Raw genomic sequence first — 57,050 nt, forward strand, 5'->3', positions numbered from 1 at the left:
GCGACTCGCAGTACACGTTGTACGAAGACGATGGCAACACGCGCCGCTACCAGCAGGGCGAGTCGAGCACGCAGGTAATCCGCGTGCAGGCGCCTGCACTGGGCAGTGGCCCGGTGCAGGTGCAGATCGATGCGGTGCAGGGCCAGTACAACGGCCAGCTGGCGCAGCGTCGTTATGGCCTGCGCGTGCTCAGCCGGCAGGCGCCACGTGCAGTGCAGGCCGGTGGCCGCGCGTTGCCAGCGCTGGCCGATGCGGCGGCGTTCAACGGTGCGGCTGAAGGCTGGTACTTCGATGCCAAGGAGCGCCGTGGCACGCTGCACGTGCGTACCGCTGTCCAGGACATCCGCCAGCCGCTGCAGCTGCAGCTGGACTTCGCGGCGGCCGCTGCGGCCGCCGACGATGCCTATCCGGCCGCGCCGGTACTCGGCCGCGAACTGCCCGCAGACAGCCTGCTGGTGGTCAACCGCCCGGCCGAGGAGCCCGGCCATGCGCTGGAGAACGCCTTCGATGACGATCCCAACACCTGGTTCCGCAGCGTGCGCAACCAGGCCGTGCGCACTGGCGCGCACGAGTGGGTGATCGGCTTCGGCGAGCGCAGGATGATCGATGGCATCGACATCGCGCCGCGCAACGACAAGAACTGGAAGCACGGCCAGGTGCGCGATTACGAGGTGTACCTGGGCGACAGCAATGGCGAGTGGGGCGAGCCGATCGCCCGTGGCCGCCTGCAGCTGAAGGAAGGCGTGCAACGCATCGACTTCCCGGCCCATGCCGGCCGCCTGCTGCGCTTCCGCGTACTGAGCGTGCAGAACCCCGAAGGCGACGGCGCCAGCAGCACCGACCCGATGGTGACCGCCGCCCAGGGCAGCGCCCGCGCGTTCGACGCACTGCAGCCGCGCGACGTCGGCCCGATCGCACTGTCCACCTTCCACATCCTCGAACACCAGGAACCGGAGCGACCGGCCCGGCAGCGCTATCTCTCCGAGCTGCCGGTGCCGGCCGCGCTGGCCAACCAGCTGCGTACCGACCAGTCCTTCCGTGGCGACGCCGGCATGCGCATGAACGGCCTGCAGTTCCGCCGTGGCCTGGGGGTCGGCGCCAACAGCCGCATCGACCTGCGCCTGCAGGGCGGCTGGCACCTGCTGCGTGCCGACCTCGGCATCGACGACGCCTGCCGCAACGCCGGCGGCCTGCAGTTCCAGGTATGGGGCGACAACCGCCTGCTGTACGACAGCGGCCTGGTGAAGGCGCCCGGCGTGGTCAAGCCGGAGCTGGACATCCGTGGCCTTTCCACCCTGAGCCTGCGCACGCTGGGTGCGCAGGGCAGCCAACCCGCCCAGGTCTGTGCCAACTGGGCCAACGCCGTACTGATCGGCCAGGAGGGCGACTCCGCCAGCATCGTCGCCCCATGACCCCCACGTAACACCGCTCCTCCCCCGCTCCATCCCGACTACGGCCCTCATGGCCGTGGCCCGGGAGCGTTTTGCCCGCCGAACGCCCACGCGCTCACTCAGTTGCGCCGCACCCCTGCCAGGAGAGAACCCCGATGTTGCCCGCCCGCCACCACCGCCCCCCCTGCCGCCCGATCGCTCCGCTGACGCTGGCCATTGCCGGCGCGCTGTTCTCGCTTGCTGCTCCTGCCTTCGCCCAGGAAAGCAAGGACAACGCCACCGACCTCGCCCGCATCGAGGTCACCGGCTCCAATATCCGCCGCACCGACGTTGAAACCGCCTCGCCGGTGCAGGTGATCAGCAAGCAGGACATCCAGAACATGGGTGCGCGCACGCTGCTGCAGGTGCTCGACAACCTGCCGGCCGCTCGCCCCGCGCAGCAGGATGCGCGCTCGCTGTTCACCGGTTCCGATGGTGCCTCGCAGGCCAACCTGCGCGGGTTGGGCGCACAGGGCACACTGGTGCTGCTGAACGGTCGCCGCCTGTCGTACTACGGCGCACCGGCCGGGTTCCAGACCCAGTTCGTCAACATCGATGCGATCCCGGCGGCGGCCATCGAGCGCATGGAAGTACTGACCGACGGCGCGTCGGCCGTGTACGGTACCGACGCGGTGGCCGGCGTGATCAACGTGATCACCAAGCGCAACTTCCAGGGTGCCGAGATCAGCTTCACCAACGACACCTCCTCGCGCATCGATTCCTACGGTGAGCGCCAGGCCAGCATCACCGCCGGCTTCGGTGACCTGGCCGAGAACCGCTTCAACATCTATGGCGCGGTCAACATGTACCGTCGCGACGCGATTCCGCTGAGCGATTTCTACGACAAGCGTCCGGACCAGTACTACGTCAACAACCCGAACTACCTCAACAACCTGCGCCTGGGCGTGGGCAGCAGGCCGGGCGAGTTCAACCCGGGCACCTACTTCGCCTTCGATCCGGTCACTGGCCGCCGCGTGCAGGAAGCTGCGCCGGGCTGCAAGAACGTGCTGACCAGTGAAGCGGCCGGCCCGCGTTGCGTCTGGGAAACCTGGATGAACAACGAGATCGATGCCGGCGCCAAGTCCGAGCGCAACACCGCCTACCTCAACGGCACCTTCCTGGTCGGTGACAACACCGAGATCTTCGCCGAGGCGACCTACACCGACATCGACCTGCGCGCCAACGGCGGCACGCCGCGCACCTACGGCACCACCACCGGCAACCCGACCAGCTGGTTCTCGCGCAACACCGGCAACACCGTCAACCAGTTCCTGTACCCGTTCCTGGGCCCGAACAACGAGTACAACCACGCCAGCCCGCAGTTGAAGGCCATGATGGGCGGCGTGGTCGGCCTGAACTACCTGCTGCAGGATGCCGGCCCGAACTACTTCGGCCAGCGCAATACCGACAAGAGCTATCGTGTGCTGGCGGGCGCACGTGGCAACGCGGGTGACTGGAACTGGGAAACCGCATTCGCCAGCGCTGGTACCCACTCCACCACCTACCAGACGATCAACGTCAACACCAAGGGTTTCGAGAAGGCGTTCGGGCCGTACACGATCGATCCGGGCACCGGTCGGGTGATCATCTCCGACCACCCGGCGTACAAGTTCGGCGAGATCAGCGAAGCCAACGCCGCGTTGATACGTGAAGCGTTCCCGACCTTCGACATCCAGTCGTGGACCCGCCTGCATACCCTGGACGGCAAGATCGAAGGACCGCTGTTCCAGCTGCCGGCGGGCGAGATGCGCGCCGCGTTCGGCTTCAACGCCAGCCGTGAGACCTTCTACACCCCGGGCAATGCCGATGCAGCCAATGGCCTGATCACCCAGCAGGGCGGCTCGTGGTTCGACGGCAAGCGCAACACCTACGCGCTGTTCGCCGAGACCGTGGCGCCGATCACCGACAAGCTGGAACTGGATGCGGCGGTGCGCGTGGACAAGTACCCGAACTTCAGCGCCAACATCGCGCCGAAGATCGGCTTCAAGTACCAGGCGTTCGATCAGCTGATGTTGCGCGGCACCTATTCCACCGGCTTCCGCGCACCGAGCCTGGCCGAGTCCGGCAACGGCGGCGTATTCGCACAGCTCGGTGGCTTCCGTGACGAACTGCGCTGCGGCGAGACCAACGCCATCGCCAACCTGCTGCTGAAGTCGCAGCGGCCGGGTGACGTCGATCTGGGCAAGACCCTGCTGAACGTCGATTGCAGCCGTACCGTCGCGCGCATGACCCAGCCGAACAAGGATCTGAAGCCGGAGAAGGCGAAGATCGCCACCCTCGGCTTCGTCTACGAGCCGGCGAGCTGGCTGTCGGTGTCGGCCGACTACTGGTTCATCTACCGCAACAATGAAATCGTCGCGCCGGACTATCGCCGCATGGAAGACATCATCTCGATGTCGCGCTCGCCGATCACCGACAGTGACCGCGCCAACCTGGCGCAGTTGGCGGCAATGTGCGCCGATCCGGCCAGCGGCGTGAGCTGCCCGGCCACCCTGCCGGGCTACTCCGCCGGTAACGTGGCCAGCGTGGTCGGCCAGTACAAGAACCGCGGCAAGACGCTGATCGACGGCTTCGACATCGACGCGCGCAGCCGCTTCTCGCTGGGCGACTGGGGCAACCTGAACATCGGCCTGGCCGCCACCATCGCCAACCGCAACCGCTTCTACATGGACGCCGAGAACGGCTGGTACTACGGCGACGTGGTGGGCTACTACAACAATCCGCGCCTGCGTGCCACGCTCAATGCAGACTGGACCTACAAGCAGGTGACCACCAGCATGTTCGTCAACTACGTGGGTGGCACCAAGTGGGCTACCGACCAGATCGACGAAGAGAGCAACAACAAGGAAACCTGCACCGGCGGCTACCTGGCCCTGCAGAAGAGCAAGTGCGATGGTGCACCGTCGTGGTGGACCGCCAACATGAGCGTCACCTGGCGCCCGGATGATGCGTGGAACCTGAGCTTCACCGTCAAGAACCTGTTCAACCGCCTGCCGTTCTACGATCCGAACAGCTTCCTGGGTGACTCCAGTGACTACGCCACCATCTTCGGCCGTGGTTACAGTGTGACCATCGGCTACCGGTTCAAGTAATTCCGTTTGCGTGACCTGGCGTGCCGGCTGCGGCCGGCACGCTGCCAAGAGGAGAGATGTTTGCCATGAAGCGTAGGGAATTCATCGCGGCCAGTGCCGCTGTCGCCGCCAGCAGCCTGCTGCCGCAGACCCCGGCATGGGCACGCGGGCGCAAAGTGCGCCTGGCCATGATCGGTACCGGCATGCGTGGCCTTGTGCTGCTGAAGGAGCTGGTGCGCCGCGACGATGTCGAGGTGGTCGCGCTGTGCGACATCGAACCGATCATGCTCGGCCGTGCCATGGACATGGTGGCCAAGGCCGGCAAGCCGGCCCCGAAGACCTACGGCCAGGACCGCGATACCAACGCCTGGAAGCGCCTGCTGGAACAGAAGGGCATCGATGGCGTGATCATCGCCACGCCGTGGGAGTACCACGCACCGATGGCGATTGCCGCGATGCAGGCCGGCGTGGCCGTGGGCTGTGAAGTGGTGGCCGGCATCACGCTGCAGGACCACTGGGACGTGCTGAAGACCCAGCTGAGCACCGGCACCCCGTACATGCTGCTGGAGAACGTCTGCTACCGCCGCGACGTGATGGCGGCGTTGCAGATGGTGCGCCAGGGCCTGTTCGGCGAACTGGTGCATCTGCAGGCCGGCTACCAGCACGACCTGCGCGGCGTGAAGTTCAATTCCGGCGACCCCAACCAGCCCTACGACAGCGGCGTGGAGTTCGGTCCGAAGGGCTGGAGCGAAGCCCGCTGGCGCACCGAGCATTCGGTGGAACGCAATGGTGAGCTGTACCCCAGCCACGGCATCGGCCCCTGTGCGATGTACACCGGCATCAACCGTGGCAACCGCTTCACCCACATCAACGCCTTCGCGACCAAGGCACGCGGCCTGCACGAATACACCGTGGCCAAGAGTGGTGGCACCACCCACCCCAGCACCCAGGTGAAGTTCAAGCTCGGCGATATCGTCACCACCACGCTGGCCTGCGAGAACGGCGAGACCATCCTGCTGCAGCACGACACCTCGCTGCCGCGCCCGTATTCAATGGGCTTCCGTGTGCAGGGCACCAAGGGCCTGTGGATGGACGTGAACCATTCGATCCACATCGAAGGCCGCAGCCCGCCGCACCAGTGGGAAGAGTTCAAGAAGTACCAGGACGCGTACGAGCACCCGCTGTGGAAACAGAATGCCGACACCGCCGCCGGCGCCGGCCACGGCGGCATGGACTGGTTCGTCATCCATGCATTTGTTGAAGCGCTCAAAGCCAAGGCACCGATGCCGATCGACATCTACGACGCGGTGACCTGGAGTGCGATCACCCCGTTGAGCGAGCAGTCGATCGCCAACGGTTTCCAGACGCTGGAGTTCCCGGACTTTACTGCTGGTGCGTGGAAGACGCGCAAGCCGATCTTCGCGTTCGACGGTAAATACTGAGATTCATCCCTTCCATGCTGTGACGGAAATGCCGGGCGATGCCCGGCGTTTCTGTTTCTGGAGGCATTCGCCTTGTAGAGCCGAGCCCACGCTCGGCTGCTTGTTCGGTCGGCCGCTCGCTTTATCAGAAAACTCTGAAATCCGACCCACTCCACACTTTATGACTTGAATGTGTAAACGACATCGGAGATAACGTCCCCCATGCGGTCAGACCGCATTCCGGACCAGGGACGATCCGAAGCATGACGTGGTGAGGCAACCGCCCCACGTTCTCGTTCCCGCCGGTGCTGTGTTTGTCCAGGAAGGAGAACAGGGATGTTGAAACGACTGAAGACCATTTCGTGTGCCGCACTGGCGATGATCGCGCTGGGGAGCTTGGCTCCTTGGGCTGCGCAGGCGCAGGAGGTGCAGAAGAAGTGGGAGAGCTACCTGTCGATGGGCCAGCCGCGAGCCACCGAAGCGGCGGTGCAGAAGGACATTAAGTCGCTCTTTTCCCAGTACGAAAAGGACAAACCCTTCGATTGGCATGTCAAACGCCAACGCGTCCTTGGAAAGAAGGTCATCTACGATTACCGGGTGAGACCCGAGAAGATCGTTACTACCGACTGGGTCTACATCCACTCAGGGCAGGAGTACTCATCCGAAGATCAGATTCGTAGCGCGATCCTCGCTACCCGCGTCAGCGACCCGCAGTGCCCGGCGACTTCACTCACGGAGGATCCTTGGGTGGAGCTCCTTGGACTTGGCAGGGGCGACGACGGTAGCGTCACCAACGAGGAGAAGGATTTCCATTACACCTTGAACTTCTATCATCAGAGCACTCAAGAATGCTCGTCGATAGTGGGGTGGGAGCGTGTGCGCCGGGCCAGAACGGCGCTTTGTCCGAATCGACCGTCCCTGACGTGGAATGAGGCCCTGCAGATGTGCTCCCTGGTCCAGCAGGACGAGCCGCACATGTCGCCCATGCTCTCCTACACAAGCGGGCCGCTGCCGCCGCAGCAGTGTCCTGTTGGTAACCCGTGTGATCCGACCACTGGCGATAAATCCCAGCCTGAGCCGGATTTCAACCTTGGATGGGTGAGCTTCCAACGCCACTATCACTCCCTGACAAGCACGGCGGGCGGCGCGTTGGGTACGGGCTGGACCCATTCCCACAATCTGCGGCTTACCGCAGGCGTAGACGATTCCACCTTCCCTCCCAGCCCCGAACTGAAAGTTGGGCTGATCGGCGCCGATGGCGGGCAGACCGCATTCCAGAAAGTGGGGGCAAGCTACGAAGCCATGGACGGAAGCGGTGATCGTGCGGTCCAGCAGGGCACCAACTGGCAACTTTCACGTGCCGGAGAGCGCATTTATTTTGATGCTGATGGCTTGATGCAGCGCCGTGATCTCGAAGACGGTACTTCGCTGACCTATGCACACGACAGCCGCGGCCGCCTGCTCAGCATCACCCATTCAACCGGTCGGCGCGTGGACGTCCAGTACCTCGCGCCGGGCGACGATTCACTGATCTCGGCCCTGGTGATCGCCGGCCAGCCTGTGGTGAGCTACGCCTATTCTCCGGCCGGGGAACTGATCACCGCGACCTATGCCGACGGTGCCAGCCGTACCTATCACTATGAGGACGCCCGCTTCCCGGGCTACCTGACCGGCGTGACCGCCGAAGACAACCAGCGCTACAGCTGGTACGGCTATGACACGCAAGGGCGAGTCACCTGCAGCCGCCATTCCGGCGATTGCAGCCAAGCCGACGTGGGCATTGATGGCGTGCGCCTGGAGTACACGCCGGCAGGCACCACCATCGTCACCGACGCACTGGGCAAGCAGAGCACCTACGCCTTGACCGCCAGCGGCACCAGTGGCCTTCCGCGCAAGGTCAATAGCATCACCGAAAGCAACGGCAGCATCACTCGCGCCTATCTGCCCGAGGGCACCGATTTCCGGCGTCGGCTGCAGTCGGTGACCGATCGCCGTGGTGTCGTCACCAGCTACGCCTATGCCGAGGCCAGTGATGCTGCCGCAGGCGCCGTCAGCGTGACCACCACCACCGAAGCGGCCGGTACTCCGGACCAGCGCGTCAGCGAAATGCGCGTGGCCATGGACAGCAATCGGCTGGTGCAGCAGACCATCGGTAACCGTGAGATCCGCATCGCACGCAATGCGCGCCTCCAGCCAACCACCATCACCGTGCGCGACAGGGTGACCGGTGATACCCGCATCACCACGCAGACCTACTGTGAGGCCGAAGGGCCGGAGTGCCCGCTGGTGGGACTGCTGCGTAGCGTGGATGGCCCACGCAGTGATGTGGCGGATGTCTCCACCTATGCCTACTACACCGCGGACGACGCGGGATGCGCGACCAGTGGTGCCTGCAGTTATCGCAAGGGCGACCTGCGCAGCGTGACCAATGCGCTGGGCCAGACGGTCGAGACCTTGGCCTACGACGCGTTCGGGCGGCCGTTGTCGGTCAAGGATGCCAACGGCGTGGTCACCGATTACACCTACCATGCGCGCGGCTGGCCGACCTCGGTCACCGTGCGCGGTGCCACCACAGCCGAGGACCGGGTGACCCAGATCAGCTACTGGCCGACCGGCCAGGTGCAGCAGGTCACCGAGCCGGACGGCAGCAGTGTCACCTATGTCTATGACGCCGCCCAGCGCTTGACCGATATTGCGGACAACAGCGGCAACACGATCCACTACGTATTGGACAACGCCGGCAACCGCCTCAAGGAAGACACGCTGGATGCAGGCGGCACCCTGCGCCGTACCCTGGCGCGGACGTTCAACACGCTTGGCCAGCTGACCGCGCTGAAGGATGCGGGCAACCACGCCACCGGCTTTGCCTACGATGCCAACGGCAACCCACAGACGGTGACCGATGCCCTGCAGCGCGTGACCAGCCAGCAGTACGATCCGTTGAACCGCTTGGCGCAGACCCTGCAGGACGTCGGCGGCGTCGCGGCGGAGATCCGCAGCCAGTACAACGCGCTGGACCAGGTCACCCAGGTCACCGACCCGAAGGGCCTGCATACCACCTACGCCTACAACGGTTTCGGTGATATGACCGGGCAAGTCAGCCCGGACAGTGGCGCCAGCAGCTTCACCGTGGACGCCGCCGGCAATCGCAAGACGGCTACCGATGCGCGTGGCGTCACCGCCACCTATCATTACGATGCACTCAACCGCCTGATCGGTATCGCCTACCCGGATCCCAATCTGGATATCGGCTATAGCTATGACGTGGCGCCGGCCGCCTGTGCCGCCGACGAACGCTTTGCCAAGGGACGTCTGGGGCAGGTGCTGCACGCCAATGGCAGCACCCAGTACTGCCATGACCGCTTCGGCCAGGTCACCCGCAAGGTGCAGACCGTCAATGGTGTGGCCACCACCCTGCGCTATGCCTACAGCAAGTCGGGGCGCCTGACTGCGTTGACCTACCCCGACGGCAGCGTGGCCGACTACGTGCGCGATACCCAGGGCCGCATCAGCCAGATCGGCCTGACCCGGCCCGGCCAGGCACGCCAGATCGTGGTGAACAACGTGACCTATGCGGCCTTCGGCCCGGCGACCGGCTGGACCTACGGCAACGGCCGCCAGCTGCAGCGTCCGTTGGATCTGGATTACCGCCCGCAGGCGGTACACGACCCGGCCGCAGGTGGCCTGTCACTGGGCTACGGCTATGACCCGGTCGGTTCGATCACCGAGCTGAAGAACGGCACAGGCTCGACGGTGCTGGCCAAGTACGCCTACGACGCGCTGGGTCGCCTGACCCAGACCCAGGACGGGACGACAGGCACGCCGATTGAAACCTATGCCTACGACGCCACCGGCAATCGCACCGCGCTGACCACCTCGGCAGGCGCCGCCAGCTACACCTATCCCGCAACCAGCCACCGGCTGACCGCCGTGGACGGCGAAGCGCGCAACCATGACGCAGCGGGGAATACCACCAGCATCGGCAGCAAGACGTTCACCTACAGCGATGCCAACCGCATGAACGCGGTGAAGCAGGGCAATGCCACACTGGAAAGCTACGGTTACAACCATCGCGGTGAACGCGTACTGCGTACCCCGGGTAGTGGCGCAGCGCAGATCACCCTGTACGACGAAGCAGGGCAGTGGCTGGGCAACTACTCGGCTACGGGCCAGGCGCAGCAGCAGGCCATCTGGCTGGACAACTATCCGGTAGCGCTGATCAACGTGCCGAGCGCCGGCGTGCCGGAACTGACCTACGTGCAGCCGGATCATCTGGGTACGCCGCGCGTGGTGATCGATCCGGTGCGTGATGTGGCGATCTGGGAGTGGAGCAACAAGAGCGAAGTGTTCGGCAACCAGATCCCAAGTGCCGATCCAGATGGCGATGGTGTGGCGTTTGAACTGGCGCTGCGCTTCCCGGGCCAGCAGGCCACGGATGCGAGTGGGTTGTTCTACAACTATCAGCGCGAGTACGAACCGGCGGCGGGGCGGTATTCGCAGAGTGATCCGATTGGGTTGATGGGAGGGATTGGTACGTACCTGTATGCCTCCGGCAAGCCTATTTCGAAGATCGATGAAAAGGGGCTGGTCGACGTCTGGGTATGGATGCCGCTCCCCTATGAGGGAGGGCTGCCGAGCTATGGAAAGCTGCATTCCTCTTTCGGGCACATATCGACAACTTCAAATGGTGTCGATTACTCATTTGGCCCTGCGGGCAACTCGATAAGTACAAACTACGTTTCATCTCAGCTTAATTTACGCACTGGCATTAAGCACACAATAGAACTTACACCGCAGCAGGAGTCAAAACTATCGGCATGTCTCGCGAGGCCGCAGGGGGAGTACAGTGCAATAAATAATAACTGCGGGACGCCGTTGCAGAATTGCATGCGGGAGATTGGCAAGGAGCTTCAGCCTGTGAACATGATTCTTCCGGAATCGATAAACCACCTGCTTTGGTGGATGTCTGATGACTCAACCATTCAGCGCGGGAAAAGGTGATGAAATTTATTCCTGGAATTTTTCTTATCTGCTCAGTCTTAACTATCACCTCTTGCGAACACAAGGGTAAAGAAGTTGTGCCGGAGGGCGTGATCGAAGTTTATGATTCGGCAGAGGGCGGGGGTGTAATTGGTACGAGTACTACTCCGATTCCGGTTGTTGGATATGTTTATCCGGATAAGACTCGTTACGTGCTGAAGGTCTGCTATCTGGGTCACATAGGATATGTGCGGGATGGAATACGAGAGCTAAGACCAACAGTGGGCCGGAGCTCATCCTGCCCGGAAACCGCGAGAAGCGCGGACTAGAGTTAACTAAGCGAGGCGAAACTGAGATCACCAAGCTGGAGACTGTGGCGAAACAGGACCTGCCACTGCGTGAATTACCTAGTTGGATATGGGCCAGAGCGTACCCAGCGAGGTTGGGAAGACACAGTGATGGCAGGGCACCTTGGTGCGGTGACGTCTGCTGAGGGATGCACGGGGGCTCGGCGCCCCCGCTACACCCTATCCCGCAACCAGCCATCAGCTGACTGCGGTGGATGTCGAGGCGCGCAGCCATGACGCAGCGGGCAACACCACCAGCATCGGCAGCAAGACGTTCACCTACGACGATGCCAACCGCATCTCGGTTGCCAATGGTCGACTTAATCGAGCTGCAGCGCATCCGGGGAACGCCAATCTCTTGCGGGGTGGGTCGAAGATCCTGGGGCCCCTTGGAGCAATCGTGAATTACAGGTCAAACTACAATAAATGCCAATGTCCGGCGAAGTGATTTTCATAAGGTTCATGAAGGGTGCAGCTGCGGCGGGAGCGCTGGGGATCTGTTGCGCGCTGATCGCGTCCATGTTGAGTATGCGCTGTCCAGTCGCCAGGTACTCACCGGAAGTTATGTTTGCTCTTTTCTTCGCGTTGCTGATGTTGCTCGTATATTCCAAGTTCGAACTGGCGAGAAGGGGAATTCTGTCGATTGAGGTTGGGCGGGTGCGTTTCGCGTTCGCAATGGCGCTCCTGGCCGAGATGCTGATGATTGGGTGGCTTGTCGCCCGCAATCTCGAATGCGCTAGCTTCGTTCGCGCGATTCCCATTCCTGGTGCACTACTTGTTTTCTATACAGCTGTCGCATTCTCATTTGTATTCGGTGATATCTATCTTGGTCCTGCGCGAAAAATCATCAGGCTTGGAGCTCGGCCGAGGAAATTCTTGAGGGAGGAATAGTTGGCACTGGGTGGATTGGAGTGGAGCAGATTGGGTGGCTTCGCCGCCTTTTCTCACTTGAAGATATGAGGCGAGATAAGGTCGGTGGTGGATCCCTTTCGGTCCCTCCACTGCTTGGAGTTGGGTTTGGCGTCATGTCGGGATCTGGCTACACAGTTCCTGGTCAGATAGCTGCGCCGACTGGAAAAGGATGCGGGTGTCCTTGAGATGAGAAAGTACAATCGTTTTTTTTGGCTTACTACATCATGTTCTTCTGGGCGCTCAGGCTGGTTGCTTGCCTTGGAGTTGCCGTAAATTCAGTGCTCCTTGCCTTTGTGCTGGTTGATATTTCTGATGGTGGACGAGACTACGGATTTGCGGGTTTGGCGTTTGTCGCGCTCTCTCTTTGCACAGCGTTTGCCATGTGGAAAATCGGGTCTGTCGGCCTGCTCCGTCTTCGGCAAAGGAGGGCACCATAGATCTTTCCGGGGATGCTCTGAACAACTGCCGGGGTAGTGCCGGCCGTACGCAGGTGGCGTCCCGTTGTATTTGGTAGATCCACCTGGTCTGTGCCCGTGTGAGTGCGTCGACTACTTGGGCGTGACGTTCGGTGTGGCAGACCTCGCCTTTGGAGGCTTGGAAGCTGTGAATGGCAAAGGAGTCACCATTGCCGGTGTTTTGTCTCCGCAGCCCGAAGTTGCAATCCCCGGATTCCTGGTAATGGTGAATGGTCGAGCAACGGCGTACGATGGAGTGTCAGTGATACAAACCGCTCAGGATGCAAAGGAAAGAGAGTCCATCTATACCGAGGTGGCGGGGGGGGGGCAGTTGGCGCGAAGACGGGAGAGCTGTCGTCATTCGGCTTGACGTTCAACGGTCACCTTAAGGCCACACGGAACTGTTGCACTGCGTAGCCCCTGACAAGGATGCGCTGGATGCCATGAAGGCGGTGAAGGATGTTTCGGGTGGGTCTGGGTGCAGTTGCATATAATGGAGGTGATATGCATATGCGCAAGAAAATGCTGAATTGGCTTGGTTTGTTGTTATTTGCGCTAGTTTTTTTGAGGTCCTCGTCCTATCTTGTATTGAAGGTGTATGCTATTGGTCATCTTGAGAGGGGTGATTATTTTGTAATGTTGCCTGTGGCGCTGGGGTCACTCCTGATTTGCGGCATGTTCATGGCGATTGTGATTAAAGGAATGAAATCCGATCAGTAGGCTGCGCCTGGAGCATCACGCGCGACGTATGGTTCCGACAGGTTATTGCATGGGTATCACTATTCACGATTTCCAGCTGGTTGGAATTCGTCTTGATCCGCTGTCAGGTGTGACTGTTTCTCTGTTCGATGAATCTTCGCGGGCATCCTATGATTTGGTCTTTGGCCAAGTCAGGAGAGCAAGCGTTGATGGTTTCTCTAGCCAGAATGTCGTGCTCGATCTCAAGGTCTTCAATCGAAAGGATGATTACTTTGAATTCAAGCGGTGTTGCTTCCTCCTTGGCCTAGATCCAGTGGCTGCCAGGGAAATTGTCGATGGTGACACCTTGGTCTTCATTGAGGCCTCTGTCGGCGCAGAGATTGCACTTCTAGTAGAGGGCACTTGGGATAGCCGGTTGATTCCTGTCAAGTCATGATTCCTGATCTGTCGAGCGCATCGCTCCAAGACGCACGCACCGCTTGGCTTGTAGGTCGACAGGGATCTGACGGAGAGATGGATTGTGGGACGGACCACCATCGGGCCAACGCAATGGGCTCTACCGTGCGTGCAGCCCGATGAACATCATGGATCCTGTACTCAGCGAACTGCTTTCCCGGCTCGGTGTCGGCACTGACTTCGGCGATACGGTGCTGACTTGTCCGGAGACCCAAGGGGCCTATGAGGACACGCCCCTGCATGTGGTGGCCTATTACAACGATGTGGCCCTCCTCAGCGCATTGATGCCCTTCGTGACTACCATCGATGCGCGTGGTGATCTTGATCTGACGCCGCTGGCAAGAGCTTTGATGATGTGGTGCGTATGGTCGACGCCGCAGATGGAACCTGCTGATGGAAACTTCTGAAAAGAGGTTTTACCGATGCGCCTGATGACCTTCATCTGTCCACTTTGTGGCGCTAGCGGGCAGCGCTTTCCCCTGAGATTTGCTGGGAGGCGTCAAGCAAAGATGTCCTGCCGGAGGTGTCGCGTCGAGCTTCGTTCAGACCCGCGGTTGGGCACGTACACGCTCTATCTTCTGTACACACAGGTCGTCATCCTGGTGGCGGCATTGCCGCTGATCGGGGCCAGTGTCGCGGGTGAATGGGTACGGCTGGGAACGATCTGTCTGGTAGTGCTGGTGCTGTGCTGGTTCCCGGGCGTGATCAGGCACGCACGAAGTCCGATCGTGCGCGCCTGCCGGGATGCCGATTACAATGCGCGCAGGCCAGGTGCTTCGACTGCGCACGCTGCCGCAAATCCGGAGCAGCGTAGCGACACGCCAAGTGCCAGCCCATGATAGGGAAGTCAAGAAATGACATACCATCTTGGGCGCGAGGTGCAGTCCCTGAATCGTTTTGCAGAACGGGTTGCAGATGGTAACTAACATTTGGCCGGCCCTTTCTGGGGCTCTCATGTCCATGCCGAAGGCTGGCATCTTGCGTGCAGCGGTGCTGCTCTTGCCAATGCTAGGGGGCTGCAGCATTCACCAGTTTCAACATACGGAATGGAAGTCGGACTGGGTAGATGTTTCGTCCGGTGCAATTTTCCCTGGCAATTCAACGACTCTGCCGCTTGACCGCGTTTCCATACTTGATCCTGATAGTGAAGCAGCCATTGCGAAGTGGATGTTGGAGCATTCGCTGGTCGTGGTATCGGCATCAGAGGTTGAAGGGAAGATCGGTCCAATGCCGTTGAGTGACCTGAAGCCAGCGCCCGGGGAGAGCGTCTATCTCGTCAGGGCCGCTTCGGATGAAGGTAGGGGCAAGTTCATCGGCTACGTCAACGACTAGGGACTTCTCATCATGTACGGGGTGATGGGGGGCTGCGGTGAGCAGAAGCAACGGGTGGCTGCCGTGAGTCTTCGGGAGAAGCCCGCCAACGTATTCGGCCGATGCTCGGCGGCGCTATAGTGCGCTGAAGCGTCGAGCTCCGCCTACTGCCTGGCGGATGACGCCAGTGTGCGACCAATGGCGCGCTCGGCAACCGCAAGGGAGATCGGTGCAGCGCGACCAATGCGTTCGAGCAGATTGTTCTGGGGAGCTAATGGAAAGCAGTCAAATGAAATCGGGGTTGCTCAGGAGTTCTCTCGATGCCAAAGGCTTCTTCCTACGCGCTTTGTCTTTCGCGTCCGTCTGCGTGCTCGCCCTGAGCGGATGCGAGAATGACCGGTTAGGGGAGCTGCAGCTGAAACCCATCTACGCTGAGCTGAGTAGTGCGTACTACGGTGGGATGTGCGAGGGTGCAGCCGGTCCAGATGCCAGTATCGAGAAGGTTCGTGCGGTGCGCATTGGAACAATCGCTGGTGACTGCGCAGTGCTCTATTTGGATGGAGTAGATAGGAACGGTGAGCCCGTGATCTATGGAGTGAAAACCGGGGATCGGCCTGAATGTGCTGGATTGATACGGAAGCTCGAAGTCGGACGGGCAAGTGCGGCCGTTCTCGGCAGGGCGCGGGAAATATGCAGGTGGTGATTCCCATATCTTCTCCGTATCCTTCTAGCGTGGGGGCGCAGATACCCGCTTTGGGCCGGCAGTCGCAATCTTCTTTTCAGTGCCACCCTGGCCTTATGAAATTCGAATTTGGCGTCTAGTATGAAGATGAATTTGGACACCTTGGAAAAGGTCTCATCAATATTGTTCGACGCGCTGCGCTCCAGGGGCTTGCAAGAGATTGAAGTGGAGGACGTGTTCTACCGCGTGGTGCCATGGTCGGAACGCCACTCCATGGGCGGTGAGCGGGTGGAGCTTGAAGTTGGAAGTCTTTTCGATGACTACTCTGATATTCAAAGAGTAGCGTCGGGGCAGCAGGAGCCACTGGCCTATCATCTATCTGCTTTGGCCTGCCTCCCCTACGAGATAGGGGGGAGGATGAGTGAAGAAGTGTGATTGCAGATAGGCGTGCACGTGCCGGAGCATCCCATGCGCCGCGTGATCGCTTTGAGCTTGAAGAAGAAGCCCACCCGTGTCTTCGCAGGATGTTCTGCAGCGCGCTGACAGCTCTGTTCGTTGTCGCCGCTCCAGAGTAATCAGCGCAAAGGCTGGAATGGGGCGCGTCATTCAAATGACTTGGTTGAATGGACGGTGATTTACCATGGAGCTTGAAGCGAAAAAGGTAATTTTCTTTTCTCAACAGGATGAACGGTTCTTCTTCGAGTGGATTGGTCGAATCGGCTGCATCGGTAATGTGGTCGGCAGAGGGGATGTCATCTATCTATCCCTGGATCCAGATGCGGTTCTGGAGGAGGACGTCTGGGAACTGGCCGCATTGTTCAGGAGGTATCGGATTCCACTGGCCCAGCTGCGAACGCTGGAGGCAGGCAGGTACTCTCGAGCGCTGCGCGATGCCTTGCGCGAGTAGAGTGCCAAGCGGGAGGCAAGGTGCATGAGCTCCCGCACTCCTCCACAAAAGAACGCGATCGGGCTGCACGCCCTCGGAGAGGTACAAGATGAAAGCCAGGCAGATTCTTCGGTACGGGCTGGCCTACGCGGTGTCGTGTGGAGCACTCTGGCTGTTCCTGCACTTTGTGGGCAGGGCGCTTTACGCCTTCGACTCACATCAGGTTTTCTTCTGGCTGTATGCCGTCAGCCTTTTGTTGCTGGGAATCTGCGCACGGGTTCCCGCCGCGGGCCGCCTTACAATCAGGCGGCTTGCCAAGGGGGCTGGCTTGGGGCTGCTCGCGGGCCTTCTGGCCCAGGTCGTGGTGCTTGTACTGGAAGCCTATAGATTCAGCGGATTAAGCCCATCGCTGCTCTGGCAGGTACCGGTTTCGCTGACGGTGATGAGCGTCGTGCTGCTCACGCCGCTCTGGGGCGCAGTGCTGGTTGCCCTCACTGCCGAACACCGCCGCGACAACCACCCACGTCAGGCCTCGAAGCCATGAAGCACCTGAACGCCTTCTGCCTCGTGGTTGCACTGACATCCTGTGCAGCGCATCCGAACCGCACCACAGAGTGTCAGCCGGCCCAATTCACTTACATCGGCACCGAGAGCGTCGACGGGCTGACCTACGGGCGCTTCCAGGTCACCCACAATGCTGATCAGCCGCTTCAGCTGTGGGTGGATGAGAGACGCAGGTTGAACCCAAGGACCGCTCGCGCAGAGATGAGGCGCACAGGCGAGGATGCCTGGCGGCCTTACAACGTGATCCTTGAGGAAATCACACCGGGAGCGATCGGGCTGTCGATCGGGCAGGATGAACAGCAGACCGTTCTGTTCGATGGTGATGGCCTGTTCCTGCCCGGCGCATCCAGCGCGGGCGCGAATTACTCCATCGTGGTACAGGACGCTGCCGGTTGCGAGCATCGCTCGGCAACGTTCATTCCCTGACCTTTCTGGCGGCGCGCCGGCCAGGCAACGAAGGAAAAATGGCGCGCCCGGAGGGATTCGAACCCCCGACCAATGGCTTCGGAAGCCACTACTCTATCCGGCTGAGCTACGGGCGCGTTGTAGAACCGCCGCGCCGTCGGCCAGTGCCGGGGCGGGCATCGCAGCGCCATGAGGCGGTGCGGGACCGGCATTCTATCCAGTTTCGTCGAACAAATCTCCCCCCACCGGCAAAGCCCTGCCAGAGGGGCAGGAGTATCCTATCGCCATGGCTGATACCCCCCTCACTTCGCCGCAGTCGCCGGCGACGCCGCGTTGGCGGCATTACTGGAGTCTGATGCGCGCTGATCGCCCGATCGGCACGTTGCTGCTGCTGTGGCCCACGTGGTGGGCGTTATGGCTGGCTGCCGGCGGCCTGCCGCCGCTGTGGACGCTGTTCGTGTTCACCGCCGGCGTGTGGCTGACCCGCTCGGCCGGTTGCGTCATCAACGACTACGCTGACCGCTGGCTCGACCCGCATGTGGAGCGCACCAAGGCGCGGCCGCTGGCCACCGGCGCGATCAGCGGTCGCGCCGCGCTGGCGCTGTTCGCCGTACTGATGCTGGTGGCCTTCGGCCTGGTGCTGACCCTGAACGGGCTGACCATCGGCCTGAGCTTCATCGGCGTGTTCCTGGCCGCCAGCTATCCGTACCTGAAGCGCTACACCCATCTGCCGCAGGTCTACCTGGGCATGTCGTTCGGCTGGGGCATCCCGATGGCGTTCGCCGCCGTGCAGGGCGAGGTGCCGATGCTGGGCTGGCTGCTGTATGCCGGCAACATCCTGTGGTCGACCGCCTACGACACCTGGTATGCCATGGTCGACCGCGAGGACGACCTGAAGATGGGCTCGCACTCCACCGCGATCCTGTTCGGTGATCTCGATCTGGTCATCCAGGGCGTGCTGTACGCGCTGTTCCTGGCCACCATGGCGCTGGTTGGCGTGCGCGGCGGGCTGGGTGGCTACTACCTGGCCGGCGTGGCCGTGGCCACCGCGCTGGTGGTGTACGAATTCTGGATCTGCCGCAACCGCGAGCGCGGCCCGTGTTTCAAGGCGTTCCTGCACAACAACTGGGTCGGCGCCGCGCTGTTTGCCGGTATCGCCGTGGACCTGGCGCTGCGCTGACCCCAGGGGTTGGTAGAGCCGGCCGCTGGCCGGCTGCACCCGTGCGCGATCCCGAGTTTGCCGGCCAGCGGCCGGCACTACCGCCACCTACGACCAATAGGTGGCAGACAGCCCACACCCCACCGCCCAGAATCGGTCCATCGAACCTGGGAGGGTAGGCGATGGCCTCGACGGCAGCAGTACAGGACGGCTGGATGGCGCGCGCAGCGCTGCGCTCGGCCGCCTGGGCGGAAAAGTGGTTCCCCGATGCGTATGTGTTCGCGGTGCTGGGCGTGGTCATTGTCGCGCTGGCCGCGATGGGCTTCGGTTCGACCCCTCAGGCCACCGCCAGCGCCTTTGGTGACGGCTTCTGGAGCCTGATCCCCTTCACCATGCAGATGGCCTTTGTGGTCATCGGCGGCTACGCCGTGGCGACCGCGCCGGTGGTCGCACGCTTCATCGACTTCCTGGCCCGGGTGCCGCGCACCGGTCGCGGTGCGGTGGTGTACGTGGGCCTGGTCAGCATGCTCGCCTCGCTGCTCAGCTGGGGCTTCTCGCTGGTGTTCGGTGGCCTGCTGGTCCGCGCGCTGGCCCGTCGCACCGAACTGCGCATGGACTACCGCGCCGCCGGTGCGTCGGCCTATCTCGGCCTGGGCGCAGTGTGGGCGATGGGGCTGAGCTCGTCGGCCGCACAGTTGCAGGCCAACCCGGCCAGCATGCCGCCGGGGCTGGTGGAGATCACCGGCGTATTGCCGTTCACCGAAACCATCTTTCTGTGGCAGTCGATCGCCCTGACCGCAGTGCTGATCCTTGTCTCGCTGCTGATCGCCTGGCTGACCGCGCCTGCAGCCGGCAGTGCGCGTACCGCCGAGGAATTTCCCGGCGCTGCGCAGGCCGAGCCGGAACCGCTGCAGCGACGCACGCGCCCGGGCGAATGGCTGGAATACAGCCCGCTGCTGACCGTGCTGCTCTCGCTGCTGGCGTTCGGCTGGCTGTTCAACGAGTTCGCCAACAAGCCGGTGGTGACTGCCATCGCCAACCTCAACACCTACAACTTCCTTTTCATTTCGCTGGGCCTGCTGCTGCACTGGCGCCCGCGCAGCTTCCTCAACGCTGTGGCCAAGGCGGTGCCGAGCACCACCGGCGTGCTGATCCAGTTCCCGCTGTACGGCGGTATCGCGATGATCCTCACCCACGCCGCCGGTGGTGACGGGCAGACCCTGGCGCACCGGCTGTCGAGCCTGTTCGTGCACGTGGCCAGCACCGATAGCTTCGCGCTGGTGATGGGCATCTACTCGGCGGTGCTGGGCTTCTTCGTGCCGTCCGGTGGCGGCAAGTGGATCATCGAGGCGCCGTACGTGATGCAGGCCGCCAACGAGCTGAAGGCGCACCTGGGCTGGGCAGTGCAGGTCTACAACGCGGCCGAAGCGCTGCCGAACCTGATCAACCCGTTCTGGATGCTGCCATTGCTGGGCGTGCTGGGGCTGAAGGCACGCGACATCGTGGGCTTCACCTTCATCCAGTTGCTGGTGCACATCCCGCTGGTGCTGGGCCTGTTGTGGCTGCTGGGCATGACCCTGGCGTATGTGCCGCCGGTGATGTCGTGAGTGCAGGGCTGGCGTCCGTGCGCGAGCAGGACGCCAGCTCCGTTCAGCGCGTGTTTCCAGCAGAGCACGCCATGAATGCGCGCAGTCGCGCTGACGGCATGAGCACATGCCGAACCCATATGAATCCTTCATCGGCTTGTGCCGCAAGGGGCTTTGCCCGTTCATTCACGCGCGTACACACCAATGTAGCCGCCCACCAACGCGCGATTAACTCTTCGCTGCAGACGATGGCCCCGTCCACCGCATTCCGCGTGTGGCTTTGGAGATCGGACATGGCACAGCAGAACCAGAACCCGAACCAGAAGCAGCAGGGCCAGCAGAACCAGCAGGATCAGCAGCAGGGGCGTGGCCGCGACCAGCAGCAGCAACAGCAGCAGGAACAGCAGCAGCGCAACCAGCGCAACCAGCAACAGGGTGGGCAGGACGAGGAGGAGTGACTTCGGTACCCACTTCCTGTGATGCGCGAAGCCCCGCCCCGTGCGGGGCTTCGCTTATTCCAGCACGCCAATGCGTTGCAGCACCGGCGCTGCTGACATGTCGTTCGGGTTGGTGCCTGGCTGATCCTGCGGCACCTCCATGCCCATGGCGCGGTAGAGATCGACCCAGTGCTGTGCGATCTGCCCGGTCTTCGGGTTGCGGAAGTTCATCGGCTGCAGTGCGAACACATGGTGCGCACGGAACGCACGTTCGATGAAATCCGAACAGTAGTAGCTGTCCTCATTCAACACATACGACGTGTTGTAGGGCTTGCCCAGCATCATGCGTGCGGTCGCGATCGCATCCTTGATGGCAGCCTGCTGCGATGCGCGCAGCCGATAGACCACGACCTGCCGCTGCTTGCCTCGGGCGTCCTCGCGGAACTGATCCAGCGTCTGCCGGCGCGAGCCTTTCTCATCCGCATGCAGTACCTCCCAGCCGTCTGGCGCCGCAGCGACCAGGGCCACGTGATCGAAGCTGGGTGCGCCCTGCTTGCCGGTGGCATCGTCGATGGCCGCGCTCAGGCCGGCATTGCCGGCGGTGACGAACAGCAGATCGCCTTCCCGGACCTCCAGCGCGGCCGCACCACCAGGCCACAGCGTTGGCAGCAGCAGGGAGAGGGCAAGCAGGAATGCGCGCATGGGGCCAGGGTCGAAGCGTGTGCGGCGTAGTCTAACGGCTGCTGCGATGACGTTGATTTCAGAATTAGTGTGATATTAGTCACAATTCGGCATGTCGGGATATTCCTGACAGCGGATGTTGAAACTGAATTGACCGAGGCATGGCTATCCTTGCCTCCCTACCGCGCCGGAACCGCGCGCGACCGCCCGGAATCAGGAGGATCCCGTGAACCAGCTCCGCCCCGTTGCCCTGCTTGCGCTTGCCCTGGGGCTTGCGCTGTCCGGCTGCAAGCCTGCGCCCCAGGCAGCCCCCGCTGACGCCGCCGCACCGGCTCCGACCAGCACGGCCACTGCCACGACGCCGGCCACGCCGGTTGCCGCGGCCCCGGCAGAGGCTTCTGCCAGCTGCCCCCATCCGGTCTTCGACGACTTCCTCAAGCATTTCGGCAACGAGATCGCGCTGCAGGAAACGTCCACTGCCGATCCGCTGCTGGACAGCCACATCGACAGCGAAGCCGAGCCGGAGCCACGCAAGGTGGAGGAGAAGGTGCCGCTTGCCAAGGTCGAATGGCCGGTGATGCCGGACCCGGCCACGCTGCAGCGCCAGGGCCGCGAGATGCAGGTCACCCGCCTGCCCGATGGCCAGGTACAGGTGCAGATGCGCACTCCCGATACCAGTGACCAGCAGATCTACACCTTTGCCCAGAAGCCGTGCTGGCAACTGGTCAAGCGTGAGGACGAATCGATCTGACCCCTGAGCGACCGCCTGCGAGCGGTCGTGTGATTCACCCAAGGAGCCCCGCATGCGTCTGTCTCCCGTTGCCCCCGTACTGGCCCTGATGCTTGCTGCCTGCAGCGGCCCTGAGGCGGCTGCACCGGCGGCCCCTGCTTCCACTGACCCGGCAGCGACGCCGGCCGCACCTGCGGCTGCCGTTGCGGACCATTCCACCTCTCTTACGCGCGACGAGACCGGCATGCATATCGATTGCCAAGGCACCCGCCTGCACCTGGCGGCCCAGCCCACCCAAGACACGGACGCTTCCCGGCTGACCACGCTGGAAATTGAAAAGGACGGCGCACGCCAGGCCATTGCTGCGCCCAAGGAGATGGACGGCTATACCGCCGTTGGCCTGGCCTGCGTGCAGGACCGCAGCGGTACGCCGTACTTCGTCGTGCAGTACGGTGAACTGCCGTTCGGCTGCAGCTTCTGCGAGTGGTACTACCTGTACGACGCCAGTGGCCGCCAGTTGACCCACAGCACACCGCCGCTGCGCGGCGCGGAAGGCGAGGAGCAGGAGCCCAACAACGACGAGTACGAGAAGTTGATCGACTCGCTCGGCATCAAGCACCCGGAGGTGAACTACATCGAAGACTGAGCGCAGCGGCAGGACGTCGCACGCGCGCTGTGAACGCAGCACTGCAGTACCGCAGTACCAGAAGTACCAGGAGCAGTACCCCTTAAGGAAATCCCCCTTTTCATAGAATGGATAGCACACACATGGCAGACATCTACCAGGACATGGTCCAGCCCCGCGGGGCGGCCTACAGCAGTGACCGCATCAAACCGTGGAGCCACTACCGCGAGCCGATCGACCAGAGCGACGGCCGCCTGCATGGCAACTCCCGCCGGTGGGGCGATGCGACCCCGGAAGTACAGTCACGGGTGATCGACACGATCATCGAGTCGGCGCGCGAGAAGGGCCTGACCCCGCGCGAAACGGCGCACGTACTGGCCATCGCCCGCGTTGAATCGGGCTTCAACCCCGATGCCGCCGCTGGCACCACCTCGGCCTCGGGCCTGGGCCAGTTCATCGACAAGACCGGCAACCACTACCACCTCAACAACCGCAACCGCTTCGACGTCGGCGCACAGTCCGATGCACTGGTTGACCATTACATCGATAACCGCACGCTGGCGCACAAGCGCGGCCAGGGTGAGGAGTACATCTACAAGTACCACCACGACGGCCCGACCCGCGATTACGGCGGCCTCACCCTGTCTGAAAAGAAGGTGATGCCGTACGTGGACAAGTACGAGCGGTTCGTGGAGCAGCGCCTGGGACTGACCCAGGGCCAGTCCCAGGGCAGCCACGCGGCCCCCACCGTAGCTGCGGCCACGCACGCGCAGGCCAAGCCGGCAGCGGCGCATGCCGAAGGCCAGACCCGCAACTTCGAGCAGACGATGCAGGTGATGCTGCCCCCGCAGAACGGGGTCAAGCCGCACATTACCGGTGAGTTCGGCGAACACCGCGCGCACAAGCCGCACGGTGGCACCGACTTCAACTATGTCGGCGGCCAGCACGGCCGTAATCTGCAGCACCCGACCGTCAACGCGCCGATCTCCGGAACGGTGACGTTCGTCGGTGGCGACTACGGTACGGTGAAGATCAGGGATGCACAGGGCAACTCGCACGAGATCCTGCACCTGCAGTCGACCCAGGTGAAGGAAGGCCAGCCGATCAAGGCGGGCGAGCCGATCGGCACCATGGGCGGGCGTGGCCCGGGCGGTGCGGGTCAGTATGCCCAGCACGTGCATTACCAGTTGAAGGATCCGCACGGCAAGCTGCTCAGCCCGCAGGACTTCTGGGACCACGGCAAGCTGAAGGAAACCGGCAAGGGTGGCCATTCGCATGATGCCGACCACAACGGTGTGCTGCGCCAGGGGGCCAAGGGCGAGGAAGTGACTGCGCTGCAGAAGGAACTCAACCGCCTGGGCGTGCGCGACGGCCAAGGCAATCCGCTGAGCGAGGACGGCAAGTTCGGTGCCAATACCAAGGACGCACTGATCGCCTACCAGAAGCAGCACGGGCTCTCCGCCGACGGCGTGGCGGGTCCGGCGACGCTGGGCAAGCTGGCCGAAGGCCGCAGCCATGCCGAGGCGGCGCCGAAGGGGCCGCAGCTGGGCGACAAGGCGCATCCGGATACGCCGCTGCACAATGCGATCCGTGGCCACATGCCGGGCATGATCTCCAACGAGATGAGCGCGCATGTGACCGCCCAGGCCAAGGCCGCCGGCATCGATTCGCCGGAAAAGCTGCAGGGCGTCACCGTGCAGGATGGCAAGGCCTTCGTCGTGGGCACCGTTCCCGGCTTCCGTACTGCGGTGGACATGACCCAGGCGGCACCGAGCCTGCAGGAGACCAGCGCTGCAATGCTGGCCAAGCATGAGCCTTCGCAGCAACACGTGCAGGACGAGCAGCAGCGGGTGGCCATGGGCCGTTGACCGCTGCGTGTGAAGAAGTGTGTGGTAAAGGAGGCCGGCCGGGGTAATCCGGCCGGCTTTTCCGTTCATGGGGCAAGGACATACACGGATGCCGTTTCGCATGATGCACAGCACCGCCATTGCAAGGCACGGCGTCCACATGAGCCGGGTGCTGCCGTGGCGCAACGCATGGCAGTGGGTAGGGCTGGCACTGCTGCTCTGCCTGCTGCCGCTGCCAGTGCTGGCGGCGGCCCCGATTCCGGCACTGGACGACCCGGTGGTGGACACCGCCAACGCACTGTCCGCCAGCACCCGCGCCACGCTGCGCGAGCAGGCATTGCAGCTGCAGGCACGCAAAGGCGCGCAACTGCAGGTGCTGGTGGTGCCCAGTGTTGGCGATGACGGCATCGAAGCCTATGCACAGCGTGTCTTCGACCAGTGGCAGCTGGGCCGCGCCGGTGTCGATGACGGGGTGTTGCTGCTGGTGGCGGTGCAGGACAGGCGCGTACGCATCCAGACCGGCTATGGCCTGGAAGGCACCATTCCCGATGCCTATGCCGCGCGCATCATCGACAAGGCGATCGTGCCGCGCCTGCGCGAAGGAGACCTGGACCAGGGCATGCTGGACGGCAGCAAGGTGCTGGTGGCGCTGATCGATGGCGAGCCGCTGCCGCCCGAGCAGGATTCATCCGCACGCAACCTGTTGCCAGCGGATTGGCGTACAGGGGATTCGGTCGTCGCCCTGACGTTGCTGGTGGGGTTCCTGGCCGGTCTGTGGCGATCACCGCCACGCCTGCTGGCCACCAGGACCGAGGCCGAGTTCAGCGGTAAGCGCCGTGAGCGGCGGCGCAAGGCACTGGCAGCCAATGCGGCAATGCCCAGGCCGAATTGGCCGACATTGCCTGCTTGGGGCAGACCGTTGCTGGTAACGGCAGTGATGGCCGCTGGGTTGGTTTCGGCGACGCTGCTGCTGCCGCGGCATGTGCTGCCTGCGCTGTTCTTCGTGCTGTTACCGGCCGTACCGGTGGCGGCGCTGCTGGGGTGGTGCTGGCGTCGCAGCCGTGGTGTGCGCATCGTGCTGTCCGGCATGTTGGCCGTCAGTATCGGTTTCTTCATGGTGATGCTGGTTCGTGGTCAGTTGCCGCCCAGCCTTGCCCTGCACACGTTGCTGAACCTGGCGGTCGCCATTGCTGCCATGCTGGTGTTCTTCCTGGTGCAGGCCGGCCGCGCGCGCTGGCGGAAGAACCGCAACAGCTTCGCCGTGCGCCTGGTGGTGCTGGTGCTGTTGACCGGCGGCTATGCGCTGGGCGCGCTGCTGGCCATCGACCGGGCCGGCGACGAGAACGCACGCGTGTTGGCGACGATCGTGTCCTGCGCAAGCACGCTGTTCCTGTACTTCATCTGGGTGTTCACCCTGCTGCCCGGCGAAAAAGCACGCAGCGGACAAAGGTCGTCCCAAGGCTACCGTTCCTCGTCCAGCACCTCGTCGTCGAGTTCGTCCTCGAGCAGTTCCGGCGGCTGGTCCGGTGGCGGTGGTCGCAGCGGCGGTGGCGGCGCTTCGGGCAGCTGGTAGCTCAGGCCGCCCACACCCGCCAGCCCAGCGCCGCATCGCGCAGCTCGCCGCTGCCGCTCACATCACCCACCTGCAACTGCACGCCCTGCGCATTGGGCAGGTCTTTCTGCTCGGGGAACCAACGACGGTCGGCGGCGACGATGATCAGCAGGCCCTCGTCGTCGCCCATCGGCGCGAACTGCGGCGACGGCGGGCTGATCGGCTGCAGGCCGAAGCGCTGGCTGGACTGTTCGCGCACCGCATCGACATCGTGGCTGGGCAGGCCAACCTCGCTCAGGCAGGTCAGCTCGCTGCCATGGAAAGCGCCTGCGCGCGTGCTGACTGGCAGACGGCGCCGGCCGATCAACTCGAGGATCAGGCCGTCGGGACCGGTGAAGTACACCGACTGCGACTGCCAGCTGCTCTCCAGCGCAAAGTAATCCAGGCCCTCAGGATTACGTTGCAGCGGGGTACGTTCGCGCAACCAGGCCATCGCCTCGCTGAAGCGGTTGTCCGGTACGTTGAAGGCCAGGTGCACGCCACCGACGGGGTGATCACCCGCCGCCTGCAGTTCGATCGTGCTCCAGCCGATGTGCACATGGTTGCCGACCACGCGCTGCTGCAGCACATCGTGGAAATACGCGGCGACGGTGGCGACGTCGGACACCGGCAGGGTGAGGTGAAGCAGGCGCATGACCGATTCTCCATGGACGCGCTCACTGTAACGCTGGGGCCTGCCCGGCGGCCACTAGCGCAGTGAATGGTTGAAGAATCGTATTGCTGCGTCCACTGCCTGCGCGTGGGTCTGTGCCTTCGGCACCGACGCCCTGCACAGGTCCTGCAGCCGCCGCTGTCCGGTCGGGGTGCATGCGGCGAGGAAATCGTAATGGCCGACACCGGGCAGCGCCTGCAGTGCAGCGCCCGCAATCACCGCACGCGCAGCCTCGCCATTGCTCTGCGGTGGCGCAACCGTGTCAGCCTCGCCCAGTACGATCGACACGGGCTGTTCCAGCGAGGAGAGCTGCTCGGGCGCAAAGGCCTGCACGATTGCCGGTGCCAGCAGGAACACCGCGCGCACGCCGGGAATGGCGCGCGCGTCGTTGGCGTGGGACATCCACGGCGACAGCTCGGGCGACGCCGCAGCGGCAACACGCGCCTCCATCGTGTGCGTGGCCGCTTCCTGCTGGGGCCGGCAGACGCCGTCATCCGGATGCGCCGTGCAGAAGGCCAGCAGTCGCTGCAGGTCCGGTCGCGCACCGGCCGCCACCAGTGCGGTGTAGCCGCCGGCCGAGAATCCGGCGACCCCCAGGCGCTCAGGATCGACATGCGGGCCCAGCACCGGATCGGCCTGCACAGCCGCCAGTGCGGCACGCAGGTCATCGGCGCGCAGCCAGATCAGTACGCTGCCGGGCAGGGTCATGCTGTCAACGCCGTTGTTGCCCGGATGATCGACTGCGATCACCAGATAGCCTGCCCGCGCCAACGCGGTGCCCAGCCAGCCCATCATGCGCGCGCTGCCGCCGTTGCCATGGGAGAGCAGCAAGGTCGGCAGGCGATCACCGGCGACCGGCGCATCCCTGGACGACCGGCCGACGTCGAACAGCGGCGCGTCGGGTGGACCGATGGTCAGCGCGGTTTCCCGGCTGCCTGCAGGTGCCGGATACCAGACCGTGTAGCGCAGCGCGTCACGGTGCTCTGCGTCGCGCACGGCGGCGCTGGCCAGCGTCGTCGTGCCGTGGCGCTCGCCGGCGACGCCGCTTTCGCGGGCGGCGCCGACGCTCGCGAACGCCAGCAGCATTCCTCCCAGCACAGCAGCGGTCATGCGCATCTTCAACTCCTTGTCAGTGGTGACGGTCGTCGACGGGCAGCCAGATCTCCACGCCGCCGTTGCCGCTGTGCTCGTCGAACCGGGCGTCGTAGCGCTCCAGGTCCGGCGCATCGGCAAGGCTCAGGTTGGACGCAGGGAGATAATGATCCAGCAACCAGAACCAGGTCGAGCGGATGGCCGAGATGTGTCCGCCGTGCCAAGCCACCAGGTAGCGGCGCGCCGGAATGTCCACGCGTCGCCAGTGCGCAGGCACGCTCGGCACCGTGCTTGCCGGTAGTGCCGCAATGTAGTCGAAGCCACCATCGTCATCACTGTTGCAGCACACGCCGAAGCTGATCGGCGCCGGCATCGGCCATTCGCGGTTGAGCTGCGCCCACTGGCCAGGAATCGCGCCACCACTGTCGCGGGTATGCCGCATGCCGATGCCGGCCACCTGGAACGCGGGCGTCTCAAGCAGGCGGGGCGCTTCAATGCAGGCGGACGGGGCCTCGTCCACGCGGATCGCCTGCACCAGCGCCAGCCCATCGGTGCCCTGTTCGCGTACGCGCTCCGGCGTCTGTCCGAACTGTTCGCTGAAGGCACGCGTGAAGGCTGCATGGGTGGTATAGCCGGCACCCAGCGCCACCTGCAGGATGTCGTTGGCGCCGTTGGCCAACTGCTGCGCGGCAGCGGTCAGGCGGCGCCCGCGCAGGTAGCGCACCACCGGGGTGCCGGTGCGGGCCTGGAACAGACGTGACAGATGAAACGGCGACAGGCCGGCCGCAGCGGCAATGTCGGCCAGCGCCAAGGGCTGGTCCGCATGGGTTTCGATGTACCACAACGCCTTGCCTGCCGCGCTCATCCTGCCGTTCCCCGGATCCAATGCCGGCACAGTAGCGGATCGGCAGGCGCGGCGTTTAGCAGTTCTTGCGCCTGTGCGGATTCAAGCTGTCGTACTGACGTCATGCCTCCTTCACACATCGCGCCGAGACTGCGCGCCTTGTCCAGGCCTGTTGTGTGCGCACAGGTGCTGGCCCTGTCGCGTCCTCCCGGAGCCCTGCCGTGCATCGTTCGAAGCTTTCGCGTTCCATCCTCCTTGCCCTTTCCATGGCCAGCGCAGGAGGCGCGATCGCAGCGGAAGCCGATGCGGTCGATGCCGCCGGCGGCAGCCGCGCCGCGCCCACCCAGCTCGACGCGATGCTGGTCACCGGTACCCGCGCGTCCAACCGCACCCAGTTCGAAACGCTGGCGCCGGTGGACGTGTTCAGCAAGGAAGACATCACGTCCGTCGAATCCACCGACCTGAAGGACGTGCTGGCCCAGCTGGTGCCGTCGTTCGTGGTGCAGCGCCTGCCGATGGCGGACGGCCAGGTGTTCGTGCGTCCGGCCACGCTGCGTGGCCTGTCGCCGGACCAGACCCTGGTGCTGGTCAACGGTCGCCGCTTCCATCGCAGCGCGCTGCTCGGCAACCGCGGTGCGCAGGCGGCTGATCTGGCACAGATTCCCACCAGCGCGATCAAGCGCATCGAGGTGCTGCGTGATGGCGCGTCGGCGCAGTACGGCTCGGATGCCATCGCCGGTGTCATCAACATCATCCTCGAAGAGGGGCCCGGCACCGAGATCACCGCCGGCTATTCGCAGTACGCGCAGGGCGACGGTGCCTCGCGCGATTTCAGTGCGCGCACCGGCTGGTCGCTGGGCGACTATGGCAGCCTGGTGCTGTTCGCCGAATCGTCCAACTCAGACGCCACCTCGCGCACGCGCCAGCGCCCGGATGCGATCGCCTTCCAGGCTGCACATCCGGAGCTGGACGTGCCCAATCCGGTGCAGCGCTGGGGCCAGCCGGAACTGGAAAGCCGCCGCGTCGGCTTCAACGTGAAGGCCCATGCCAACGACACGCTGGAGCTGTATGCGTTCGGCCTGTACAGCCACAGCGATGGTGTCAGCGATTTCAACTGGCGCAACCCGGACACCACCACCGGCGCCTACCGCACCACGGCGATCTTCCCGGGCTGGAACCTGCGTTCGATCTATCCGGTGGGCTTCAGCCCGCAGTACGGCAACACGCAGAACGACCTGCAGCTGGTCGGCGGCCTGCGTGGCGAGATCACGCCGAAGCTACGCTGGGATGTCAGCGCGTCGTATGGCCGCAACGCCATCGACTACAGCCTGAAGAACTCCATCAACGCTTCGCTCGGCCCGGCCAGCCCGACCGCGTTCGATCTTGGCCGCCTGACCCAGACCGAAAAGAACGCCAACGCCGACTTCAACTACGAATGGGACGTGGCCGCGCTGTCCCAGCCGATCAACGTCGCCTTCGGTGGCGAGTTCCGCCAGGAGACCTATCAGGTGCGTGCCGGTGACCCCGCCTCGTACGCCGTGGGTCCTGGCGCGGCTGCAGGCCTGGAGGCAAATTCCAATGGCGCGCCCGGCTTCTCGGCCAGCCAGGCCGGGCAGTGGAGCCAGCGCAGCAGGGCCGCCTACGTGGACATGGAAGTGCCGCTGGGCGAGCGCTGGAGCATCGGTGCGGCCGGCCGCTACGAGGACTTCTCCAGCTTCGGCAGCACGCTGGACGGCAAGCTCTCGGCGCGCTTCGCGATCACCCCGGACGTGGCCCTGCGCGGCACCGTGTCCAGCGGCTTCCGTGCACCGACGCCGGCGCAGCTCAACACCACCAGCACCACCCAGGGGTTGGATACGCGCACGCTGCAGATCTTCACAAGTGGCCGCCTGTCGCCGAACGATCCGCTGGCGCAGCTGCTCGGCGCCAGGCCGCTGAAGCCGGAACAATCGCGTACCGCGTCGCTGGGCCTGACCTGGCGCACCGACCTGGGCCTGTCCGGCTCGGTGGATGTCTACCAGATCAAGCTCAGCGACCGCTTCAGCCAGTCGGCCAGTTTCGCCATTCCGGCCGGTACGCCCAATCCGCTGGGCTATACCTCGGTGAACTATTTCACCAACGACTTCGATACCACCACCACCGGGGTGGACGTGGTCGGCAACTACCTGCGCGACCTCGGCGCCGGCCGCATGACGCTGACCCTGGCCTACAACTACAACCGCACCCGCGTGGACAATGGCAGCACCTCGGTGGCCACCAACGAGACCCAGCGCGTGCTGTTCGAGGATCGCCTGCCCGAGCACAAGGGCAGCCTGACCGGCAGCTGGGACATCGGCGCCTGGTCGCTGATGGCACGCATGCGCTACTACGGCGCCTGGACCGATTCCAGCGGCAATGCAGTGGGCGATATCTACCAGCGCTTCGGCGCGATGAGCTTCCTCGACCTGGCCGTTGGCTATCGCATCAACGAACATCACAGCCTGCGCGTCGGTGCCGACAACGTATTCGACCGCTATCCGGACGAAGCCACCTTCCAGGCCAGTCGCGGCCTGGTCTACTCGCGCAACGCGCCATACGACACCGACGGTGCCAACCTGTACGCACAGTACCGGCTGAGCTTCTGATGGACCCGGCCCGCCGCTCCCTGTTGCGTGCCGGCGCCTTGCTGCCGGCCGCAGCCGCACTTTCTTCACTGCCGGCCATGGCTGCCACGCGTTACGCTGCGTCCATGCAGATTCCCGCAACGACCGTGGCGCCGGACGTGCTGGCCCGCGATGAAAACTACTGGGCCGCCGTGGCCAGCCACTTCGATGTCACCGACGAAGTGAACCATCTGGAGAACGGCTACTGGGGCGCGATGGGCCGCGAGACGCTGGCCAGCTACCAGCGCCACACCGCTGAAGTGAACCGAGGCAATGCCTGGTATGGCCGTCATGCGTTCCCGGCGCAGTACATGGCGGTGCAGCGGCAGGTGGCCGAACTGCTGGGCGTGGGCGCCGACGAGATCGCACTCACCCGCGGTGCCACCGAGGCGATGCTGGCGCTGATCGGCGGCTACAACCGCCTGCAGCCTGGCGACCAGGTGCTGTACGCCGACATCGACTACGACAGCATGATCGGCGCAATGCGCTGGCTGCAGCAGCGCCGCGGCGTGCAGGTCGAGCGCATCGCGCTGCCGGCCGTGCCCGACCATGCGCAGATCCTGCAGGCCTACGAGGCCGCGTTCGCGCGGCTGCCACGCCTGAAACTGGTGCTGCTGACCCAGGTCAGCCATCGCCATGGGCTGGTGCTGCCGGTGGCCGAAATCGCTGAACGTGCGCGCGCACGCGGCATCGACGTGATCGTTGATGCAGCACACGGGTTTGGCCAGATCGACTACGCGGTGCCGCAGCTGAAGTCTGATTTCGTCGGCATCAACCTGCATAAGTGGATCGGTGCGCCGGTCGGCGTCGGCGCGATGTATGTGCGCAAGGGCCGCGTTGCGGACCTGGACCCGTACATGGGCGAGACCGACGATGGCCGCGTGGGCAGCCGTGTGCACACCGGTACGGTCAACTTCGCCGCTTACCTGGCGCTGCCGGAAGCGATCGCGCTGCACCAGCGCATCGGCGCAGCCAACAAGCAGGCGCGCCTGCGCTACCTGCGCGAGCGCTGGACCGTGCCTGCGCGGCAGATGGCGCATATCGAAGTGCTGTCGTCGCCTGATCCGGCGCTGGCCAGCGCATTGGCCAGCTTCCGCCTGCGCGGGCGCACCTCGGTAGAACAGAATCAGGCACTGCAGAAGCGCTTGCTGGATGAGCATCGGATCTTCACCACCCATCGCGATGGCCTGGAGTCGGGTGCCTGCGTGCGGGTGACACCGTCGGTGTTCACCCGACCGGCGCAGATGGATGTGCTGGTACAGGCGCTGGTGGCATTGGGGTAGTGCCGGCCGCTGGCCGGCAACCTCATGATCCGTGCACGCCGTTGCCGGCCAGCGGCCGGCACTACCAGGGCTACCGCTCGATCGCCGGCAGCGCGTCCGACAACAACAACCGGTCAATCCGCCGCAACGCGCTCTCCAGCTGCCGTCGGTCCGCCGCCAGCCCCAACGACAGCCGCACGCCGTGCTGATGCTGCACCCCGGGCGGACAGAACGCCGATGAAGGAGCGATGGCCAGCCCCTGCAGCTGCGCGGTACGCACCAGCGTGGCGTCGGTCCATGGCGCTGGTACCCTGCACCAGGCGTGCAGGCCTTCGGCGCGCAGCAGCAGCGACGGCGCCAGCAGGCAGCGGGCCATGCGCACGCGCTCGCGCGCCTCGGCACGCACCTGCGCCAGCAGCGATTGTGCCGAACCATCCAGCAACAGTTGGCTGGCCAGCGCCGACACCAATGGATGGCCCATCAGCCGCGTCGCCCGCAGCGCGGCGGTCATCGCCTCGGCATGCGCGGCACTCGGGCAGCGCACGAAGGCGGTGCGCAGGCCCGGGCTGATCACCTTCGACAGCGTCGCCACATGGAACACATGGCGCGGTGCCAGCATCGCCAGGGGTACCGGCGCCTCTTCGGCAAGGTGCCAGTACGGATCATCCTCGATCGCCAGTAGGCCTTCACTCTCCAGCACACGCGCCAGCGCTTCGCGCCGCTGCAACGGCAACGTTAGCGCGGTCGGGTTCTGGCAGGTGGGGTTGAGATAGAGCAGCCGCGCGCCACTCCCGCGTGCCTGCTGCAGCAGCGCTTCAGGGCACATGCCGTGTTCGTCGCAGTCCACCGGCAACAGCCGCCGGCCAAGCGCCGCTGCGGCCTGCAGCAGGCCCGGATAGACCAGCGCATCGCACAGGATCGCGTCGCCATCGCGGCCCTGGCTGAGCAGGATCGCGGCCAGCGCCACCTGGGCGCCTTCGGTCAGTAGCAGGCAGGCATCGTCCACCGTGCCCAGCATCGGTTGCAGCCAGCGCGCTGCCGCATGGCGGTCGGTCGGGTTACCGCCGCCCAGGTGGTAGGTCATCAGGTTCGGTGCATTGCTGCGCGCAAGCACGGCGGCGGCGCCGCGGCGCAGGGTCTCGGCCAGCGCGTCGGCATCGGGTACCGGTGGCACGTTCATGCTCAGGTCCACCACCTGGTCGAAGCCAGCCTTGGGTGGTGCGATGAAACTGCCTTGTGGCCCACGCGCTTCGATCAGGCCGCGCTTGCGCGCTTCATCGAATGCCCGCGTTACCGTGGTCAGGTCGACGCCGAGCTGCTGCGCCAACGCGCGCTGCGAGGGAAGGCGCTGCCCCGGTGCAAGACCACCGCGACGCACCGTGCGCTCCAGCGAATTGACGATGCGCAGATAGATCGGCCCGTTGTGCGCGAGCACGTCCTGCACCCATTCGCGCGCTGCGACATCCGGTCGCGGCATGTACGGAGCATGTCGGGGCGTATCGTTGCTTCCAACGGCGGGAGCCTGTCCATAACCATCGGTCGGTTCGGACAGGTGACCGCCGTTGTTGTTTGCGGCGGCCACGCCACCCAGAGCCAGTGATGTCATTGCGCGTCCTCAGCGCTTGGCCTGCCACGGGCAGTAACAGCCCACGGCAAGCAGTCCTTTCGGGCGCACGGATTCGCCGCGCACCAGTCTGTCCAGCAGCGGTTCGACGAAACTGTTGGCCGAGTTGCAGACCATGCCGATGCTGTACGGCCCGGCGTAGGCCAGATGGCCCTGCCGGTCCCAGATCGCCACGGCAGGGCTGGCCGGAATGTGCTCGATGCCATCGATGGTCGGCAGGTTGATCACCTTGTTGCGCAGCGGCTCGGGCAGTTCGCCCTGCGTGCCAGGGCGACGGATCGCGTAGAAGTCGATGCCGGCGCGGCGGTACATGCTGATCAGGTAGCTCAGGTGCGCACCAGTCTCGCGGTTGCACACGCCGCAGGCCGGGTCCCAGAAATGCACCACGCGGATGCGGCCGGTATTACCGGCCAGATCGGCCGGCAGGCGCAGCTGCGAGTCGTCGAAGACGATGGCCTGTTCGGTGAACGTGGACTGCGCGCTGTAGCCGAAGTACTGCCACAGCGCCGCCGCCACGCCGGCCATGAACAGGCAGGCGAGGGCGATCATCGTCGGCAGCAACCAGCGGCGACGCGGCGCGGCTGCGCCCATCAGGACGCGTCCCCGCCGAACTTGTGTACGTACTGCTTGCGCATCTCGCGGCAGGAATCGGCCTGCGCCCGGCGCTGGATCTCGCTACGCGACGGATCCTCGCTGCGCTGCACGCATTGCTCGATGGCGTGGCGTTCGGCGGCCTGCACATCCACGGTCTGCGGCTGCAGGCAGACCCAGGCCAGCACAGCCAGCATCAACCCCACAAAGCCACCGCAGCCGGCCATCACCAGGTGGAACTTCAGTTTCTCCGCGCGCATCGAGGCACGTCCCTTCATCCATACATTGCATACAAAATATCATTTTGTATGGATGTGGGGCCATGCGTCCGGTTCAGACGATGGCGTTGTGCCGGGCCTCGGGGGCTTCAGACAGGATTTCATTCAGCTTGGCCAGGGCCCCGGCCAGCGCGCCCTGGTCGACCGCGCCGCCCAGTGACAGGCGGATCGCGTTGCCCGGAGGCGGTTCTTCCACGCTGAAGGCGTCGGAACTGGCGATGCCCAGCCCCTGTTCCTGCGCGGCCTGGATCAGCCGGTACTGGTCCAGCCGTGGCGGCAGCGGCAGCCACACATGCAGGCCGGCCGGATGGGCCTGGGCACGGGACGGCAAGTACTGCGCAGCAATCGCCTGGCGCTCGCGCAGCTCCTGCTGGAAGCGCTGCACCATGTCCTGGGCCTTGCCGCTGCGGATCCACTGCGAGGCCACCGCCACCATCGACTGGGTCGGCATCAGCGCGATCGCACGCAGGGCGTCCAGCACCGGTTCCATCGGTTCGCCGGCCGGCACCACCAGGTAGGCGGTGCGCAGGCCCGGTGCCAGGCACTTGGACAGGGTGGAGATGTAATACACCGGGCAGCCGGCGTCGCGGTGGGCGGCCAGCGGCGGTGCGGCGTCCCCGGCCAGCAACCAGTAGGGATCGTCTTCGATCACGGTCAGATCGTGGCGCTTGGCGACCGCCAACAGGGCCTGCCGGCGTTGTGCCGACATCGTTGCCGTGGTCGGGTTCTGGATGGTCGGTACCAGGTACAGCAGGCGCGGGCGGCGCAGCTGGCAGGCTTCTTCCAGCGCATCGGGCAGCATGCCTTCGGCGTCCATCGCCACCGGCACCACACCCCGCTGCAGCACGCGCGCGGCGGCCAGCAGGCCCGGGTAGGTCAGCTGCTCGGCGGCAATCAGCTCGCCCGGCTGGGTGCAGGCCAGGATCAGTGCACACAGCGCGGTCTGCGCACCGGGACAGATCACCACCTGGTCGGCGCCCACCGTGCCCAGCATCGGCGCCAGCCACTGCACCGCGGCGGCGCGGTCCTCGCGGGTACCGGCGCCGACGTGGTAGCTCATCAGTTCGCCCTGGCCCAGCTGCTGGCCCACGTGCTGGAAACCGGCCTCCATACCCTGCGCGAACGGCGCACTGCCCAGCAGCGGCGGGATGTTCATGCTCAGGTCCACCGAGGTGCTGCGGTTGCCGGCCGACAGCGCGATGAAGGTGCCGCCGGCGCCCTGCGCGTCGAGCAGGCCGGCCTGGCGCAGCTCGGCGAACGCCCGGGTAACCGTGGTCAGGTCCACGCCCACCTGCTGGGCCAGGTCGCGCTGCGGCGGCAGGCGGTCGCCCGGGCGCAGCACGCCGTCATCCACCGCCTCGCGCACCTGCTGGGCAATCTGCAGGTACAGCGGGCCTGCGCCCTCGCGGAAGGGGCGAACCCAGGTGCGATTGGGGTGTTTCAGGCGGCGGCCGGCGGCAGGTGGCGTCATCGGTCAGGCTTTTCCATACGTGCAGATGCACAATTCCATACAATGATGTATTTTGTATGGGCTTGATTGGAGTGGTTCGCCCTCTTGTAGGCGACCTCGTACCCACAGTGTAGCCGCTCCACGCCCGGGCGCTGCGCGCAGGCGAGCCGGTCAAGCGCGCTTCTTCAACAGGGTTGACCTCCAATGAATATCTGCTGGAACCGCATCCGCCTGGCGCTGGTCGCCCTGGCCTGCGTCGGCCTGTCGGGCTGTGACTGGGTGCTGCTGGATTCGAAGGGCATGGTCGGGCTCGCCCAGCGCGACCTGATCCTGATCTGCATCGGCCTGATGCTGATCGTGGTGATACCGGCCATTGTGCTGACCTTCGTATTCGCCTGGCGCTTCCGCGCCGGCAACACCCAAGCGAAATACACGCCGGACTGGTCGCACTCCACCAAGGTGGAGATCGTGGTCTGGGGCGTGCCGCTGCTGATCATTGCCGGCCTGGCGGTGATCGTGTGGAAGTCGACCCACGAACTGGACCCGTACAAGCCGCTGGACGTGGCCGGTGAACCGCTGCACGTGGACGTGATCGCCACCGACTGGAAATGGGTGTTCGTATACCCGGACCTGGGCATCGCCACGGTCAACCAGCTCAACTTCCCGGCCAACCGCCCGCTGGCGTTCAACATCACCTCCAACTCGACGATGAATACCTTCTTCATCCCGCAGCTGGGTGGGCAGATCTACGCGATGGCGGGCATGCGCACGCAGCTGCACCTGATCGCCAACGAGCCTGGCCAGTTCCGTGGCATGTCCGGCAACTACAGCGGGCATGGCTTCTCGAACATGAAGTTCATTGCCACCGCCAGCAGCAACGAGGACTTCGAGCGCTGGGTGGCCGAGGTACGCAGCGCGCCACAGGCGCTGGATTTCAACCAGTTCAAGGCGCTGGCCGCGCCGTCGAAGAACGCACCGGTGCAGCACTTCTCCAGTGTTGAACCGTTGCTGTTCAAGAAGGTCATCGACCAGTTCATCGGCGTCGGTGAGAACACCGCTGCGGCTACCCCGGCGGGCGCTGCCGGCGGTGCCCAGGTTTCCCAGGAGTAACGAACATGTTGGGTAAATTGACGTGGGAGGCCGTGCCGCTGCACGAGCCGATCGTCGTGGTCACCTTGGTGGCCATGGTGCTGGGTGGCCTCGCGCTGCTTGGCGCAGTGACGTACTTCAAGCTGTGGGGCCCGCTGTGGCGTGACTGGTTCACCACCGTGGACCACAAGAAGATCGGCATCATGTACGTGGTGGTGGCGCTGGTCATGCTGGTGCGTGGCTTCGCCGACGCGCTGATGATGCGCGCGCAGCTGGCCGCGGCCGGGCCGGGCAGTGACGGCTTCCTGCCACCGGAGCACTACGACCAGATCTTCACCGCACACGGCGTGATCATGATCTTCTTCGTGGCCACCCCGTTCGTGGTCGGCCTGATGAACATCATCGTGCCGCTGCAGATCGGCGCACGCGACATGGCGTTCCCGTTCCTCAACGCCTTCAGCTTCTGGATCTTCGTGGTCGGCGCCGCGCTGATGATGATCTCGCTGGGCGTTGGCGAATTCGCCATGACCGGCTGGGTGGCTTATCCGCCGCTGTCGGGCATCGAGTTCAGTCCAGGCGTGGGCGTGGACTACTACATCTGGGCATTGCAGGCCTCGGGCATCGGCACCTTGCTGACCGGCGTCAACCTGTTCATCACCATCCTGCGCATGCGTGCGCCGGGCATGACTCTGATGAAGATGCCGGTGTTCACCTGGACCGTGCTGGTCACCAGCGTGATCATCATCGCCGCCTTCCCGATCCTGACCGTGGCGCTGGGCGCGCTCACCCTGGACCGCTACCTGGACTTCAACTTCTACACCAACACGCTGGGTGGCAACCCGATGATGTACGTGAACCTGGTGTGGGCCTGGGGCCATCCGGAGGTGTACATCCTGGTGCTGCCGGCGTTCGGCATCTTCTCTGAAGTCACCGCCACGTTCGCGCGCAAGAAGCTGTTCGGCTACAAGTCGATGGTCGGTGCAACGCTGGCGATCGGCATCCTGTCGTTCATCGTCTGGTTGCACCACTTCTTCACCATGGGTTCCGGTGCCAGCGTCAACGCCTTCTTCGGCATCATGACGATGATCATCGCCATTCCCACCGGCGTGAAGATCTTTACCTGGCTGTTCACCATGTACGGTGGCCGCGTTGAGTTCAGTGTGCCGATGCTGTGGACCATTGCCTTCCTGGTCACCTTCACCATCGGTGGCATGACCGGCGTGCTGCTGGCCATTCCGGGAGCGGACTTCCTGCTGCACAACAGCCTGTTTCTGGTTGCGCACTTCCACAACACCATCATCGGTGGCGCGCTGTTCGGCTACCTGGCCGGCTTCGCGTACTGGTTCCCGAAGGTGTTCGGCTTCACCCTCAACGAGCGCCTGGGCAAGTGGTCGTTCGCGTGCTGGGTGATCGGCTTCTACCTGGCCTTCATGCCGCTGTATATGCTGGGCTTCATGGGCATGACCCGCCGCATGAACCAGTACGACAACCCGGCGTGGACGCCGTACCTGATCGCCGCCTTCATCGGCGCGCTGTTCGTGTTCGCGGGCATCATCCTGATGCTGGTGCAGATCTACGTGAGCGTGCGCGACCGCAAGCGCAACCTGGACCTGACCGGCGACCCGTGGAACGCACGCACGCTGGAATGGGCCACGCCGTCGCCGCCGCCGTTCTACAACTTCGCCGTGGTGCCCAAGGCCGACGAGCTGGACGCCTTCCATGAAGCGAAGAAGCGCGGCCTGCCGCCGCCGCCGAAGAAGTACGCGCCGATCCACATGCCGAAGAACACCGGCGTACCGGTGATCCTCAACATCTGGATCCTGGTGCTGTGCTTCGCCCTGGTCTGGCACATCTGGTGGATGGCCGCGGCCAGCTTCATCGCGATGATCGTCACCCTGATCGTGCGGTCCTACGACGAGGACGTGGACTACTACGTCAGTTCCGAAGAGGTGGCGCGCACCGAAGCAGCCAACCTTGCCAAGCTGAAGGAGGTACGCGCATGAACCTGTTGACCCGCCCCGAGCTGGCCACCGACACGCAGGCACACGAGGACCATCACGAACACGACCACAGCCACGAGCAGGGCGGCATGAAGGTGTTCGGCATGTGGGTCTACCTCATGTCCGACCTGGTGCTGTTCGGTTCGCTGTTCGCCTCGTATGCGGTGCTCAGCACCGCCTATGCCGGCGGCCCCACCGGCAATGAGCTGTTCTCGTTGCCGTTCGTGATGGCCGAGACCTTCCTGCTGCTTGTGTCCAGCATCACCTACGGCCAGGCCGTGCTGGCGATGCATCGCCACGATGCGTCGGCGGTGCTGCGCTGGCTGGGCGTGACCTTCGTGCTCGGTGCCTCGTTCATCGGCATGGAAATCTACGAGTTCTCGCACCTGATCCACGAAGGCGCAGGCCCGAGCACCAGTGCCTACCTGTCGGCGTTCTTTGCGCTGGTCGCCACCCACGGCCTGCACGTCGCCAGCGGCCTGATCTGGATGGCGGTGGTCATGCACCAGGTCTACCGCCGTGGCCTGACCCCGACCAACATCACCCGCGTTTCGTGCCTGAGCCTGTTCTGGCACTTCCTGGACCTGGTGTGGATCTGCGTCTTCACCTTCGTCTACCTGATCGGAGCCTTCTGACATGGCCCACGTCGAAACCTCGCGCGCCGGCAATGCGCACGGCTCCACCAAGTCCTACCTGATCGGTTTCGTGCTGTGCGCGCTGCTGACCGTGGTGCCGTTCGCGCTGGTGATGAACCCGGTGCTGTCGCGGCCGCTCACGCTGTTCCTGCTGGTCGGCTTCGCGGTGGCACAGATCCTGGTGCAGCTGGTCTATTTCCTGCACATGGACCGCAAGTCCGAAGGCGGGTGGAACCTGGCCAGCTTCGTGTTCACCCTGGTGATCCTGTTCATCGTCGTCGCGCTGTCGGTCTGGATCATCTGGAGCATGCACTACCACATGATGATCAACTAAGCCTGCGAACCGTGAACGGCATTGCGTTCCCCCATCGTGGCCTGCGGCTGGCCGCAGGCCTGCTGCTCGGCCTGCTGGCCGGCTGTAGTGCGCAGTCGCGCATGGACTTCTATTCCAAGGACATTGCCTGCGAAGAACTTGGCCAACAGTGGTCGATGCCCGACAGCCACGGCACCGTGCGTGGCCCGAAGGACCTGGAGGGCCAGGTGACCTATCTGTTCTTCGGCTTCACCAGCTGCCCGGACGTGTGCCCGACCACCATGGTCGAGCTGAGCCAGGTCAAGCACCTGATGGGCAGGGATGCCGACCAGCTGCAGGTGGTGTTCGTCAGCGTCGACCCGGCGCGCGATACGCCGGAGGTTGCGCGCACCTATGTGGAAGCCTTCGATCCCAAGGCAATCGCGCTGGTCGGCAACGAAGCACAGCTGGCGGCGATGGCCAGCGACTTCAAGGCGTTCTACGAAAAGGAGCCCGGCCAGGTACCGGATACCTACACCATGAGCCACATCGCCGGTGGCTACGTGTTCGACCGCCAGGGCCGCCTGCGCCTGTTCGCGCCATACGGCATGCCGGTGGACAAGCTGTTCTCCGACGTGCAGCGCCTGCTGCTCGAACCCGGCCACCCGGCCGCCGGCAACGACGCACTGGCCAGCTGCCACCTCAAGCACAGCGGCACACTCGCCGCCCGCTGACGCCACCTCTACCGCGGTGGGTGCCGACCTTGGTCGACACGTGATGCATGAGTCCGGTGGGTGCCGACCGTTGGTCGGCACACCCTGACACCAATCCCCCGGCCGGCCAGGAGAGCCAATCGGCCAGGGGCACCACTCAACGCCTTACTTGGTCTCTTCCCACTGCACCACGTCCGGCTCGGTCGCGCGGATACCGGCGGTGGACAGCAGCCTGGTGGTCGCATCCAGCGCCGCGTTCACCGACGGGTACTCCACGATGGCCTGGCCTGAAGCCCTGGAGACCTTCACCACGGTACCGCCAGTGGCGGCGGCTGCGCGCTGGGCCGATGCTGCATCGGTGAAGAACACCTTGACCCGCGACGTCGCCACCACCGGCGCGCCGTCACGGGAGACCGCCGCCGCGAACTTGCCGGCACCGGCATCAGCAGGTGCCGCCGCTGCGCCATCCAGCGAACGCCTGGTACGCGAGCTGGTGGTCGCCGCCGCCTGCGGGGTGATCGTGAACTGGCCGCCGCTGGCCTGCTTCACCGTGGCCGAGGGGGACAGTTGGAAACGCGTGCCGCCTACATCGAACGCGCGGCCGGTAGCGGACGCCTTCAGTTCCTGCGCATCCACGGTCGACAGGGTCCTGGCCGGAGGAGTCTGCCCCGAGCTCTGTGCCCAGGCAGGGGAGGTCATCGCCGCGAAGGCGAGCGTGCTCAACAGAATGGTGGTCTTCATCATCAGTGCCCCAGAACGCGGATCTTGAAGAATTCGAGGTTGCCGCGCGATGCAGCGGTCGCGGCCTGCCCCATGTCGGTGACTTCCAGCGTCCAGGTGCCGCTGGCATTCTCATCCAGGAAGGCATTGCTGGACAGCAGGTCCCAGCTGGTGAAATTGCTCTGCGCGCCACCCGTGCCCGAGCCGATCGCGGTGAACGCCGGTTGCACCACGCTGCGGGTGCCGCTGGGCGACACCAGCACGAACTGCAGCTGGCGCGTGTTGCGGTGGTTGACCCGGAATCCCAGCTGCACGCTTTCGATGTTGCGCGCGCCGTTGGCCAACTGGAAGGTCAGGCGTGCGGCGGCGGCCGAGGTATTGCCGATGGCCACGGTACGCGTGGTGGTGCGCCAGCCGCTGTCGACCAGCGCACCGAGCGACTGGAAGTTCTCGGCCACCTGCACTGCACGTGCAGCGTTGACCACGCCGAAGCCATACCAGTTGCTGTAGGCACGGCCGGCGGCATTCACCGTCCAGCCCGGCACCAGCGTGCGCCCGTCGGCCAGCGTCACCGCCGGCTGGTTCGGGTGGTTGCGCGTGGCGGTGGTGGCCAGGATGTACTTCACATCGCGATAGGACAGGTTCGGATTGGCTTCCAGCACCAGTGCCGCCACGCCCGATACCATCGGCGCCGACGCCGAAGTGCCGTTCATCTTGGCGGTGTAGTTGCAGGTGCTGTCGATGGCCGACAGGTTGCTGTCCAGGGTGTTCTGGCGGTTGGTGTTCTTGTTGCTGCCCTGCGCGCACCCGGTCACGTCGGTGGTGACGATGGCCGGGTCGTACGCGCGCGCCACCAGGCCGGGCGCAAACTGTGCCTGCAGGCCGTACTCACCACCAAAGGCCGACACCCACAAGGCCGAGCCGGTGGAGGAGTAAGACGAGCGCACGCCATCGGCGCGCACCGCGCCCACGGTGATCACGTTGAACAGGTTGTTGCGCGGATCACGGCCGGCCGGCACGCAGCCGGTGTTGCGGTTCTTGGTGTCGGTGGTGCAGACATCCTGGGTCTGGCTGATCGAGGCATTGTTGAAGTTGTTGCCGGCCGACTTCACGTAGATGCCGCCGCGGCCACCGCGCGTGCCCGACAGTGCCTGCTCGTACGAACGAATCGTGTTTTCGCTGTACGCCAGCGGCAGGTTTGGATTGCCCGGGCCGGCGCCCCAGCTGTTGTTGAACACCTGCACGTCGACCGATTCCGCGCCGTCCCACCAGGCGTACTCAATGTTGCTCTGCTGGTTGCCCAGGGCCGAGCGCGAAATCGGGTTGAAGCCCTTCAACGTCGCCGCCGGGGCCACACCGCGCACGCCCAGGTTGTTGGCGCCCACCGCGCCGGCGATGCCACCGACCATGGTGCCGTGGTTGTCGACATCCGGGTTGGTCGGGGTGGGGTTGTTCGAGCCATTGGTGAAGTTCTTGCCGGCCACCGCGGCCACGTTGGCCGCCAGGTCCGGATGCGCGATCTGCAGGCCGTCATCGACGATGGCGATGGTGACGCCCTGGCCGCGGATGCCGTTGCGGAACAGGCCATCCACGTTCAGATCGTTGCCGGCCACCGGCAGCGTGTCAGCCGGGACCGTCTGCCCGGTGTTGAGCAGGTGCCACTGTATTGCCGCCAGTGGATCGGCCTGTTGGGCCTGGGCAGTGACGGCCAGGCTGCCCAGTACCAAGGCAGTGGCGAGGGCCAGGCGCGCGGAGCGCGGTGGCGCGGTGCGTTGCGTGTGTCGCTTCATACACGAATCCTTCTGTTGTGAATCGGCATGGCAGGACGGCGGGGCGGAACTGCCCCATCGCAACGAGCCAAACGCGACACAACGAACAACCCCCTACCTCTTCACACCCGCAATGTGCGAATGTGCCAATTGCGTCACAAACACTTAGTACGTCAAGTTATGACGGGGCACTCGAATGCCTTCACGCCATCATCGCGTGCTTGCTTCGAGGTACGGGGAACGTGGGTAATCGCATGCAGGTGAAGTCACACATGAAGAAGGCACGCCAGCGTGCCCGTGCGCGCGTGGACCAGACCCCGCTCTCGGTTGCCGTCATCCGCAAGGTGGTGCTGTCCGTGCATACGCGCAGCCACGACTATGGCGACGATGCCGATATCAGCGAGTTGCTGCCCGAGCTGGCAGCCTTCGGCATCACCACGGTGAAACCGCTGCGCCTGTTGATGAAGAAGCATCGTCGCGCGCTGCTGCAGGAGGAACGGATCGTCATGCGACGCGCAGAGACGCTGCATCTGCGCACCGAGTGGCGGCCTGGTGGCATAGACGTGCACGCCAACACCAGCCGCTACGCCATCGGCGGCCTGGTCCGCACCAGCATGGAACACGAATTCGGCTTCGAGACGATGCTGCCCTTCCACGAGGTGCGCGAGGACGAATCCACTTAGCGCGGTGCCTGCGCGGAGGGTGTGGCAGCCCCGCCGGGGCATCATCGCGCGTCCTCACATCGCGCTGTGCTACTACAGCCCGTGCACCCTTCCGCACGGAGCACGATGATGGTCAATCCGCTCGCCCAGGCCCATCGCGGCCTCGGCACCACGCTGTTCAGCCTGTTGAACCCGATACCTTTCGGCTTCTTCGTCGGCGCACTGATCTTCGACGCGATCTATCTCAACAGCGCCGAGGTGATGTGGGGCAAGGCCGCTGCCTGGCTGATCACCTTCGGCCTGCTGATCGCCATCGTGCCGCGCCTGATCAACCTCTTCGCGGTCTGGCGCCGCAACGGTACCGCCACCCGCATCGACCGCATCGACTTCTTCCTCAACCTGGTCGCGGTGGTGCTGGCCATCTGGAACGCCTTCGTGCACAGCCGCGACGCGTACGCCGTTGCGGTGCCGGGCACGATCCTGTCGGCGTTGACCGTGGCCCTGATCGCCCTGGGACTGATACTGCTGTCACTGCAGCCGCCGGTGCTGCAGGGAGGTCGTCATGGCTAAGCACATCCTGCCCACCGTGGGCGCCCTGGCGCTGGCCGTGATGCTGTCGGCCTGCGCCGGCAAGGCTGAATACCATCCCGCCGATCAGTCGGGCCCGCAGCCGCCGCTGCCCAAGCCGGCCAACTTCCTGATGCCGCCGATGCAGGTGCCCAAGGGCGTCGGCTGGACTGATGGGCAGACCCCCACGGTGGCCGAGGGCCTGAAGATCGAGCGCATCGCCGCCAACCTGCAGCATCCGCGGCGCCTGCTGACCCTGCCCAATGGCGATGTACTGGTGGTGGAAGGCAACGGCCCCGGTGAAGAACCGGTCACCACGCCCAAGCAGTGGATTGCCGGCAAGGTCAAAGCGCGCTCGGGCAAGGCCGGCAGGGGCGGGAACCGGGTCACCCTGCTGCGCCGCACGCCGGGAACGAACACGTGGACCCAGCATGTCTACATCGAGGGCCTGCATTCGCCGTTCGGCATCCAGCTGATCGGCGACACGCTGTACGTGGCCAACACCGGCAACATCATGCAGTACCACTACGTGCCCGGCGAAACCCGCATGTCGGACAAGGGCCGCGAGTTCACCGACCTGCCCAGCACCATCAACCACCACTGGACCAAGGAACTGCTGGCCAGCCGTGATGGCCGCAAGCTGTATGTGGGCGTGGGCTCCAACAGCAACATCACCGAGAACGGCCTGGCCGTCGAATACCGCCGTGCGGTGGTGCTGGAAGTGGACGTGGCCACCCGCGGCAGCCGCATCTACGCCTCGGGCATCCGCAACCCGACCGGGCTGGACTGGGAGCCGAGTACCGGGAAGCTGTGGGCGGTAGCAAACGAACGCGACGAGATCGGTGCCGACCTGGTGCCTGACTACCTCACCTCGGTGAAGGAAGATGGCTTCTACGGCTGGCCTTACAGCTACTACGGGCAGCACGTGGACGAACGCGTGCAGCCGCAGCGGCCGGACCTGGTGGCCAAGGCAATCGTGCCGGACTACGCCATCGGCTCGCACGTGGCACCCCTGGGCCTGTTGTTCTACACCGGACAGGCACTGCCGGCGCAGTACCACGGCGGCGCCTTCATCGGCGAGCACGGCAGCTGGGACCGCTCGCCGCTGAGCGGCTACGAAGTGGTGTATGTACCGTTCAAGGACGGCAAGCCGACCGGGCGCCCGCAGACCGTGGTGAGCGGCTTCGCCTCAAAGGACGAGAAGACCCTGATGGGCGCACCGGTGGGCATGGCCATGGACGCCGAGGGCGCGCTGCTGGTGGCCGACGACGTGGGCGACGTGGTGTGGCGGGTGTCGGCCAGGTAGTTCTGTAGAGCCGAGCCATGCTCGGCTTACGCGCGCAGCGCGGGGTTTCGCGTACAGGTCGAAGAGCAGCCGAGCATGGGCTCGGCTCTACAGTTCCGCAGTACTGCTGCGGAACCCGCTGAACACCGATTCCGCAGCAAACCCCACGCCGCCCAGCAGCACGCCGAAATACACCACTGTGGCCACCACGAAGCCATAACCGGCCGCCACCGCCGCGCCATCGCGCTGGATGAAACCGATGGCGAAGGACATCAGCGCCAGCGCCGGCAGCGTGTTGCTGAAGGGTATCGGCCCGGCCGGCGCCATCAACAGCAGGGTCGCGAACACCAGCATCAGGTTGTTCAGGCGCATCATCTTCTTCGAGCGCACCATCACCGCCAGCCGCATCGGCCGCGACAGCCGCTCCATGCGGTGCACCCATTTCAGCGCACGGCCGAGGTTGGCCTTCAGCTTGTCGGTGGCGATCTCGCGGCGGGCCAGCTTCTGTGGCACCCGCAGCGGGCGGTTGCGCACCCGGCTCAGGCCGATCAGCAGGATCGAGGCGCCAAACACCGTACTCAGCCCGGGAATCGACACCGGAATGATGAAGATGGCCGAGAGCAGGATCACGATCAGCAGCAGGCCCTCATCGCCCAGCGCGCTGAGCAGGGTGCCGACGCTCACCTGGTCGCCGGGCAGCTCGTCGATCATCTGCTCGATCTGCTGGGCCAGGGGCGCGCTGTCATTGGTTTCAGGGGCACGGTAGGTCATGCGTCGCAAGGTTCTCCAGGGAAGGGCGGTCAAGGGGCCGTCCTGCGGTGGGGGACGCACAGGCTCCCGCAGTATCCCGGCCAACGTGGGCAAAGAGGTGAACCGGGCATGAGGGGGTAAACTGGCGTGCCCCGCACGAGTTGAACGCAATGGACATGGGCCGCCGGCAATCGACCATCGAACTGGTCGCCATCGACATGGATGGCACGTTGCTGGACCCGTCGCACCAGCTCACCTCCCACGCCAGGAAGGCCATCGCGCAGGCGCGGGCGCTGGGCGTGCACATCGTGCTGACCAGTGGCCGCCCGGTTCCGGGCCTGGCGCCGTACCTGCACGAGCTGGGCATCACCGGCAACGACGACTACTGCATCGCCTGCAATGGCGGCCTGGTGCAGCGCATCGGCACGCGCGAAACCGTGGTCGAATATCCGCTCAGCTTCGACGACTTCCTGTTCTGCGAGCAGGTGGCCCGCGACCTGGGCGTGCACTTCCAGGCACTGGACAGCCAGCGCATGTACACGCCCAACCAGGACATCAGCTACTACACCGTAGCCGACTCGCATCTTTCGCGGATGCCGCTGTCGTATCGTCGCGTGGAGGACATGGACCCATCGATGTCCTTCATCAAGCTGATGATGATCGACGCGCCGGACGTGCTGGATGCCGCCATCGCGCGCCTGCCCAGCGAACTGACCGAGCGCTTCGCGGTACTGAAGAGTGCACCGTTCTTCCTGGAAGTGTTCGACCACCGCGCCGGCAAGGGACCGAGCCTGCAGAAGCTGGCCGAGCACCTGGGCATCGACCGCGCCAATGTGATGGCCATCGGCGACCAGGAGAACGACCTGACGATGCTGCAGTACGCCGGTACCAGCGTGGCAATGGGCAATGCCATCGACGCGGTGAAGGCGGTGGCGCGGTTTGAGACCAGCAGCAATGCTGATGACGGCGTGGCGCGCGCCATTGAGACCTACGTATTGCGTTGAGGCGCCAAGCGGCGCTCAGCGCCTCAGGCCCAGCACGCAGTGCGGAGCATCGCGCTGGCTGCGGACGATGATCTCCTGCGCTCCTACGGTGAGCGAATGGTGCTGCTCGTGGTTCCGCGCGATCAATGGCGCACCATGGCTGGGTGGATAGATGAATGGCTGCAGGGTGTAACGCTTAGCCAACCGCTCCAGTGGGAAGCATGGCGTATCCACGAACGTGACGAACAGGAGGCGGATGTCATCGTCCTTGCCGCGTATCACGCGATACTCCACATTGTCGATGGCATAGCCATCGGCGGTCAGCATCGGCTGTGACCGGTAGATGCGCGGTCCTGCATCCTTCTCAAAGGAAAACGGCGCGATGATGCCCAGCTCATGCAACTGGGCCGGGCTGATCGGCGACGGCGTGGTGACCAGCGCGTCGATCAGGGCATCCAGACGCTGTGGGGAACGCACTTCAACTCTGTCGTGCGATTGCGCAGTTTCCATGCACGAAAGCAGCGTCACGCCAACGATGGCTATTACTTTCCAGGTGGTCCAGCGGATCATCAAGGCTCCTGCCAATCCGGAATCGGGTATCTGAAGATACCGGACAGGACGATACCTGCGTATAGCCGCGCTGTACCACGGCGCAATGGCGGATGCGGCAGCGCGATGCAAGAATTCCGCACGTCGAAATCACGCCATCGAATCCTGCGGCAGATGATCGTCTTCATCTGCTGACCGGCGCGCACCGCGCTGTTACCCCCTCAACGCAATCGCACTGCCAGCCAGGGCGCCGACACCGGCGCTGCAACGCGCTGGGCGTGCGCCTGCGCCGCTCTCTCCCTGCACCCTGGATCTGCTGCCATGAACACCCCACCCACGACACGCCTTGCCTTGGCGATCATCGCGGCCATCACCGCCCCTGCGTACGCCGCAGAAACGCACGATGCCGCGCACGACACGCCCACCACGCTCAATGCCCTGCAGGTTATCGCCACACCGCGCGGTGCGGCCGTGGCACCGACCCAGGTGGTCGGCCCCAACCGCTACATCATCAAGGCCGAAGACCTGGACGCGATGGTCACCGGCAACAACGGCCTGGCGATGCTGAGGCAGGTACCGGGCGCCAGCTACACTGCCACCGATGGGCTGGGCCTGGATATCTCGGCCACCAGCCTGTTCGTGCGCGGCTTCCGCATGAATGAAATGGGCATCACCTTCGAAGGCGTGCCGCTGAACGACAACGGCTTCCTCTCGCTCACCGGCACCAGCGTGGTGAACGTGGGCGTGCCCGACGGCATCGGCGCTATCACGGTCAGCCCTGGCGGCGCACCGGTCAGCGTGTTCTCCAGCAGCGTCAACGGCGGCAGCCTGGAATACCGCCTGCGCGACCTGCAGGACACGCCCAGCCTGCGCTTGAAGCAGGGCGTGGGCAGCAACAGCACGTTGGTCACCACCGTATCCGGGCAGAGCGGCCAGCTCGGCGAGCAGGGCCCGAAAGTACTGGTCGACCTGCAGCGCGTGTCTGCCGACAAGTACCAGGGCGAGGGCACGCAGAACTTCCTGCGCGGCGACCTCAAGTTGCAGCAGGACGTCGCCTGGGGCGATGTCACCGTGTTCCTGTCCGACAGCAAGGCCAAGGTCTGGGGCTACAACAACATCTCCTTCGACATGATCCGCAAACTGGGCTGGAAGGCCGACATCTTCTATCCCGATTATGCGTGGGCGTGGTACGTGGCCTCGCCGGAGAATGCAGACAAGTCCTGCGGCGCCTACACCTGCGGCGAGCTTTCCGAACTGATTCCGTACGACACCGGCCAGATCACCCGCGACCGCGTGTCATCGATCAACCATCGCTTCCAGATCACCCCGGCGCTGAGTGGCAACGTGCAGCTGTACAACGCCAACAGCCACACCCAGGCCACGCTGACCGACCCGACCGTGCCATCGCCCAACGGTGCGCCGTTCTCCGAACAGGTGCAGACACCGCGCCTCAACCGGCTGGGTGGCATGGTCAACCTGCAGTTCGAGACCGGCGCGCACACCTTCACCGCCGGCTTCTGGCAGGAGAAGAGCAAGGCCGCCGCCAAGACCGAGTGGTACCCGCAGCCACTGCTGGGCGAGGGCCCGCCGCTGAAGGCCACCGGCCCGTTCGATGTGTATGGTCCCGCGTTCAAGACCGACAACGCATCGAGCTGGGTGACCCGCTCGCGCCAGTTCTACCTGCAGGACGACATCGTGTTGAACGACACGCTGAAGCTGGGCGTTGGTTTCAAGGCCGTGGACTTCCGCACCCGCGGCGGCGGCCTCGGCGATGCCAAGGACCGGCCGGTGAACGGCACGCTGCGCGCGAAGAGCAACTTCCTGCCGCATGTCTCGCTGTTCTGGAGCCCGACCGAATCCACCGATGCCTTCATCGACCTGGCCAATACCATGAACGGCTATCGCGTCGCTCAGCGCGGCAACATCGGTTACACCGCCTCGGCGTGGACCATCACCGACCAGGAAGAGTTCGACCGCGTAGCGGGTACCCTGCGTCCGGAAAAGAACTGGAACCTCACCGTGGGTGCATCGCATCGCTTCGACCGGCTGACGATCACCGGCGACGTGTTCTACAACGACATCCGCAACCGCCTGCTGTCGGCTGCCATCGGCACCCAGTTCGCACAGATCAACACCGTGCGGTTGATGCCGAAGATGCACGTGATCGGTGCCGACCTCGGCATCACCGCCGACCTGACCGACCACCTGCAGTTCTACCAGGGCGTGGCCGTGGCCCGTTCGTACTATGACAGCGATTTCGTGGTGGATGACACGGTGTACCCGATCAAGGGCAACGCCCAGCCGGGCTACCCGCAGATCTCGCTGGTCAGCGACCTGTCCGCCCACTTCGGTGACTGGCGCTTTGGTGCAACCAGCACCTCGTACCTGCGCCAGCCCTTCACCTACGAGAACGACATCCGCGTGCCCACGTTCTGGCAGGTCAACACCTACGCCGCTTACCGCTTCGGTGCGGACAGCGCCGTGCCCGGCCTGGAGCTGCGGCTGGACGTGAGCAACCTGTTCAACCGCCACAACATCGGCACCGCCACCATCGCCGGCTCGTCGTTCTCGGGGGATTACCAGACCCTGCAGCGCAGCGCGCCACGGCAGCTGATGTTCAGTACCTCGATGGCGTTCTGAGGCGACGAGGGCGGGGTCAGAGCCCTTTGCTGCGCAAAGGGATCCGACCCCGCAGCCATCCCGTGATCGGGGGTCAGATCCCTTTGCACGGCAAAGGGCTCTGACCCCGAAGCCCGCCCTGAAGCCCGCCTTGCGCAATCAACAGGGATATTCTGGCGGCGACGCAAGGTTCCCACAATGTTGCTGGGTCATCCTGTGCGCATGGCACAGCAGACCCCGCCAACCCGGTTGTTCGGCATCCGAGGCCCAGGACGGCCCCGGCAGGCGCCGTCCGTGGCACCTGTGATCGACCTGCAGGCCGAGTACCACTTCTGGCACGTCTACGAACGCGTGGTCCGCCCGCTACCCGGCGGTGGGCTGCCGCAGGCCTGGCTGGTGTGCCAGAAGGTATATCGCGACCGCTGGCAGCACCCGGAGGACAGCGACGCGGCGGGGCTGTCGCGGGTGCTGTTCGGCGACAACATGACGGCTGGCCGGGCGTCGGAGCTGGCGGAGCTGCACGCGCTGGTCAGCCGTCGGGTGGCGCTGCTGGCGAAGCGGGGACGGTTGCATTCGGCAGCCTGATGCCTGCCCTTGGTGGGGTCGACTGTTAGTCGACCGCTCTTCGCATCTACCTCTCAGAAGGCCGCGCTTCGCGCGAGAGTCGACCAACGGTCGACTCTACCAATAGCCAACCCGACCGTCATTTCTAAGGCTTTCCCCGATCCAACTGCCGATAGCCAATCGCCTCAGCCAGATGCGCCGTGTGGATCGTTTCACAACCCGCCAGATCCGCAATCGTGCGCGCCACGCGCAGAATCCGGTGCATCGCACGTGCGGAAAGCTGCAGACGCTCGATGGCCTGCTCCAGCATGTCCTGATCTGCCTCGCTGAGTCGGGTACAGGCTCGCAGCGCCGCTGGCGGCAGATGCGCATTGAGCCCGCCACGCGCCTGCTGCCGGGCATGGGCGGCTTCCACCCGTGCACGTACCGCAGCACTGGGCTCACCCAGTGGCGTGCTCTCCCGCAGCTCCACGGCATCCATGCGCGTCACACTGATATGCAGGTCGATGCGGTCCAGCAGCGGGCCAGAAACCCGCGCACGGTAGCGGTTGATGCGCTCATCACTGCACAGGCAGCGGTTACTGCGGTCGCCGGCCCAGCCACAGGGGCAGGGATTCATCGCCGCCACCAGCTGGAATCGCGCCGGATACTGCACGCTGCGTGCCGCGCGGGCGATGCGGATGTGGCCGGATTCCAGCGGCTCTCGCAGGGTTTCCAACGCACTGCGGTTCCACTCTGGTATTAGATCATCCTGTGTCATGTCACCCGGCTACACTATATCCGTGGGACTCCACTGGGGAGATCATCCTATGCTTTTGCTGACAGTGAAGGTGCGTGATCCCAGCGTGTTCAGTCGGTTTCTTCCTGGCGGTACCCAACTGGGGGCCAACATAGCAAGCAGGCTTCCTGAAGGCTTTCCATTGCTCATCGATGGTGAGGGAAAGCTAAATTGGGCCTGCTTTTGCTATCTCTTGGAGAAGTACCGGATTGATAGTGCTCGGGATCGTCGGAGGACGCTCCAGACCTATGCCGAAGGATTGAAGGACTGGTTACAGCACCTTGAGACTCAGGATGTGGACTGGACTAGGCCACCTCCAGTGGCGCTGAGTGATTTCAGGAGGTCCATGGCACAGGGAATCGGGCGACGGCATCCTGCCTCAAACGCTACAGTCAATCTAAGAACTGCAATTGTCAGAGACTTCTATGCCTTCCTGGCGGATTGGACCAGATGGCGCCTCCATCATCCTTCGGAAGAGATCGACCGATATCCGATTGATAGGTTTCTGCATGCGGCATCGAAAGTGGCAGCCGCCAAAGCCTACAAGAAGGCTCCGAAGGCGCTCTCCGCCCAAGATGCTCAGCGGATCTCTGCTGGACTGAAGCTTCCCTACTCGCTGATGTTCAAGTGGTGCGTAGCCACGGGACTTAGGCGGACCAACGTTGCAAATTTGACTATCGCGCAACTCCCCGAGGAATTCGAAGAAATTGCCTACATAAGGCTGATAGTAAAGGGAGGGAAGCCGCTAGATGTCCCTGTTACCAGAGCTCTAATGAGTGCGACTTGGGACTACGTTGAAACGGTTAGGCCGAGGCTTCTGTCGAGGACGCGAATAGAAACCGGTCACCTCTTCGTCAATGAAAAGGGGATGCCTGCCACTTCAAGCTCGTACTACAGCGCATTTCGACGTGCCGCAATGCTGGCTGGCGTAAACGCGTCACCTCACTCTGCACGTCATACCTTTGCCGCTCACATGAACGCTGCCCTCGAGCGATGTGCGGCGAATGGTGTCGGAATAAATCCGACTAAAGTTCTGCAGCACATTCTTGGTCACTCCAGTCCTGCGACGACAGAGCTGTACCTGGAGACCGTTAAAGCGATGGACCTCGGAGTGCTGCGAGCGCTGATCGAAGTGCAGGAGAGCCTTGAATGAAGAATGACACCCTAGTCATCAGGTTTGTGAGCGACATCCCGGGGCGTGAGGTGGACTCATACGACTTCAGCTTGTTGGGCCTCAAGCCAACGAATGCATCGCATCTAGCAAAGTCGTTCCAGGCATTGACGGCGACCTACAGGTCCGAAAGCAGGAGGCAAGCTTGGGCTTCGGTAAGAAAGTACTGCAGATACTTGACGACTCAGCATAACCCGGATGCGGCGATGAAGTCTCAATCAGTCATCAAGGACTTCCTCCGCGATATGGCTAATAAAGTTCGCCAGTCAACGGCCATCTCTCACTACAACTTTATCGCAGCAATCTATAGATGGCTGTCGCTGAACGACACCGCAAACACAATTGTATGGATGAATGTTGATTCTGGTCCTTGCGGATTGACGCGAGAGGCGAAGTCTGTGCGCAGTATCAGGCTGTCTGTCAGCGACCTATCTATGATCTTGTCAGCTAGTAAGAAGGGCATTGATCGGGTGCGTCGACGATTAGCGGTTGGCGAGACCGCGATCAGAACTGGTGAATGTGAGGAACTCTCTGACCGTGACGTTGCCACATTGGTGGGCATCCAGAAGGGGTTGCAGCGAGGAGTGCTAGCCAAGCATCGGCTGACAAAGATTGGCTTGATTCAGCACAGTTGCCGGTACAGGGAGGTTCGTCGATACGTCGTCCTGGATGCACGTGATTTCATCCCATATCTCATTTGTCTGATGTGCCAGACACTCGCTAATCCTCAGTCGGCAATGGAGATCTCTGTGGACTGTGTTGAAGGGCACCCGGTTGACCCGTTGAAAAGGCGTGTCATATGGGACAAGTACAGGGCCGGGCGGCAGCAGGTGCTAGACGTGAGTGCAGATGGACGTTACTCAGTTCCTGCTCTGGTAGAAGATATCACCCTAAGGACGCGCGCCTTACGCCCCATTTCTGGCGACTTTGCAACACGCTTGTTCATCAGCCCGTTTGGGTCGGAAGCAAGGACGCCTGTTGCCCAGTGCTGGCACGAAGCGCTAGCCGAATTCATTAAGGAGTATGCTCTTCCGGACTTCAACTTCGTCGACATTCGCGCGTCTGGTGCAGAAGCTCTGAGTACATCCGGTGTTGGGATTGAGTCCATACAGAGGAAGATGCAGCACAGCGATCCTAGGACAACGCAGCGGTATCTGAGTCAGCATCCTCCCTCGTCGCAAGCCCGAAGGAAAGTTGCGACGTTCATTGGCAAGGTTCTGAAAGAGGCCAGGCGTCCAGCTGCGCGGCGTTACGAAACTGTGACGGGATTGCAGTGCTCTGATCCGGCTTCTGGGGTCGCGCAGCAGTCAATTGTTGGGAAGGAGTGTCTCCAGTACCTGCAGTGCGCGACATGTCCCAATAGCGTTGTCGTGATTGACAGCCCGAAGCATGTGTCCAGGATGCTCGCGACACTGAGTTCGCTAGAGCGAATGAAGAAGGAAACAACTAAATCAGTCGATGTCCGAGCACGCTATCTGGCATCTTATGAGGCAACACACCAGGTTCTGCTGGCATTACTGGAAAGGGTTCCCGCAAGGGTTCTTGAAGTAGCGAGGCCGCTTGCTCTGAAGATCCCGCAGCTGAGTATGGAGTGATCTGTGAAGAGGGTCCGATCTGCGCCCGAGAAGGCTGCTTTCGATCTCGCCAAATTTGGTGTTCGGTATGAAGATGGCTGCTGGGAGCTCCGTCAGTACGTTGTTGGTGAGTCCTATCATAGGGTCTGCTTAGACTTCCTTAAGTTTCCCTCCGCTTGGAGGTCTTCCGCGAAGGACTACTTTGCCAGAACTCTTCTAGGGTTGGTTCCACGGGCGTCAACTATCCCACTGACGTTGAGAGAGCGGTTCTACGCCATCAAGTCTTTCGCTGTCTGGTGTAAAGAACAAGGCGCTGCGTCGCCCAAAGATATTGATTCTGAGCTGATTGAGTATTGGGGGCGCAAGGTAGTCGGATTTCAGAAGGGAAGGCGCATCACGCCGCGTGCGGAGGCCTGTCGGTCTACGAACGTGGAGGATTTTCTAAGAGGACACACTGGCTGTTCTGCCGAGGTACGTGCCGCCTGCTCTGCGGTCGCGCAGCGATCGCGCAGGAGAATTAGGATGGCTGGGAATGAGGCCAGAACTGACGCTCTCGGCGAGGATCTGATTCTAAGGGTGCTGAGGGACGCACTGGTCGTGGTACAGGAGGACGCACCGGAGGTACTTAGGCTCGTCAGCAAGTTCGCCGGACCCCGGGCCACCAGGAGTGCCAGACGTGGATGTCGTCATTGGCACTCAGAGTGGGTAGGGGATCGGCCTAGCTTTCGCTCTGAGGCCATGAAGAGGCTTGGAGAACGCGCGTGTTTGAGCGAAGAGCGAATGATTGGGACAGTGATCGGTGCCGCTATCGCGGTGATTGCGCTTCTTTCGGTTATGCGAACTTCGGAGTTGCAGCGACTATGTGTCGGGTGTGTTGAGAAAGAGGGCGACGATGAGTTCGGCAGTTGGGTCATCAAGGGAATTCTTGCCAAAAGTGGGCGTGCCCACACTTGGATAGTCGTCCCAGAGGTCAAAGCTGCTGTGGAGGCAATTGAGCTATTGGGCGCGGAAGGCCGGGCCAATAGCGGCACTAAGGCGCTATTGGCGGCGCGAGTGGTGAGCAGAAAGCCGTATCTAAGTGGCCGGCCGCGCGCACCATCCAAGGTTGCATGGGCTTGGATGCTGCTATGCAGGGTGAGAGAATTCGCTCTGCTGTCTTGCCCTGAGGGAGGAGCGGCGCTGGAGCGCCTGACTTTTCGGAAAACCCGGAGGTTCTTAGCCCGATTCGTTGCAAGGCGAGATCGCTCCAGTCTCGGCGCCCTCGCATTTCAGTACGGCCACTTGGATGCGCAGATCACTGATACGTACTATGTCGGCAGCGACCCAGAGCTGACCAAGCTACTGAACGAAGAATCCAGCTTAGAAGTGATCAGGGCCATGGAGGATCTTGCGCGCTCTGATTCCGTACATACGAATATCCCTGCTGAAGTGATGGAGGTGACTAGGCAGAGGATTGAAGCTGTACTGTCGCGCGCGAGTACCCAGAAGGAGGTGTTTCGAATGCTGGGTGCCGGCGTTGTTCTGGGCCCTTGCGATTGGGGATACTGCTTCTACCGGCAAGAACGATCGAAGTGCGAGGGGAATGAAGACGGACCGAAC

Annotated in this window: 48 protein-coding genes, 1 tRNA gene and 1 pseudogene (2 of these 50 only partly in view); 36 read left to right on the plus strand and 14 right to left on the minus strand. The window is 63.8% G+C overall.

Translation table 11 applies throughout. The annotated features are described in order from the left end of the window. The 13 genes from ACM0PB_RS03780 to ACM0PB_RS03840 form a co-directional block, all read left to right on the plus strand. Positions 1–1,412, plus strand: the 3' portion of a protein-coding gene (locus ACM0PB_RS03780) for a TIM-barrel domain-containing protein (RefSeq protein ID WP_414604382.1). The gene continues 1,948 nt to the left of window position 1, outside the view; 1,412 of the gene's 3,360 nt are visible here — the last part of the coding sequence; the start codon falls outside the window, past its left edge; its stop codon occupies positions 1,410–1,412. A 134-nt stretch (positions 1,413–1,546) separates the two neighbouring features. After that, entirely contained in the window at positions 1,547–4,522 is a 2,976-nt protein-coding gene (locus ACM0PB_RS03785; protein WP_235646035.1) for a TonB-dependent receptor domain-containing protein, read from the plus strand. A 65-nt stretch (positions 4,523–4,587) separates the two neighbouring features. Beyond that, positions 4,588–5,943, plus strand: a complete 1,356-nt coding sequence (locus ACM0PB_RS03790) for a Gfo/Idh/MocA family protein (RefSeq protein ID WP_139727931.1) — start codon at positions 4,588–4,590, stop codon at positions 5,941–5,943. Positions 5,944–6,258: 315 nt separating this feature from the next. Further along, complete coding sequence (locus tag ACM0PB_RS03795) at positions 6,259–10,923, plus strand: RHS repeat-associated core domain-containing protein (RefSeq protein WP_414604353.1); 4,665 nt, start codon at positions 6,259–6,261, stop codon at positions 10,921–10,923. 758 nt (positions 10,924–11,681) lie between these two features. Further along, positions 11,682–12,140: a hypothetical protein gene (locus ACM0PB_RS03800; protein WP_188248090.1), complete on the plus strand. Its 459-nt coding sequence runs from the start codon at positions 11,682–11,684 to the stop codon at positions 12,138–12,140. A 980-nt stretch (positions 12,141–13,120) separates the two neighbouring features. After that, positions 13,121–13,336 carry a hypothetical protein gene (locus tag ACM0PB_RS03805; protein ID WP_414604354.1) on the plus strand — a complete coding sequence of 72 codons (216 nt, stop codon included), beginning with the start codon at positions 13,121–13,123 and terminating at the stop codon, positions 13,334–13,336. 49 nt (positions 13,337–13,385) lie between these two features. Further along, positions 13,386–13,751 (plus strand): hypothetical protein, encoded by a 366-nt coding sequence (locus ACM0PB_RS03810; protein ID WP_414604355.1) that lies wholly within the window; start codon positions 13,386–13,388, stop codon positions 13,749–13,751. A gap of 148 nt (positions 13,752–13,899) precedes the next feature. Further along, on the plus strand, positions 13,900–14,178 hold the full coding sequence (locus tag ACM0PB_RS03815; protein ID WP_139727919.1) for a hypothetical protein: 279 nt from the start codon (positions 13,900–13,902) through the stop codon (positions 14,176–14,178). Between the two features lie 547 nt (positions 14,179–14,725). Then, complete coding sequence (locus ACM0PB_RS03820; protein ID WP_139727915.1) at positions 14,726–15,103, plus strand: hypothetical protein; 378 nt, start codon at positions 14,726–14,728, stop codon at positions 15,101–15,103. A gap of 802 nt (positions 15,104–15,905) precedes the next feature. Further along, on the plus strand, positions 15,906–16,199 hold the full coding sequence (locus tag ACM0PB_RS03825) for a hypothetical protein (RefSeq protein WP_005420077.1): 294 nt from the start codon (positions 15,906–15,908) through the stop codon (positions 16,197–16,199). Positions 16,200–16,404: 205 nt separating this feature from the next. Next, positions 16,405–16,671, plus strand: a complete 267-nt coding sequence (locus ACM0PB_RS03830) for a hypothetical protein (RefSeq protein WP_139727913.1) — start codon at positions 16,405–16,407, stop codon at positions 16,669–16,671. Between the two features lie 88 nt (positions 16,672–16,759). Then, on the plus strand, positions 16,760–17,194 hold the full coding sequence (locus ACM0PB_RS03835) for a hypothetical protein (protein ID WP_139727911.1): 435 nt from the start codon (positions 16,760–16,762) through the stop codon (positions 17,192–17,194). Continuing rightward, entirely contained in the window at positions 17,191–17,640 is a 450-nt protein-coding gene (locus ACM0PB_RS03840) for a Rossmann-fold NAD(P)-binding domain-containing protein (RefSeq protein WP_235649006.1), read from the plus strand. Before ACM0PB_RS03835 ends, ACM0PB_RS03840 begins: the two co-directional genes overlap by 4 nt. A gap of 39 nt (positions 17,641–17,679) precedes the next feature. Here ACM0PB_RS03840 and ACM0PB_RS03845 read toward each other — a convergent pair. Next, positions 17,680–17,756 (minus strand) — tRNA-Arg (locus tag ACM0PB_RS03845). A 149-nt stretch (positions 17,757–17,905) separates the two neighbouring features. Here ACM0PB_RS03845 and ubiA point away from each other — a divergent pair. The 3 genes from ubiA to ACM0PB_RS03860 all read left to right on the plus strand — a co-directional run bounded on the left by ubiA (position 17,906) and on the right by ACM0PB_RS03860 (position 20,822). After that, on the plus strand, positions 17,906–18,799 hold the full coding sequence (ubiA, locus tag ACM0PB_RS03850) for a 4-hydroxybenzoate octaprenyltransferase (RefSeq protein ID WP_005411493.1): 894 nt from the start codon (positions 17,906–17,908) through the stop codon (positions 18,797–18,799). 161 nt (positions 18,800–18,960) lie between these two features. After that, positions 18,961–20,385 (plus strand): short-chain fatty acid transporter, encoded by a 1,425-nt coding sequence (locus tag ACM0PB_RS03855; RefSeq protein ID WP_414604356.1) that lies wholly within the window; start codon positions 18,961–18,963, stop codon positions 20,383–20,385. Between the two features lie 272 nt (positions 20,386–20,657). Next, a complete protein-coding gene (locus tag ACM0PB_RS03860) occupies positions 20,658–20,822 on the plus strand; it encodes a hypothetical protein (RefSeq protein ID WP_005414774.1) in 165 nt (54 codons plus the stop codon). 54 nt (positions 20,823–20,876) lie between these two features. Here the strand turns inward: ACM0PB_RS03860 and ACM0PB_RS03865 are convergent, their stop codons facing one another. Beyond that, entirely contained in the window at positions 20,877–21,503 is a 627-nt protein-coding gene (locus ACM0PB_RS03865; protein WP_414604357.1) for a YiiX/YebB-like N1pC/P60 family cysteine hydrolase, read from the minus strand. 205 nt (positions 21,504–21,708) lie between these two features. Here ACM0PB_RS03865 and ACM0PB_RS03870 point away from each other — a divergent pair, with 205 nt between their 5' ends. The 4 genes from ACM0PB_RS03870 to ACM0PB_RS03885 all read left to right on the plus strand — a co-directional run bounded on the left by ACM0PB_RS03870 (position 21,709) and on the right by ACM0PB_RS03885 (position 26,257). After that, positions 21,709–22,233 carry a hypothetical protein gene (locus ACM0PB_RS03870; protein ID WP_139727904.1) on the plus strand — a complete coding sequence of 175 codons (525 nt, stop codon included), beginning with the start codon at positions 21,709–21,711 and terminating at the stop codon, positions 22,231–22,233. A 52-nt stretch (positions 22,234–22,285) separates the two neighbouring features. Continuing rightward, on the plus strand, positions 22,286–22,858 hold the full coding sequence (locus ACM0PB_RS03875; protein WP_227836791.1) for a hypothetical protein: 573 nt from the start codon (positions 22,286–22,288) through the stop codon (positions 22,856–22,858). Positions 22,859–22,980: 122 nt separating this feature from the next. Further along, the gene (locus ACM0PB_RS03880) at positions 22,981–24,705 is read left to right on the plus strand and encodes a peptidoglycan-binding protein (RefSeq protein ID WP_414604358.1); all 1,725 of its coding nucleotides are present in this window, start codon (positions 22,981–22,983) and stop codon (positions 24,703–24,705) included. A 139-nt stretch (positions 24,706–24,844) separates the two neighbouring features. Then, positions 24,845–26,257, plus strand: coding sequence for a TPM domain-containing protein (locus ACM0PB_RS03885; protein WP_414604383.1), 1,413 nt, complete (start codon positions 24,845–24,847; stop codon positions 26,255–26,257). Between the two features lies 1 nt (position 26,258). Here ACM0PB_RS03885 and ACM0PB_RS03890 read toward each other — a convergent pair whose 3' ends face one another. From ACM0PB_RS03890 to ACM0PB_RS03900, 3 genes are read right to left on the minus strand one after another with little or no spacing between them, the layout of a single operon-like run. Further along, positions 26,259–26,930, minus strand: coding sequence for a VOC family protein (locus ACM0PB_RS03890; protein ID WP_414604359.1), 672 nt, complete (start codon positions 26,928–26,930; stop codon positions 26,259–26,261). Between the two features lie 54 nt (positions 26,931–26,984). After that, on the minus strand, positions 26,985–28,064 hold the full coding sequence (locus ACM0PB_RS03895) for an alpha/beta hydrolase family protein (RefSeq protein WP_414604360.1): 1,080 nt from the start codon (positions 28,062–28,064) through the stop codon (positions 26,985–26,987). Positions 28,065–28,077: 13 nt separating this feature from the next. Further along, a complete protein-coding gene (locus tag ACM0PB_RS03900; RefSeq protein ID WP_065186578.1) occupies positions 28,078–28,905 on the minus strand; it encodes an AraC family transcriptional regulator in 828 nt (275 codons plus the stop codon). Positions 28,906–29,105: 200 nt separating this feature from the next. Here ACM0PB_RS03900 and ACM0PB_RS03905 point away from each other — a divergent pair, with 200 nt between their 5' ends. Further along, positions 29,106–31,508 carry a TonB-dependent receptor plug domain-containing protein gene (locus ACM0PB_RS03905; protein WP_081280498.1) on the plus strand — a complete coding sequence of 801 codons (2,403 nt, stop codon included), beginning with the start codon at positions 29,106–29,108 and terminating at the stop codon, positions 31,506–31,508. Then, positions 31,508–32,809, plus strand: a complete 1,302-nt coding sequence (locus ACM0PB_RS03910) for an aminotransferase class V-fold PLP-dependent enzyme (protein ID WP_139727895.1) — start codon at positions 31,508–31,510, stop codon at positions 32,807–32,809. The genes ACM0PB_RS03905 and ACM0PB_RS03910 overlap by 1 nt, the downstream gene beginning before the upstream one ends. Before the next feature lie 70 nt (positions 32,810–32,879). Here ACM0PB_RS03910 and ACM0PB_RS03915 read toward each other — a convergent pair whose 3' ends face one another. Genes ACM0PB_RS03915 through ACM0PB_RS03930 form a run of 4 tightly spaced genes read right to left on the minus strand, consistent with a single transcriptional unit; the run spans position 32,880 to position 36,752 of the window. Continuing rightward, the gene (locus tag ACM0PB_RS03915) at positions 32,880–34,394 is read right to left on the minus strand and encodes an aminotransferase-like domain-containing protein (RefSeq protein ID WP_262090160.1); all 1,515 of its coding nucleotides are present in this window, start codon (positions 34,392–34,394) and stop codon (positions 32,880–32,882) included. Positions 34,395–34,403: 9 nt separating this feature from the next. Then, entirely contained in the window at positions 34,404–35,003 is a 600-nt protein-coding gene (locus tag ACM0PB_RS03920; RefSeq protein WP_053497371.1) for a DUF6436 domain-containing protein, read from the minus strand. After that, the gene (locus ACM0PB_RS03925; RefSeq protein ID WP_414603673.1) at positions 35,003–35,281 is read right to left on the minus strand and encodes a hypothetical protein; all 279 of its coding nucleotides are present in this window, start codon (positions 35,279–35,281) and stop codon (positions 35,003–35,005) included. The genes ACM0PB_RS03920 and ACM0PB_RS03925 overlap by 1 nt, the downstream gene beginning before the upstream one ends. 55 nt (positions 35,282–35,336) lie before the next feature. Next, positions 35,337–36,752 (minus strand): aminotransferase-like domain-containing protein, encoded by a 1,416-nt coding sequence (locus tag ACM0PB_RS03930; protein ID WP_065179383.1) that lies wholly within the window; start codon positions 36,750–36,752, stop codon positions 35,337–35,339. A 183-nt stretch (positions 36,753–36,935) separates the two neighbouring features. Here ACM0PB_RS03930 and cyoA point away from each other — a divergent pair, with 183 nt between their 5' ends. From cyoA to ACM0PB_RS03955, 5 genes are read left to right on the plus strand one after another with little or no spacing between them, the layout of a single operon-like run. After that, positions 36,936–37,841 (plus strand): ubiquinol oxidase subunit II, encoded by a 906-nt coding sequence (gene cyoA, locus ACM0PB_RS03935; protein WP_095378935.1) that lies wholly within the window; start codon positions 36,936–36,938, stop codon positions 37,839–37,841. Between the two features lie 5 nt (positions 37,842–37,846). Beyond that, on the plus strand, positions 37,847–39,823 hold the full coding sequence (cyoB, locus tag ACM0PB_RS03940; protein ID WP_065197203.1) for a cytochrome o ubiquinol oxidase subunit I: 1,977 nt from the start codon (positions 37,847–37,849) through the stop codon (positions 39,821–39,823). Further along, positions 39,820–40,455 carry a cytochrome o ubiquinol oxidase subunit III gene (gene cyoC / locus ACM0PB_RS03945; protein ID WP_414604361.1) on the plus strand — a complete coding sequence of 212 codons (636 nt, stop codon included), beginning with the start codon at positions 39,820–39,822 and terminating at the stop codon, positions 40,453–40,455. The genes cyoB and cyoC overlap by 4 nt, the downstream gene beginning before the upstream one ends. A 1-nt stretch (position 40,456) precedes the next feature. Continuing rightward, complete coding sequence (gene cyoD / locus ACM0PB_RS03950) at positions 40,457–40,789, plus strand: cytochrome o ubiquinol oxidase subunit IV (protein WP_006399830.1); 333 nt, start codon at positions 40,457–40,459, stop codon at positions 40,787–40,789. Positions 40,790–40,800: 11 nt separating this feature from the next. Further along, positions 40,801–41,481, plus strand: coding sequence for an SCO family protein (locus ACM0PB_RS03955; RefSeq protein WP_065197202.1), 681 nt, complete (start codon positions 40,801–40,803; stop codon positions 41,479–41,481). Between the two features lie 144 nt (positions 41,482–41,625). Here the strand turns inward: ACM0PB_RS03955 and ACM0PB_RS03960 are convergent, their stop codons facing one another. Both ACM0PB_RS03960 and ACM0PB_RS03965 read right to left on the minus strand, forming a co-directional pair. Then, positions 41,626–42,204 (minus strand): DNA breaking-rejoining protein, encoded by a 579-nt coding sequence (locus tag ACM0PB_RS03960; RefSeq protein ID WP_065197201.1) that lies wholly within the window; start codon positions 42,202–42,204, stop codon positions 41,626–41,628. Further along, a complete protein-coding gene (locus ACM0PB_RS03965; protein WP_065186569.1) occupies positions 42,204–43,970 on the minus strand; it encodes a S8 family serine peptidase in 1,767 nt (588 codons plus the stop codon). Before ACM0PB_RS03965 ends, ACM0PB_RS03960 begins: the two co-directional genes overlap by 1 nt. A gap of 251 nt (positions 43,971–44,221) precedes the next feature. Here ACM0PB_RS03965 and ACM0PB_RS03970 point away from each other — a divergent pair, with 251 nt between their 5' ends. The 3 genes from ACM0PB_RS03970 (at position 44,222) to ACM0PB_RS03980 (ending at position 46,484) form a co-directional block, all read left to right on the plus strand. Next, the gene (locus ACM0PB_RS03970) at positions 44,222–44,632 is read left to right on the plus strand and encodes a hypothetical protein (protein ID WP_231112026.1); all 411 of its coding nucleotides are present in this window, start codon (positions 44,222–44,224) and stop codon (positions 44,630–44,632) included. 108 nt (positions 44,633–44,740) lie between these two features. After that, positions 44,741–45,181 (plus strand): DUF2231 domain-containing protein, encoded by a 441-nt coding sequence (locus ACM0PB_RS03975; protein WP_041863928.1) that lies wholly within the window; start codon positions 44,741–44,743, stop codon positions 45,179–45,181. After that, complete coding sequence (locus tag ACM0PB_RS03980) at positions 45,174–46,484, plus strand: PQQ-dependent sugar dehydrogenase (protein ID WP_414604362.1); 1,311 nt, start codon at positions 45,174–45,176, stop codon at positions 46,482–46,484. Before ACM0PB_RS03975 ends, ACM0PB_RS03980 begins: the two co-directional genes overlap by 8 nt. A gap of 87 nt (positions 46,485–46,571) precedes the next feature. Here the strand turns inward: ACM0PB_RS03980 and ACM0PB_RS03985 are convergent, their stop codons facing one another. Continuing rightward, positions 46,572–47,234, minus strand: coding sequence for an exopolysaccharide biosynthesis protein (locus tag ACM0PB_RS03985; protein ID WP_065179390.1), 663 nt, complete (start codon positions 47,232–47,234; stop codon positions 46,572–46,574). 149 nt (positions 47,235–47,383) lie between these two features. Between ACM0PB_RS03985 and yidA the strand changes: the two genes are divergently transcribed. Then, positions 47,384–48,217, plus strand: coding sequence for a sugar-phosphatase (yidA, locus tag ACM0PB_RS03990; RefSeq protein ID WP_414604363.1), 834 nt, complete (start codon positions 47,384–47,386; stop codon positions 48,215–48,217). Positions 48,218–48,232: 15 nt separating this feature from the next. On the opposite strand, the gene ACM0PB_RS03995 is transcribed toward yidA, so the two are convergent. Beyond that, entirely contained in the window at positions 48,233–48,766 is a 534-nt protein-coding gene (locus ACM0PB_RS03995) for a hypothetical protein (RefSeq protein WP_231109126.1), read from the minus strand. Between the two features lie 300 nt (positions 48,767–49,066). On the opposite strand from ACM0PB_RS03995, the gene ACM0PB_RS04000 reads away from it, so the two are divergent. Both ACM0PB_RS04000 and ACM0PB_RS04005 read left to right on the plus strand, forming a co-directional pair. Next, positions 49,067–51,385 carry a TonB-dependent receptor gene (locus tag ACM0PB_RS04000; protein ID WP_414604364.1) on the plus strand — a complete coding sequence of 773 codons (2,319 nt, stop codon included), beginning with the start codon at positions 49,067–49,069 and terminating at the stop codon, positions 51,383–51,385. Between the two features lie 177 nt (positions 51,386–51,562). Next, on the plus strand, positions 51,563–51,949 hold the full coding sequence (locus ACM0PB_RS04005; protein ID WP_065179393.1) for a hypothetical protein: 387 nt from the start codon (positions 51,563–51,565) through the stop codon (positions 51,947–51,949). A 124-nt stretch (positions 51,950–52,073) separates the two neighbouring features. Here ACM0PB_RS04005 and ACM0PB_RS04010 read toward each other — a convergent pair. Then, positions 52,074–52,676, minus strand: a pseudogene (locus ACM0PB_RS04010) (ATP-binding protein); the annotation flags it as partial. A 61-nt stretch (positions 52,677–52,737) separates the two neighbouring features. Between ACM0PB_RS04010 and ACM0PB_RS04015 the strand changes: the two are divergent. The 3 genes from ACM0PB_RS04015 to ACM0PB_RS04025 form a co-directional block, all read left to right on the plus strand. Then, positions 52,738–53,859 carry a tyrosine-type recombinase/integrase gene (locus ACM0PB_RS04015; protein ID WP_495495112.1) on the plus strand — a complete coding sequence of 374 codons (1,122 nt, stop codon included), beginning with the start codon at positions 52,738–52,740 and terminating at the stop codon, positions 53,857–53,859. Continuing rightward, entirely contained in the window at positions 53,856–55,472 is a 1,617-nt protein-coding gene (locus ACM0PB_RS04020; RefSeq protein WP_414604366.1) for a site-specific integrase, read from the plus strand. The genes ACM0PB_RS04015 and ACM0PB_RS04020 overlap by 4 nt, the downstream gene beginning before the upstream one ends. 501 nt (positions 55,473–55,973) lie before the next feature. Next, a protein-coding gene (locus ACM0PB_RS04025) for a hypothetical protein (RefSeq protein WP_414604367.1) crosses the window boundary here: on the plus strand, positions 55,974–57,050 show its 5' portion. 210 nt of this gene lie beyond the right edge of the window; only the first 1,077 of its 1,287 coding nucleotides appear in the window; the start codon lies at positions 55,974–55,976; the stop codon falls past the right edge of the window.

This window comes from Stenotrophomonas sp. AR029 (assembly GCF_047520695.2).
In the GTDB taxonomy this organism is placed as follows: Bacteria; Pseudomonadota; Gammaproteobacteria; order Xanthomonadales; family Xanthomonadaceae; genus Stenotrophomonas; species Stenotrophomonas sepilia.

Excerpts from the sequence above, each read along its gene's own strand:
- ACM0PB_RS03800 (WP_188248090.1), top strand. The coding sequence starts at position 11,682 with ATGTCCGGCGAAGTGATTTTCATAAGGTTCATGAAGGGTGCAGCTGCG.
- ACM0PB_RS04015 (WP_495495112.1), top strand. The coding sequence starts at position 52,738 with ATGCTTTTGCTGACAGTGAAGGTGCGTGATCCCAGCGTGTTCAGTCGG.
- ACM0PB_RS03890 (WP_414604359.1), bottom strand. The coding sequence starts at position 26,930 with ATGCGCCTGCTTCACCTCACCCTGCCGGTGTCCGACGTCGCCACCGTC.
- ACM0PB_RS04000 (WP_414604364.1), top strand. The coding sequence starts at position 49,067 with ATGAACACCCCACCCACGACACGCCTTGCCTTGGCGATCATCGCGGCC.
- cyoD (WP_006399830.1), top strand. The coding sequence starts at position 40,457 with ATGGCCCACGTCGAAACCTCGCGCGCCGGCAATGCGCACGGCTCCACC.
- ACM0PB_RS03980 (WP_414604362.1), top strand. The coding sequence starts at position 45,174 with ATGGCTAAGCACATCCTGCCCACCGTGGGCGCCCTGGCGCTGGCCGTG.
- ACM0PB_RS03995 (WP_231109126.1), bottom strand. The coding sequence starts at position 48,766 with ATGATCCGCTGGACCACCTGGAAAGTAATAGCCATCGTTGGCGTGACG.
- ubiA (WP_005411493.1), top strand. The coding sequence starts at position 17,906 with ATGGCTGATACCCCCCTCACTTCGCCGCAGTCGCCGGCGACGCCGCGT.
- ACM0PB_RS03815 (WP_139727919.1), top strand. The coding sequence starts at position 13,900 with ATGGATCCTGTACTCAGCGAACTGCTTTCCCGGCTCGGTGTCGGCACT.
- ACM0PB_RS04005 (WP_065179393.1), top strand. The coding sequence starts at position 51,563 with ATGTTGCTGGGTCATCCTGTGCGCATGGCACAGCAGACCCCGCCAACC.
- ACM0PB_RS03880 (WP_414604358.1), top strand. The coding sequence starts at position 22,981 with ATGGCAGACATCTACCAGGACATGGTCCAGCCCCGCGGGGCGGCCTAC.
- ACM0PB_RS03840 (WP_235649006.1), top strand. The coding sequence starts at position 17,191 with ATGAAGCACCTGAACGCCTTCTGCCTCGTGGTTGCACTGACATCCTGT.
- ACM0PB_RS03785 (WP_235646035.1), top strand. The coding sequence starts at position 1,547 with ATGTTGCCCGCCCGCCACCACCGCCCCCCCTGCCGCCCGATCGCTCCG.
- ACM0PB_RS03960 (WP_065197201.1), bottom strand. The coding sequence starts at position 42,204 with ATGATGAAGACCACCATTCTGTTGAGCACGCTCGCCTTCGCGGCGATG.
- ACM0PB_RS03975 (WP_041863928.1), top strand. The coding sequence starts at position 44,741 with ATGGTCAATCCGCTCGCCCAGGCCCATCGCGGCCTCGGCACCACGCTG.
- cyoB (WP_065197203.1), top strand. The coding sequence starts at position 37,847 with ATGTTGGGTAAATTGACGTGGGAGGCCGTGCCGCTGCACGAGCCGATC.
- ACM0PB_RS03900 (WP_065186578.1), bottom strand. The coding sequence starts at position 28,905 with ATGAGCGCGGCAGGCAAGGCGTTGTGGTACATCGAAACCCATGCGGAC.
- ACM0PB_RS03865 (WP_414604357.1), bottom strand. The coding sequence starts at position 21,503 with ATGCGCGCATTCCTGCTTGCCCTCTCCCTGCTGCTGCCAACGCTGTGG.
- ACM0PB_RS03860 (WP_005414774.1), top strand. The coding sequence starts at position 20,658 with ATGGCACAGCAGAACCAGAACCCGAACCAGAAGCAGCAGGGCCAGCAG.
- ACM0PB_RS03930 (WP_065179383.1), bottom strand. The coding sequence starts at position 36,752 with ATGACGCCACCTGCCGCCGGCCGCCGCCTGAAACACCCCAATCGCACC.
- ACM0PB_RS03855 (WP_414604356.1), top strand. The coding sequence starts at position 18,961 with ATGGCCTCGACGGCAGCAGTACAGGACGGCTGGATGGCGCGCGCAGCG.
- yidA (WP_414604363.1), top strand. The coding sequence starts at position 47,384 with ATGGACATGGGCCGCCGGCAATCGACCATCGAACTGGTCGCCATCGAC.
- cyoA (WP_095378935.1), top strand. The coding sequence starts at position 36,936 with ATGAATATCTGCTGGAACCGCATCCGCCTGGCGCTGGTCGCCCTGGCC.
- cyoC (WP_414604361.1), top strand. The coding sequence starts at position 39,820 with ATGAACCTGTTGACCCGCCCCGAGCTGGCCACCGACACGCAGGCACAC.
- ACM0PB_RS03875 (WP_227836791.1), top strand. The coding sequence starts at position 22,286 with ATGCGTCTGTCTCCCGTTGCCCCCGTACTGGCCCTGATGCTTGCTGCC.
- ACM0PB_RS03790 (WP_139727931.1), top strand. The coding sequence starts at position 4,588 with ATGAAGCGTAGGGAATTCATCGCGGCCAGTGCCGCTGTCGCCGCCAGC.
- ACM0PB_RS03885 (WP_414604383.1), top strand. The coding sequence starts at position 24,845 with ATGAGCCGGGTGCTGCCGTGGCGCAACGCATGGCAGTGGGTAGGGCTG.
- ACM0PB_RS03810 (WP_414604355.1), top strand. The coding sequence starts at position 13,386 with ATGGGTATCACTATTCACGATTTCCAGCTGGTTGGAATTCGTCTTGAT.
- ACM0PB_RS03825 (WP_005420077.1), top strand. The coding sequence starts at position 15,906 with ATGAAGATGAATTTGGACACCTTGGAAAAGGTCTCATCAATATTGTTC.
- ACM0PB_RS03925 (WP_414603673.1), bottom strand. The coding sequence starts at position 35,281 with ATGAAGGGACGTGCCTCGATGCGCGCGGAGAAACTGAAGTTCCACCTG.
- ACM0PB_RS03910 (WP_139727895.1), top strand. The coding sequence starts at position 31,508 with ATGGACCCGGCCCGCCGCTCCCTGTTGCGTGCCGGCGCCTTGCTGCCG.
- ACM0PB_RS03895 (WP_414604360.1), bottom strand. The coding sequence starts at position 28,064 with ATGCGCATGACCGCTGCTGTGCTGGGAGGAATGCTGCTGGCGTTCGCG.
- ACM0PB_RS03915 (WP_262090160.1), bottom strand. The coding sequence starts at position 34,394 with ATGACATCACTGGCTCTGGGTGGCGTGGCCGCCGCAAACAACAACGGC.
- ACM0PB_RS03920 (WP_053497371.1), bottom strand. The coding sequence starts at position 35,003 with ATGGGCGCAGCCGCGCCGCGTCGCCGCTGGTTGCTGCCGACGATGATC.
- ACM0PB_RS03965 (WP_065186569.1), bottom strand. The coding sequence starts at position 43,970 with ATGAAGCGACACACGCAACGCACCGCGCCACCGCGCTCCGCGCGCCTG.
- ACM0PB_RS04020 (WP_414604366.1), top strand. The coding sequence starts at position 53,856 with ATGAAGAATGACACCCTAGTCATCAGGTTTGTGAGCGACATCCCGGGG.
- ACM0PB_RS03795 (WP_414604353.1), top strand. The coding sequence starts at position 6,259 with ATGTTGAAACGACTGAAGACCATTTCGTGTGCCGCACTGGCGATGATC.
- ACM0PB_RS03835 (WP_139727911.1), top strand. The coding sequence starts at position 16,760 with ATGAAAGCCAGGCAGATTCTTCGGTACGGGCTGGCCTACGCGGTGTCG.
- ACM0PB_RS03805 (WP_414604354.1), top strand. The coding sequence starts at position 13,121 with ATGCATATGCGCAAGAAAATGCTGAATTGGCTTGGTTTGTTGTTATTT.
- ACM0PB_RS03970 (WP_231112026.1), top strand. The coding sequence starts at position 44,222 with ATGAAGAAGGCACGCCAGCGTGCCCGTGCGCGCGTGGACCAGACCCCG.
- ACM0PB_RS03830 (WP_139727913.1), top strand. The coding sequence starts at position 16,405 with ATGGAGCTTGAAGCGAAAAAGGTAATTTTCTTTTCTCAACAGGATGAA.
- ACM0PB_RS03985 (WP_065179390.1), bottom strand. The coding sequence starts at position 47,234 with ATGACCTACCGTGCCCCTGAAACCAATGACAGCGCGCCCCTGGCCCAG.
- ACM0PB_RS03820 (WP_139727915.1), top strand. The coding sequence starts at position 14,726 with ATGTCCATGCCGAAGGCTGGCATCTTGCGTGCAGCGGTGCTGCTCTTG.